Source organism: uncultured Campylobacter sp. (assembly GCF_938030815.1).
In the GTDB taxonomy this organism is placed as follows: Bacteria; Campylobacterota; Campylobacteria; order Campylobacterales; family Campylobacteraceae; genus Campylobacter_B.
Genome location: NZ_CALHII010000149.1, coordinates 1 through 40,486, shown reverse-complemented (window position 1 = coordinate 40,486; position 40,486 = coordinate 1). Strand labels below are relative to the sequence as shown.

Annotated in this window: 36 protein-coding genes; 17 read left to right on the top strand and 19 right to left on the bottom strand. The window is 48.3% G+C overall.

The window, feature by feature from the left end:
* On the top strand, positions 1-1,179 hold a 1,179-nt coding region (locus Q0277_RS06025), incomplete at its 5' end, for a cytochrome ubiquinol oxidase subunit I (protein WP_297996479.1).
* 1 nt (position 1,180) lies between these two features.
* Positions 1,181-2,287, top strand: a complete 1,107-nt coding sequence (cydB, locus tag Q0277_RS06020) for a cytochrome d ubiquinol oxidase subunit II (RefSeq protein WP_297996477.1) — start codon at positions 1,181-1,183, stop codon at positions 2,285-2,287.
* Between the two features lie 344 nt (positions 2,288-2,631).
* Here the strand turns inward: cydB and Q0277_RS06015 are convergent, their stop codons facing one another.
* Positions 2,632-3,600: a putative transporter gene (locus tag Q0277_RS06015; RefSeq protein WP_297996475.1), complete on the bottom strand. Its 969-nt coding sequence runs from the start codon at positions 3,598-3,600 to the stop codon at positions 2,632-2,634.
* Complete coding sequence (locus tag Q0277_RS06010) at positions 3,600-6,341, bottom strand: M16 family metallopeptidase (RefSeq protein WP_297996473.1); 2,742 nt, start codon at positions 6,339-6,341, stop codon at positions 3,600-3,602. Before Q0277_RS06010 ends, Q0277_RS06015 begins: the two co-directional genes overlap by 1 nt.
* A gap of 72 nt (positions 6,342-6,413) precedes the next feature.
* Between Q0277_RS06010 and Q0277_RS06005 the strand changes: the two genes are divergently transcribed.
* On the top strand, positions 6,414-6,722 hold the full coding sequence (locus Q0277_RS06005) for a hypothetical protein (protein ID WP_297996472.1): 309 nt from the start codon (positions 6,414-6,416) through the stop codon (positions 6,720-6,722).
* On the opposite strand, the gene Q0277_RS06000 is transcribed toward Q0277_RS06005, so the two are convergent.
* The gene (locus tag Q0277_RS06000) at positions 6,676-7,272 is read right to left on the bottom strand and encodes a peroxiredoxin (protein WP_297996471.1); all 597 of its coding nucleotides are present in this window, start codon (positions 7,270-7,272) and stop codon (positions 6,676-6,678) included. The two genes, Q0277_RS06005 and Q0277_RS06000, sit on opposite strands and share 47 nt — an antisense overlap.
* A 180-nt stretch (positions 7,273-7,452) precedes the next feature.
* Between Q0277_RS06000 and Q0277_RS05995 the strand changes: the two genes are divergently transcribed.
* The 6 genes from Q0277_RS05995 to Q0277_RS05970 all read left to right on the top strand — a co-directional run bounded on the left by Q0277_RS05995 (position 7,453) and on the right by Q0277_RS05970 (position 10,790).
* Entirely contained in the window at positions 7,453-7,737 is a 285-nt protein-coding gene (locus Q0277_RS05995) for a 4Fe-4S dicluster domain-containing protein (RefSeq protein WP_005871245.1), read from the top strand.
* Between the two features lie 107 nt (positions 7,738-7,844).
* A complete protein-coding gene (ndk, locus tag Q0277_RS05990; RefSeq protein ID WP_177388469.1) occupies positions 7,845-8,258 on the top strand; it encodes a nucleoside-diphosphate kinase in 414 nt (137 codons plus the stop codon).
* A gap of 9 nt (positions 8,259-8,267) precedes the next feature.
* Positions 8,268-8,621: a hypothetical protein gene (locus tag Q0277_RS05985; RefSeq protein WP_297996469.1), complete on the top strand. Its 354-nt coding sequence runs from the start codon at positions 8,268-8,270 to the stop codon at positions 8,619-8,621.
* An 18-nt stretch (positions 8,622-8,639) separates the two neighbouring features.
* A complete protein-coding gene (rpmF, locus tag Q0277_RS05980) occupies positions 8,640-8,786 on the top strand; it encodes a 50S ribosomal protein L32 (RefSeq protein ID WP_005871250.1) in 147 nt (48 codons plus the stop codon).
* A 4-nt stretch (positions 8,787-8,790) separates the two neighbouring features.
* Positions 8,791-9,783 (top strand): phosphate acyltransferase PlsX, encoded by a 993-nt coding sequence (gene plsX, locus Q0277_RS05975; RefSeq protein ID WP_291939962.1) that lies wholly within the window; start codon positions 8,791-8,793, stop codon positions 9,781-9,783.
* Between the two features lie 8 nt (positions 9,784-9,791).
* Positions 9,792-10,790 carry a beta-ketoacyl-ACP synthase III gene (locus Q0277_RS05970; RefSeq protein WP_297996467.1) on the top strand — a complete coding sequence of 333 codons (999 nt, stop codon included), beginning with the start codon at positions 9,792-9,794 and terminating at the stop codon, positions 10,788-10,790.
* 972 nt (positions 10,791-11,762) lie between these two features.
* On the opposite strand, the gene Q0277_RS05965 is transcribed toward Q0277_RS05970, so the two are convergent.
* The gene (locus Q0277_RS05965) at positions 11,763-12,686 is read right to left on the bottom strand and encodes a methylenetetrahydrofolate reductase (RefSeq protein WP_297996466.1); all 924 of its coding nucleotides are present in this window, start codon (positions 12,684-12,686) and stop codon (positions 11,763-11,765) included.
* Between the two features lie 94 nt (positions 12,687-12,780).
* On the opposite strand from Q0277_RS05965, the gene Q0277_RS05960 reads away from it, so the two are divergent.
* From Q0277_RS05960 to Q0277_RS05930, 7 genes are all read left to right on the top strand, one after another.
* Positions 12,781-15,072, top strand: coding sequence for a DUF87 domain-containing protein (locus Q0277_RS05960; protein ID WP_297996464.1), 2,292 nt, complete (start codon positions 12,781-12,783; stop codon positions 15,070-15,072).
* Between the two features lie 9 nt (positions 15,073-15,081).
* A complete protein-coding gene (plsY, locus tag Q0277_RS05955) occupies positions 15,082-15,738 on the top strand; it encodes a glycerol-3-phosphate 1-O-acyltransferase PlsY (RefSeq protein WP_297996463.1) in 657 nt (218 codons plus the stop codon).
* Positions 15,735-16,052 (top strand): dihydroneopterin aldolase, encoded by a 318-nt coding sequence (locus tag Q0277_RS05950; RefSeq protein WP_297996461.1) that lies wholly within the window; start codon positions 15,735-15,737, stop codon positions 16,050-16,052. Before plsY ends, Q0277_RS05950 begins: the two co-directional genes overlap by 4 nt.
* A 76-nt stretch (positions 16,053-16,128) precedes the next feature.
* A complete protein-coding gene (hsrA, locus tag Q0277_RS05945; protein ID WP_005871260.1) occupies positions 16,129-16,800 on the top strand; it encodes a homeostatic response regulator transcription factor HsrA in 672 nt (223 codons plus the stop codon).
* Between the two features lie 38 nt (positions 16,801-16,838).
* Positions 16,839-18,086 carry a HAMP domain-containing sensor histidine kinase gene (locus Q0277_RS05940; protein ID WP_297996460.1) on the top strand — a complete coding sequence of 416 codons (1,248 nt, stop codon included), beginning with the start codon at positions 16,839-16,841 and terminating at the stop codon, positions 18,084-18,086.
* A 49-nt stretch (positions 18,087-18,135) separates the two neighbouring features.
* The gene (locus Q0277_RS05935; RefSeq protein ID WP_005871264.1) at positions 18,136-18,381 is read left to right on the top strand and encodes a YfhL family 4Fe-4S dicluster ferredoxin; all 246 of its coding nucleotides are present in this window, start codon (positions 18,136-18,138) and stop codon (positions 18,379-18,381) included.
* The gene (locus Q0277_RS05930) at positions 18,382-19,824 is read left to right on the top strand and encodes a Ppx/GppA phosphatase family protein (RefSeq protein WP_297996458.1); all 1,443 of its coding nucleotides are present in this window, start codon (positions 18,382-18,384) and stop codon (positions 19,822-19,824) included.
* Positions 19,825-20,508: 684 nt separating this feature from the next.
* Here Q0277_RS05930 and Q0277_RS05925 read toward each other — a convergent pair.
* Genes Q0277_RS05925 through Q0277_RS05915 form a run of 3 tightly spaced genes read right to left on the bottom strand, consistent with a single transcriptional unit; the run spans position 20,509 to position 22,348 of the window.
* Positions 20,509-20,814, bottom strand: a complete 306-nt coding sequence (locus Q0277_RS05925; RefSeq protein ID WP_297996456.1) for a metal-sulfur cluster assembly factor — start codon at positions 20,812-20,814, stop codon at positions 20,509-20,511.
* Complete coding sequence (locus tag Q0277_RS05920; RefSeq protein ID WP_297996455.1) at positions 20,811-21,986, bottom strand: peptidase M50; 1,176 nt, start codon at positions 21,984-21,986, stop codon at positions 20,811-20,813. The genes Q0277_RS05925 and Q0277_RS05920 overlap by 4 nt, the downstream gene beginning before the upstream one ends.
* Positions 21,987-22,003: 17 nt before the next feature.
* The gene (locus tag Q0277_RS05915) at positions 22,004-22,348 is read right to left on the bottom strand and encodes a hypothetical protein (RefSeq protein WP_297996453.1); all 345 of its coding nucleotides are present in this window, start codon (positions 22,346-22,348) and stop codon (positions 22,004-22,006) included.
* Positions 22,349-22,492: 144 nt separating this feature from the next.
* On the opposite strand from Q0277_RS05915, the gene polA reads away from it, so the two are divergent.
* Entirely contained in the window at positions 22,493-25,309 is a 2,817-nt protein-coding gene (gene polA / locus Q0277_RS05910) for a DNA polymerase I (RefSeq protein WP_297996452.1), read from the top strand.
* Positions 25,310-25,943: 634 nt separating this feature from the next.
* Here polA and Q0277_RS05905 read toward each other — a convergent pair.
* The 12 genes from Q0277_RS05905 to Q0277_RS05850 form a co-directional block, all read right to left on the bottom strand.
* The gene (locus Q0277_RS05905) at positions 25,944-27,080 is read right to left on the bottom strand and encodes a PLP-dependent aspartate aminotransferase family protein (protein ID WP_297996450.1); all 1,137 of its coding nucleotides are present in this window, start codon (positions 27,078-27,080) and stop codon (positions 25,944-25,946) included.
* 25 nt (positions 27,081-27,105) lie between these two features.
* Positions 27,106-27,840, bottom strand: a complete 735-nt coding sequence (locus tag Q0277_RS05900) for an amino acid ABC transporter ATP-binding protein (protein WP_297996448.1) — start codon at positions 27,838-27,840, stop codon at positions 27,106-27,108.
* Complete coding sequence (locus Q0277_RS05895) at positions 27,840-28,508, bottom strand: amino acid ABC transporter permease (protein ID WP_297996447.1); 669 nt, start codon at positions 28,506-28,508, stop codon at positions 27,840-27,842. Before Q0277_RS05895 ends, Q0277_RS05900 begins: the two co-directional genes overlap by 1 nt.
* Positions 28,505-29,254 (bottom strand): amino acid ABC transporter substrate-binding protein, encoded by a 750-nt coding sequence (locus tag Q0277_RS05890; RefSeq protein ID WP_297996445.1) that lies wholly within the window; start codon positions 29,252-29,254, stop codon positions 28,505-28,507. The genes Q0277_RS05895 and Q0277_RS05890 overlap by 4 nt, the downstream gene beginning before the upstream one ends.
* Before the next feature lie 93 nt (positions 29,255-29,347).
* The gene (locus Q0277_RS05885; RefSeq protein ID WP_297996443.1) at positions 29,348-30,091 is read right to left on the bottom strand and encodes an amino acid ABC transporter substrate-binding protein; all 744 of its coding nucleotides are present in this window, start codon (positions 30,089-30,091) and stop codon (positions 29,348-29,350) included.
* 386 nt (positions 30,092-30,477) lie between these two features.
* Entirely contained in the window at positions 30,478-31,737 is a 1,260-nt protein-coding gene (locus Q0277_RS05880; protein ID WP_297996442.1) for a glutamate-5-semialdehyde dehydrogenase, read from the bottom strand.
* A gap of 409 nt (positions 31,738-32,146) precedes the next feature.
* Positions 32,147-33,268: a glutamate 5-kinase gene (proB, locus tag Q0277_RS05875; protein WP_297996440.1), complete on the bottom strand. Its 1,122-nt coding sequence runs from the start codon at positions 33,266-33,268 to the stop codon at positions 32,147-32,149.
* Between the two features lie 392 nt (positions 33,269-33,660).
* Positions 33,661-35,211, bottom strand: coding sequence for a flavocytochrome c (locus Q0277_RS05870; RefSeq protein WP_297996438.1), 1,551 nt, complete (start codon positions 35,209-35,211; stop codon positions 33,661-33,663).
* An 836-nt stretch (positions 35,212-36,047) separates the two neighbouring features.
* Positions 36,048-36,782, bottom strand: coding sequence for an amino acid ABC transporter ATP-binding protein (locus Q0277_RS05865; RefSeq protein ID WP_297996436.1), 735 nt, complete (start codon positions 36,780-36,782; stop codon positions 36,048-36,050).
* The gene (locus tag Q0277_RS05860) at positions 36,782-37,399 is read right to left on the bottom strand and encodes an amino acid ABC transporter permease (protein WP_366517328.1); all 618 of its coding nucleotides are present in this window, start codon (positions 37,397-37,399) and stop codon (positions 36,782-36,784) included. The genes Q0277_RS05865 and Q0277_RS05860 overlap by 1 nt, the downstream gene beginning before the upstream one ends.
* Positions 37,400-37,729: 330 nt before the next feature.
* The gene (locus Q0277_RS05855) at positions 37,730-38,497 is read right to left on the bottom strand and encodes a transporter substrate-binding domain-containing protein (RefSeq protein ID WP_297996435.1); all 768 of its coding nucleotides are present in this window, start codon (positions 38,495-38,497) and stop codon (positions 37,730-37,732) included.
* A gap of 17 nt (positions 38,498-38,514) precedes the next feature.
* On the bottom strand, positions 38,515-40,486 hold a 1,972-nt coding region (locus Q0277_RS05850; protein ID WP_297996433.1), incomplete at its 5' end, for a KR domain-containing protein.

Here is a 40,486-nt window from a genome sequence, read left to right as displayed (position 1 = left end):
ATGTTCTTCGGCTGGGATCGCGTAAGCAAAAAATTTCATCTTCTTTCGACCTGGCTCGTGGCGATCGGATCAAATTTAAGCGCGTATTGGATTCTAATCGCGAATGCTTGGATGCAAAACCCTGTTGGTACGAGCTTTAATCCAGATACGATGCGTAACGAGATGAGCAATTTTTTAGATATCGCGCTATCTCACTTCGGAGTGGCTAAATTTTTGCATACCGTCGGCGGCGGCTACATTACCGCGGCGCTTTTCGTGCTTGGAATTTCGGCATTTTATATGCTAAAAAACAAAGACTTCGCGCTTGCTAAAAAAAGCTTCATCGTAGCGGCAAGCTTCGGTATGCTAAGCTCGCTTTTCGTGCTATTTAGCGGCGACGAGAGCGCCTATCAGGTCGCGCAAAAGCAGCCGATGAAACTTGCGGCGATGGAGGGTCTGTATAAGGGCGAAGTAAATGCAGGCATCGTCGCGGCGGGAGTTTTAAATCCGAGCAAACTTCCCGGAGACGATAAGGAGCCGTTTTTATTTGAGATCAAGGCGCCTTATGCGCTAGGGCTGATGGCTACGAGAGGGCTTGATAATTTCACTCCCGGTATCGATGATTTGGTATTTGGAAACGAAAAATTCGGCATCGAAGGCGCGGATAAAAAGATCGAAAAAGGCAAAATCGCCCTGCAAGCGCTGAAGGATTATAGGGTCGCCAAGGACGCGAATGACACCGCGGCGATGCAGCAGGCGCGCGAAATTTTATTCGGCAACCAAAATATGCAAAATCTAGGCTACGGCTACCTTGACGATGCGAAGCAGATCGTCCCTCCAGTGGCGCTTACCTTTTACAGCTTCCACGTGATGGTGGCTTTGGGAAGCTATTTTATCTTGCTATTTTTCGTAACGCTATTTTTGGCGATGCGAAAGAATCTCGCCGAATACAAGAAAATTCTATGGCTTTGCGTCTTTAGCATTCCTCTGGGATACGTCGCGTGCGAGGCGGGCTGGATCGTGGCCGAAGTAGGGCGCCAGCCGTGGGCGATACAAGATCTCATGCCGGTGGGCGTCGCGGCTACGAGCCTGGCGGGAACGAACATAATGATCTCGTTTGCGCTCTTTGCGGTTTTATTTACGGTTTTATTCATAGCCGAGATAAAGATCATGCTAAAACAGATAAAGATAGGATTTTAAGATGCACGAAATTTTTCAAATTTATTGGTGGTGCGTGGTTTCGCTTCTGGGCGGAATTTTAGTTTTTATGCTCTTCGTGCAGGGCGGTCAGACGCTGCTTTTTACGCTGGCGAAAAATGAGACCGAGAAGGATTTTATAATAAATTCCATCGGCAAGAAATGGGAGCTTACATTTACTACGCTCGTTATGTTCGGCGGAGCGTGCTTTGCGGCGTTTCCGCTATTTTATGCGACCAGCTTCGGCGGGGCGTATTGGGCGTGGATGGCTCTGCTTTTTTGCTTCATAATCCAAGCCGTCGCTTACGAATACAGAAAAAAGCCCGATAATTTCTTGGGCGCTAAAACTTATGAAGCCTTTCTTTTCATAAACGGCTCGCTGGGCACGATCCTGCTTGGCATCATCGTCTCGACGCTTTTTAGCGGCAGTGAATTCGCGCTAGAGCAGAATAATTTCGTACAGTGGAAAAACCCCGCTCGCGGACTTGAGGCGCTAGCAAATCCGTTTAATTACATCTTGGGAGTTGCGCTATTTTTCTGCGCTAGGACGGGAGCGAGCTTATATTTGATGAACAATATCGCCGAGCCCGAAATGATCGCTAAGCTCAAAGCTTCGCTTAAATTTAACGCTAGCGCTTTTTTGATATTTTTCATCGCGTTTTTGGCGTGGGTTTTGCTAAAACAGGGCTATGCAGTCGGCGCGGGCGGCGTCGTAAGCCTTGAGAGCTTTAAGTATCTGCATAACTACCTAAGCCTGCCTGTTGCGCTAATCTTGCTGCTACTGGGCGTAGTGCTGGTGCTGGTGGGGATATTCAAAGGCGCATTTACAAGCAGCGTACGCGGAGTATTTTTCTACGGCGTGGGCGTCATATGCGCGGTAACGAGCGTATTTTTGATCCTGGGTCTAAACAACACGGCGTTTTATCCGTCAAATTTCGACCTGCAAAGCTCGCTTTCGATAAGCAACGCAAGCTCGAGCCTCTATACGCTTAAGACGATGTTTTACGTGTCGTTTCTAGTTCCTTTCGTGCTGGGTTATATCAGCTACGTTTGGCGCGCGATGGATGCTAAAAAGCTCGATAAAGAGGGGCTTTCAAACGAGCATTATTAGGCGCGTCAGCTCCAGCATGGTTTCCGCGCGCCGTGTGGCGGCGAGGCTGTGCTTTTGTGCACGGCACTGCGCGCTTTTGCGCTTAGTTAAATTTCATACCGGCGGCGCTTTTTGCGCACCGCATTATAAAAATTTTAAGGATTAAAAATGATCAAATCTTTAGTTTTCATCGCGATTTGGATGATCTTGCTCGTAGGAAGCTATAAATTTATAAAGCTAAACATTACTCATCACGAAAAAAGCGAGCAGTAAAAGGGTAGAAATTTTAAAAGCTTGCGGTCCGGGATTTCGCTTTAAATTTAGAAAGCGAAATCTAGAGCCGCAAGGTGCGGGCGAAATTTTATCTAGCCCTTGTAATCGATATTTTTTTCGAATTCTTTAAGTCGCATATGGATTGAGCGAAGCTCCGTGATCGTCGTCCAGTTATCGATAAAAACGCTAAAGCTGCCACGTACTTGGCTAAAAGCATTGCCTACTTGAATCATCACTCCAAGCGTAATTGCCTTGGTAAAAAGTCCTGGTCCCATTATGAGATAGGGCACGATGACTAGGATTTGCGAGAAAGAATTTAGCCATAAATCAAAGTAGCAGTAGTGCAAAAATAGCCTGTAATAGTTGTGCTTTAGTTTGCCAAATAGCGTCTTTGTAGTCTCTTCGCTCGCATATTCCGCCTTATTCTCCTCGGCATAAACCAGCTCTTTGCGAAATGCAGCTTCCGCCTTTTGATTGTTGTATTCAAGCCTAGGCAGAAACCAACCTACTAGCCAAGAAATTATCAGTCCGCCGATGCTTACTGCAAGTGCGATCCATACGAGAGAGCCGGGAATTTTTTTGAGCGCCTCAAAAGGTACTTTCTCGCTAAGGCTCCACAAAACGGGAATAAATGCAAAAAGAGTCATCGCCGCCGAAAGTACGCGCGTGCCGATATCTTCGATGATTTTTGAGAAGCGGTAGATGTCTTCTTGGATACGCTGCGAGCTTCCTTCGATATCTTTACTTACCTTTTTCCAGTATGAAAAATAGGAAAAGGTCATCGCCTCTCGCCATTTAAATGCCCAAATTCGCGCCACGTATCGCTCCGAAATCGCCGCCGCTACGGCAGGCATCGCTATCCATAAAAAGACCCTCATCTGCGTATAAAAATCGTTTAACGTATGACGATCTACGTTTTGACATAAATCATAAAATACGCGATACCATTCGTTGAAACGCACGCTCAGCGTAGTTTGATACCAATTAATCGCGATCAAAAATACTAGTCCTGTATATGCTAAAAGCGCCCATTTTTTGCTTTTAAAAAATGAAACGAACATTAGCGTTTCTCGGAGCTTTTTGGATTCAAAATCGCTGTAAATAGCCTATCGCTTAGCATTTGCGCCGCTTCCTGCACATCCGCGCTTTTTACCGCATTTATGCTTGCTGCGTAGCTTTTTTCGTCATAGAGCGGATGGCCGTAAAGCTCGTGCGCAGTGATATTAGCAAGCCAAAAATCATTCGTCTGTGCAGCTCTTTTGGTCGATAGAATTTGAGCTTTTTTAAAATTTGCCAGCTCGCTATCTTTTGCGCCGGAGCTTTCGATCTGTTTTAAAATTTCACTCACGCTTGCTGCAACGGCACGGGCATCTTTCGGCTCGGTAGAAAACGATACGTTCAAGCTCGCTGCGATTTGTGGCTCACGCACATAGGCGCTATGCACCATCGCTGAGTAAATTTGTCCGCGCGCCTCGCGGATCTGCTCGACGATACGATTGCTTAGCACGCTTTTTAACGCTTGAAATTTATAAGTGTCTGCAAAGTCGAAATTTTGCAGCTCATAGTTTGAAAAAATCATCCGAACTTCGCTTTTATCACTATCGCCGTAATCTTGCACAATCTCTCCGCTAGAAGTATTTAGCATCAGAGTTTTAGGTGTAGCGCTGCTTGTGCCGGACTTTAGATTGCCGATATATTTGGCTAGAATTTGTTTCGCGCGCGCAGGCTCGAAATCGCCGCTAAGTACAAAGATAAAATTTCCAGCACCTGAAAAAATTTCATCCGCATCGCGCTGTAAATCGGCAAGATTTGCGCTCTTTACGTCATCTACGCTAAGCGGCTGTTTGCGAGCCGTATCTCCCGAATATAGCGATTTTAAAATTTGCTCGCCGAATTTAAATTCCGCCGTCTCGTCGCGCAGCGTAATCGCCGAAAGCGCGTCGGTTTTGTATTTTGTAAGCGAGCTTGCATGAATTAGCGGCTCGCTAAATCTTGCGTAAAGCTCGTGTGTCATCGCCTCCAGATCCGCTCCTGCGCCTCTAAAACCGCAGTCTGCGTCATCCATCCTAAATCTTAGCTTATAATCAAATTTTGAGGTCAAGCGTCCCGCCTCGTATTCGTTTAGCTCGCCTATGGTGCCCGAGTTTAGCAGCGCGGTTAGAATTTCACCACGAGCCTTGCCAAAATGTGCGTAGCCGCCTTTTTTAACGGCTGCGAGGGCGATTTTATTTTTCTCGCTTTTAAGAGGCTTTAAAATTACCTTCGCGCCGTTTTTAAATTCCAAAATTTCAGTGCCGCTAGCGCCTTTTTGTGCTTTAAATTCCGTCTCTTTTAAATCTGCTCCCGCAAGCTGCTTGGAAGCAAGCTTCGAAGCAGCGAAATTAAACGGCACTGCTTTTTCGTAGAGCAACTCCGCATCTTTTTGGCTAATGCCCAAATCCTTTGCTGAGATAATCTCCGTAAATCTCGCTCCATCCGTTATCTGAGAGAAAAATTTATTAACATCCGCTAGCGTTATTTCTTCTAACGCCTTGAGGCTTAGATCGTGCTCGTCTTGCTTACTAAGCTTTACATTGCCGTTTTGTACGAAATCAAGTAGTGCCTCTATTTGCGCACTTTGCGTATCGTTTTTAAGCAGATCGGCTTGCACTTGATGTTTAAATTCCGTCTTAACGCTATCAAAATCGTCATTGTTAAATCCGTGTTCGCGTACCCCTTTGATCGCGCTAAAAAGACTACTTAGCGTGGCGTTGGCGTCGAAATTAAAAATATTTGCGCTTATGCTGTATAGTCTGCGGTTTTTAAACAGATCGTCCGAGCCGAAATAGGCTTTAAGCGGAATTTTGGCATTCACATTCATCGCGTCGTATCCAAGCTCCATCAGCCTCGATACGTAGGCTTGCAGCCACTCATTTTTAAGCGCACCGTAGCTTCTTAACGGCTCATATTTGCCTGCGTAAAGCACGCTAGCGACATTAGCGCCGAGCTCGGGCTCTACGGTGCTTGCTAGCCCGCCTTCAAATGGGCGTAGGCTAAGATCGCGCGGGATTTTTTCGCCGTGCTCAGAAAGAGAGCTAAAATTTTGCTTGATTAGGTTTTTAATCTGCTCAATGTTTACGTCGCCTACGACTATGATGCTAATGGCGCTAGGAAGGTAGTTACGCGCATAGAATTTTTTTAGTTGCTCGCCAGTGGCGCCTTTGATGATTTCATTTTGTCCGATCGGAAAGCGTCTTGAAAATATGGAATTAGGGTATAAATATGTAGCGCGCTTTTCGTAAAAGCGCCTCTCAAAGCCTTTTTTTGCTTCTTCTAATATGACGCCCTTTTCCTTTTGCGTTTCGTTCTCGTCAAATTTTACGCCGCCTGCATAATCGCGCAGTACCAAAAATACGTCCTTTAGCGTCTCGTCGCTCACTTGGGCTTGGATGTTGTATGTGGTGTTTTCAAAGCCAGTCTGTGCATTGAGATCGGCGCCGAATTTCACCCCTAGGCGCTGCAAAGTGTGGACTAGTTCATTTTTATCAAAATGTTCGCTGCCATTGAACGCCATGTGTTCAACGAAGTGCGCTAAGCCCTGCTCGTCGTCATTTTCATCAACACTACCTGCGGCTACGTTGAGGTAAAAAAGCGCGCTATTTTTTGGCACGTCGTTTTTGAGGATATAAAATTTCACGCCATTTGCCAGCTTGCCGTGCACTACACTAGGATCGAGCTTAAGTGGCGCGTCCGGGTTGGTATCTGCGGAGTAAAGGCTCAAAGAGCAAAGCAGGGCGGAGATAAAAAATATAAGCTTTTTCATAATTGTCCTTGGATTTAAAAACTTGCGATTGTAACAAAAGCTAGTTTAAAGTATGATTTTGCGAGCTTTGTTATGGGTGAAATTTTACCAAGGATTTGGGATTTTACTTGCGGTTTTGAAATTTTACTTGCAGATTTTCAAGAAACGGAATTTTTGGAATTTTTGGAATTTTTGGAATTTTTGGAATTTTTGGAATTTTTGGAATTCCGCCGCCGCGACTTAAAATTTTGGCAGCGGAATTTAGAAAGCTTTGCGAGCTTTAATAGCCCGCGCAAGGCTAAATTTAAACCTTACGCGGTTAGAATTCGTACGCCCGCGCGAAGAATTTTACAACTTATAGTTTGCTTGCGTTTTTGTCTAGATACTCTGCGACGCCCTTAGGATCTGCTTTCATCCCTGCGTCGCCTTTGTGCCAGCCTGCAGGGCAAACCTCGCCGTGCTCGTTTGTAAATAGCATCGTATCGACCATTCTTAGCATCTCGTCGATATTGCGACCAAGCGGTAGGTCGTTGATGACGGCGTGGCGGACGGTGCCGTCTTTGTCAAGCAGGAAGCTGCCGCGAAGCGCTACGGCGTTGCCGAACAGCACGTCGAAGCTGCGTGCGATATCTTTTGTGATATCCGAAACTAGCGGGAACTGCACTTTGCCGATGCCGCCTGCGTTTACCGGAGTATTTTTCCACGCAAGATGGGTGAACTCGCTATCGCAGCTAACGCCGATAACTTCGATACCCTTGGATTTGAAATCTTGATATCTGTGATCGAATGCGATGATCTCGCTCGGGCAGACGAAGGTAAAATCTTTTGGATAAAAGAATACGACCGCGCCTTTTTCGCCGATATTTTTATAGAGGTTGAAATCCTCAACTATCTCGTTGCTGCCTAAAACAGCGCTTGCCGTAAAATCTACAGCTTTATTGGTTACTACCATGTTATTTCTCCTTGTTAATAAAATTTATGATGGCGATTATACATTTTAAAACTTTAGATTTGCTGAAATTTGATGAAAATTTTTATATAATAAATTTTATTTATCCAATAATATTACTTTTATCATTTTTTAAATTTAGTATGTTATCATCGCGCTTCATTTTTTGATAAAGGAGAAAAAATGGCTGTAAAAATTACCGATATTTGCATTAGCTGCGGCTCATGCATCGACGAGTGTCCGGTAAATGCGATCGTGGACGATAGCGATAACCCAAGCGGTGAGGATAGCTACTACGTATATGCCGATAAATGCGTCGAGTGCGTGGGCTACAACGACGAGCCGGCTTGCGCTAGCGCCTGTCCGACCGACGGCTGTATCGTCTGGAGCGACATCGTAGCGGGTCAACCTAGCAGGGATAGTATAGGTGCGGATCTGCGCAGCGGAGATACCCCGGTATTTGCTTAGCAGATAAAATTCCGCGATCAAATGCGCGGAATTTTAATTCATTCAATCCTTAAATAAATTTTAACCTATTTTTCGATACAATCCGCCTTTCACTTTAAGGAGATTATATGCAGCAAACGCTTTCTATTATTAAGCCTGATGCCGTTAAAAAGGGCGTTATCGGTAAAATTATCGATCGTTTCGAAAGCCACGGACTAAGAATCGCAGCGGCTAAAAAATTATGTCTAAGCGCCGAAGATGCGGGTAAATTTTATGAAATTCACAAGGATCGCCCTTTTTATAAGGATCTGATTGAGTTTATGACTAGCGGCCCGGTGGTCGTAATGGTGCTAGAAGGCGATGATGCCGTAGCTAAAAATCGCGCGCTAATGGGCGCTACCGATCCGAAAAAAGCCGATAAAGGCACGATCAGAGCAGACTTTGCGGACAGCATCGATGCTAATGCCGTTCACGGCAGCGACAGCCTAGAAAACGCAAAAACCGAGATCGCATTTTTCTTTGCAAAAAGAGAAATTTGCTAAGAGTGCCACGTGAAGATCGCTTTTGCTAAAATTTCCGCCGCGCCCGTGCCGTTTGAAATTTCGCAAGACAGGCTTAAGCTCAGCGGAAATTTAAAACGAAAAGACTCTAAGTTTATCGAGTGCAAGGGCGAAATTAAGGGTAAAATTCCATACATTTGCGATCGCTGCGGTAAAGAATTTGATCTTGACGTGAGCGAGAGCGTAAATTTGCTTTTAAGCGAGGGTGTTTTTAACGACGAAAAGCACGAGAGCTTGGATGTGATGGAGTTTTTCGGCGCCGAAGTTGATGTGGATGAAATTTTAAGAAGCGAAATGGAAGCTTTTAAAAGCGACTATTTTTATTGCGAAGAATGCAAGAACTAAATTTATAAAGGAGAAAAAATGGCAGTTCCAAAGCGAAGAGTTAGTAAAACTCGTGCGGCAAAAAGACGCACTCACTACAAAGTGACCCTTCCGATCCCCGTCAAAGATAAAGACGGAAGCTGGAAAATTCCGCATAGAATAAACAAAACTACGGGCGAATATTAATCCGATGATTTCCGTTGCTATAGACGCGATGGGCGGTGATTTCGGCTGCGAGCCGATAATAAACGGGGTCGTAGATGCGCTGCGAGAGCGTAAATTTAATGCATTTTTGGTAGGCGACGAAGCGCAAATCAAGCCTTTTATTCCACAAGATCAAGGCTTTGAGAAATATATTACTTACGTAGCTGCAAGCGAAGTTTTCGAGATGAAAGAGGGCGCAACCGACGCTCTCAAACGCAAAGAGAGCAGCATCTTTAAAGCGGTTGATCTGGTAAAAAGTGGCACATGCAAAGCCGTGGTGTCCGCAGGACACAGCGGCGCTACGATGAGTCTTGCGACGCTTCGCATAGGAAGGCTCAAAGGTATCTTACGCCCGGCGATTGCTACGCTGATGCCAAATTCCATAGGTGGACGTACGCTTGTGCTGGATGTAGGCGCTTATGTGGATTGTAAGCCTGAGAATTTATTTCAATTCGCGATTATGGGCGAAGCATACGCCAAGGAGATTATGGGTTTAAACGCACCACGCATCGGCTTATTATCCAACGGCGAGGAGGATAGTAAAGGCAACGAGGTAACAAAAGAAACCTTTCATATGCTTAAGAAGATGCAAAATTTTATTGGTAATGTCGAAGGCAATCAAATTTTTGACGGCTCCGTGGATGTCGTAGTTTGCGACGGATTTATCGGTAACATTATGCTAAAATCCAGCGAAGGCGTCGCGAGCGCTATTGGCAAACTTATCAAAAACGAAACAAAAAAATCTCCGATTGCTATCGCTGGCTCCATTTTGATGAAGCGCGTCTTTAAGATAATCAAAAAAAGCACAGACTATGACGAATACGGCGGCGCGCCGCTTTTGGGCGTCAAAGAGTGCGTCATCATAAGCCATGGCAAAAGCACTCCGAAAGCCGTTAAAAACGCGATCTTTCAAGCGCTTAAATTTGCAGATTCTAAAATCAACTCCGCGATAGAAAGCGAAATTTCTTCAAACGAATAGGAAAACGAATGCAAAAAGCCTCGATGATCTCAATCGCAGCATACGCGCCGAGCGAAATTTTAACCAATTTCGATCTTGAAAAGATGGTTGAAACGAGCGATGAATGGATCGTCAAGCGAACAGGCATTCATGAGCGCCGTATCGCGAAGGGCGAGAGTACTAGTGATCTAGGCGTGAAAGCGGCGTTCAAGGCGATCGAGCGTAGCGGCTTACAAAAAAACGAGATCGATGCGATAATTTGCGCCACGATCTCGCCCGATTATTTCTGCATGCCCTCGACTGCGTGTGTCATCGCAGATAAACTGGGCTTAAATTTCGGCATCACGGCATTTGATATAAATGCCGCCTGTACGGGCTTTATTTATCTTTTGGAGCTCGCAAAATCCCTCATCGAAAGCGGTGCCAAAAAACACGTGCTGATAATCGGCACGGAAAAACTAAGCTCGATAGTCGATTGGAGCGACCGTGCTACGTGCATACTTTTCGGCGACGGCGCGGGCGCTGCGGTTATCGCGGCGCGTGACGATAACGAAATCATCGGCATTCATACCGCTAGCGACGGCAGCAAGGGCGATCTTCTCATTACCCCGGCTCCGGGCAGCGTCAATCCGCTTAGCAGGAAGATCATCGACGAAAAGCTGGGCTTCATGCAGATGGCGGGGCGCGAGGTCTTTAAAATTGCGGTACCGACGCTTAGTAACGACGTCGTAGAGATTTTGGAGAAAAATAAAATTTCGCCCGAGCAGGTTGATCTTTTTATCCCACATCAGGCAAATTTACGCATTATCGAGGCGGTCAAGGCGAGACTGGAATTTAGCGACGAGCAGTGCGTGCTTACGATCGGCAAATACGGCAATACAAGCTCGGCGTCGATCCCGATGGCGATCAACGACGCTTACGAAAGCGGCAGGCTTAAAAACGGCTCGCTTATGCTGCTTGATGCGTTCGGCGGCGGCTTTACCTGGGGCAGTGCGCTTTTGAAATTCGGTGGCAAGAGCATAAACTAGTGCTTTTTAAATTTCATTATCTTTGAATTTCGCCATATTTAAGAGTTAAAATTCCAAGCTTATTTACAAAACTAATTTCAAATTTATATTTATTCCGAGTTAGGTTTCGAAATTTTAAAATGAAGCGTTTGCGATTGAAAGCATATTATAATCTTGCGCAGTTTACATATCGGCTTCTGCGTGAGATAGTAAAACGACGTTAGTCTTAGGTCTGCTGCTTTTTGGTGGCGGGCTTTTAGAATATAAAAGAAATCAAATATGCGATAGCTTAAATGGGTGTTAATTTCAGCTGATTCTATACATTAACGGCTTGTAATTAGCTGCAAAGCTCGGCAAGTATTTTTACGGCGACGTATGGTGGATCTTTTTAGCGACTTACATATAGGCTGTAGAATAAAATTCAAATACCAAAACGCTTACAACAGCAAGCAACAAATTGCCTTAGATTTGAAATTTAGCATAAATGCCGGTAAATTTAAATCAAATACTACGAATGGAACAATAAAGGACGCTATGTTATGAGTGCAGGAGCATCGTATCTATATTGGGTTCGTTAAAACCTCCAGTTATCCCATCTCTCCGCTATACAATATGCTCTAAAAAAGGATAGGATATTAAAATTATCCCTGTGTAGATAGCGGCAAGCCGGAAGGTGCGGTCGCGTCGGCTGCAGACTAAAGGCGGTTAATGCACTTAGTTTTAGTGTGAAAACTACAGCGATTTATAGGTTTGATGATATGCCTAGCTCAATGCCATTGTAAGCATTGGGAAATTTTGCACGAAATATCATCTTGCAGTTATGGATGACAGTTATTAAAGCATATTATTGGGGCAATTTTTTATAAATTTTAAGTTCAAATTCCATTCGGATAAAATTTCGATTTATTTTTCAGAAAGCGATCTAAAATTATTTAAAATTCCTCCGCTAGCTTGGACTATCTAGCGTTTTGTTCGTATACCCGATTTAAAATTTTAAATAACGTAAAATTCCAAATTCTCGTGCTTAAGGATAATTTTTCTGATCTCTTTTAGTAAGCTGAGCGAGGCTTCGATTTCGACGCGGCGGGTGCTGACACTCTCGACGTTTGCGCCCACGCTCACCCCTTTTGTGAGGGCGTATTTATAGATGAAATCAAACATCTCTGCGCACAGTGCTGTTGAACTTTGCAAGATATCGACGCTGCTTTGCAGTCGCTGCTGCAGAAAATCCGGCACCGAGATGCCAAGCCACTTCATAAACTCAAGCGTCTTTAGGCTGCCGCACGGCGTGAAAGTAAAGATTATCGGCACCTTTTTGCATTCCAAAGCGGCGTAATCGTCGATGAAATCTTTGGCATTTTGCACATTATAAACCGCCTGAGTGATGAAAAATTCGCACCCGTCCGCAGTCTTCTCCGCGATTTTTAGGTGCTCGTCGTGGCTCTTTTCATGGCGCTCAGGAATGCAGATGCCGCCTAGGCAAAGATGCTGCGCTACAAGTCGCTTGATCTCATAGGCGCGGCTTAGATGCAGTTTGCATTCTTCGTTTTTAGAGCTTGCCCCCACGAAAACGCCCAGCCCGCTTGCGGCATGCCTTAGAATTTCGCAAAATTCCGCCTCGTCGTATTTGCCTACCGCGCGGTAGATGATCGCTTCTTTATCGGTATACAGATACTGCGTGTAGTAGCGTGCGGGATCAATAGTGTGCACAAAAGGAAAGGTCCGCTCATCTTTCGTGCGCGCGCTTTCATCTTGTAGATCGTAGATGACGATGCCGTCGCATTCGCATTCGCCTAGGCGCTGCGACCACGCCGTACCTAGGCGCTCGAGCTCGTCTTGAGAGGACGTGATTTTAGGCGGGACGATGCCATAGAGTAGAATTCCGCTTTTTCCGTTTCTAATTTTTTCTTTTAACACTTGTCATTCCTTGATTTTTCGCGTATTTTAGCAAATTTAAATTTAAAAATTTAAATGATATAATGCCAAGCAAATTGCAAATTTAAGGAACGCAATGAAAACGCTTCAAGAAAATTTAAAGCTTTTTTATCTGGGGCTTGAAAACGGCGAGCCGTTTTTGTATAAAAACAAGGATCTGACGACGCACGCGCTCATCATAGGAATGACCGGCAGCGGTAAAACGGGACTTGGCATCACGCTGCTAGAGGAAGCCGCGATCGATAATATCCCATCCATCATCATCGATCCAAAGGGCGATCTAACGAATTTAGCTCTTACTTTTCCGCAGATGAGGGCTGAGGATTTTGAGCCCTATATCGACGAGGCCGAGGCGCAAAACAAAGGTCTTAGCGTGCGCGAGTACGCAGAACAGACCGCAAATACCTGGCGCGAAGGTATCGAGGGCTCATATCAAGACCTGGCGCGAGTACAGCTTCTGAAAAACAGCGCTGATTTTAGAATTTATACGCCCAAATCAAGCGCAGGCCTTGGAATTAGCCTGCTAAGCGACTTTGAAGCGCCGAAGGGCTTAAACGAAGAGGATCTGAACAACTATGTAGGCGGTATCGCCACTAGCGTGCTAAGCCTCGCAGGGATCGGCAGCGATAATCTCAGCTCGCCGGAATTTTTACTGATCAGCCAAATTCTGTCCTACCATTTTAACAAAGGCGAGGGGGTGAGCGTGGTGGATCTCATCGCGCAGATCGGCAATCCGCCTTTCGATAAAATCGGCGTTTTTGATGTTAATACATTCTTTCCGAGCGATAAGCGAATGGCGCTTGCGATGAAGATTAATACGCTCATCGCAAGCCCGAGTTTTAAACTTTGGTGCGAGGGCGAGCGGCTAAATATCGCCAAGATGCTCTTTGATGAAAACGGCAGGGCGAGAGCGAATATATTTTCTATCGCGCATCTAAACGACGATGAGAGGATGTTTTTCGTCACGCTGCTTTTGGGCGAGATGATCAAATGGATGCGCACCACCAGCGGCACTAGCTCGCTACGCGCAGTACTTTATATGGATGAAATTTACGGCTTTTTCCCTCCAAACGGCAATCCGCCGAGCAAAACCCCGATGCTTACGCTGCTGAAGCAGGCTCGCGCGTTCGGTCTTGGCTGCGTATTATCGACGCAAAACCCGGTCGATCTCGATTATAAGGGGCTTAGCAATATCGGTACGTGGTTTATCGGGCGCTTGCAAACCGCGCAGGATAAGGAGCGCGTCATCAGCGGCCTAAGCGGCATCGGCTCAAATCCGATTGATAAAAGCGTTCTGATGGAGAAAATTTCAAACCTCAAAAAGCGAAATTTTTTGGTAAAAAACATCAACGAGGACGTGCTGCGAGTGATCGAGACGCGCTTTGCGCTAAGCTATTTAAAGGGTCCTTTAAGCAACGAGCAAATTTCAAATTTAATGAAAGACAAAAAGGCTGAAATTTCGTCCGTGTCGGGCGTCGCGCAAGGCGTCAAATCCGCCGGCGCCGCCAAGCCCGTAGTTTCTGCTGAAATTTCGCAGCTTTACAGCTACGGCGCGAGCCTTGAGCTAAGCCCGTATCTGTATGCAAGCGCGAAGATGCGATTTTGCGACAAGGGAGTCGATTTTACGCAGCAGCGCACTTTTTTGCTTTCGCTTTCGGACGCAAGCGAAATAGATTGGAGCGAGGCCAGCACGCGAGAGGTTGCAAATTTAAGCGGGCAGGAGCAGGCGGGCTCGCTCTACGGCGCGCTTCCTAGCTTTATCGCGGGCGCAAAAAATTTAAACGCTCAGCTTAAAAGCTTTAAGGAGTGGATCTACCGCAACGAAAAGTTAGAACTTTTTAGCGCGCTTGATCTGCTCTCAAAACCGGGCGAGAGCAGGGAGGAATTTTTTGTGCGCCTAGGCGATAAGGCAAATGAAGCTCTAGAGGCTAAAACTGATGAGATTACGGCTAAATTTGAAAAGGAAAAGGCGCGCCTTGAGGATAAAATTTTGCGCGCTAGCGAAAAGTATGAAAAGGAAAAGGGCGACGTGCTAAGTCGCGGGGTGGATGCGGCGCTAAACATAGGCGGAGCGATCTTAGGCGCGTTTTTAGGCCGCTCGCGCAGCGCTAGCAATATCTCTAAAGCGATCAGCGGCGCCAAGAGCGCGCATAAAATTTTAAACGAACGAAGCGAAGCTAAAAATGCCGAAAATAGCCTAAGCGCACTACAAGAGGAGTTGGAGGTGCTTACGCAGAAATTTGAGGCTGAAGTGGACGCGCTAAAACAGAGCCTGGATCTGAAAAATATTAAACTCGAAACGAAAGAAATTTCGCCGAAGAAAACCGACATCTACGACGAGAAAATTTCGCTACTTTGGAAGAGCTAAAGGGATTTTATGAAAAAATCGGGAATTTTAGAATTTTTACTTAGCATCGTCGGAGCGCCTAATTTTTGGTGCTACTTTGCTGCGTATCTGATCGCTGCGATCCCCTTTGGGCTTTTGATCGGTAAATACCTCGGCGGCGTGGATATCAAAAGCGAAGGCAGCGGCTCCATAGGCGCCACCAACGTCCTTCGCGTCTTAAAAACTCGCGATCCGCAAAAAGCAAAAAAGCTCGCGATCCTCACCGTCGCCTGCGACGCGCTAAAGGGCGTCCTGCCGATACTGATCGCGCGTGCTTTGGGCTTTGATGAAAATGTGCTATGGAGCATGGCTGTCTTTGCAGTACTTGGGCATTGCTTTAGCCCGTATCTGAAATTTAACGGCGGCAAGGGCATTGCGACGGGAGCCGGCGTGCTTGCTTGCTTCATCCCTATCGAGCTTATCATCGCGCTTGCCGTTTGGTTTGTAGTCGGCAAGACGGTTAAAATTTCATCCGTAGCATCGCTTGCAGCGGCGCTTGCGCTAGTCGTAGCAAGCTACGTGATCCATCCGCAGATGCCAGCGATCAACACTCATGCGCCGATCTTTCTGATAGTTTTCATCGTATTTTATAAACACGCGCCGAATATCGCCAGGCTGCTTAAGGGCGAGGAAAAGCGCGTAGTATGATTAAAATTTTAATCGAAAAGCTGGAATTTGGCGCTATAATCGGAACGCTGGATTTTGAGCGCAAGCGTGAGCAGCGCGTGTGGGTGTGGGCGAAGCTCGGGACGGAGGAATTTATCGATTACGCGCGGGTTTGCGAATATATCAAAGCGGAGTTCCGCGAGAAAAAATTTCGCCTCGTAGAGGACGCGCTAAGATACTTCGCGCAGGAGTTTCACTCAAAATTTCGATCGATGGATTATTTTTATATGAAAATTTTAAAGCCCGAAATTTTACAAGACGCGAGCGTCGGCGCGGAAATAGAGATAAAATTTTAAAATTTCTTTAAAAAATCTTGAAATTTTGCTTAAAATATGTTAAAATCGCCGCAAAATTTTAAGGCAAGGAAATTAAATGAGAATTTTAATAGTCGAGGACGAGGTGACTTTAAACAAGACGATAGCGGAGGGCTTGATGGAGTTCGGCTATCAGACGGATACTTCCGAGAGTTTTAAGGACGCAGAGTATTATATCGGCATTAGAAATTATGATTTGGTGCTAACCGATTGGATGCTAGCTGACGGCAACGGCATCGATCTCATCGCATTGGTTAAGCAAAAATCCGCGCGCACCTCCGTCGTCGTGCTATCTGCAAAAGACGATAAAGAAAGCGAGATCAAAGCGCTTCGCGCTGGCGCGGACGATTTTATCAAAAAACCTTTCGACTTTGATGTTTTAGTAGCGCGCCTTGAGGCTAGACTTCGCTTCGGCGGCTCAAATATCATCAAAATCGACGATCTTATCATCGATCCGGACGAGGAAAAGATCACATATCTAGGTCAAGAGATTGAGCTTAAGGGCAAGCCGTTTGAGGTGCTAACTCACCTGGCGCGCCACAGCGATCAGATCGTCAGTAAAGAGCAGCTGCTAGACGCTATCTGGGAGGAGCCCGAGCTCGTTACGCCAAACGTCATTGAAGTAGCGATAAATCAAATTCGACAGAAAATGGATAAGCCTCTAAATATCTCTACGATCGAGACCGTTCGCAGACGCGGATATAGATTTTGCTTTCCACAAAAAGCCTAAGAGTCCGCTTTGTAATACAATTAGCATCCGCTTCGTTGATGCTAATTGTCATTTTTTCGGTAATGCTCTATAATTATATGAGAATTACCATCTTCGAAACTCCCGTTCAAAATTTAATCCAAAGAGCACAAAAAATCGTAGAAGCCTCCGTGGCGCCTGAGAAAATTTCATCTTTTTTGCAAAACACGCCGGGCGAATACGAGAGCAAAATCATCGAAAACGAAAGTATCAATAAACCTAAATTTATCGAAAGCTCCGAGGATGGCAGGAGCTATTTACAGCTGCACTATCCTTATGGTAAGGATAAAATTTTAAGCATCAAAGCAGACGTGAGCGTCTATGCAAACATCGTAAATCAAATACTCATCGACATCATTTTAGTAAATTTGACTATGATATTTTTGGTGGTGTTTTACGCGATGTTTCTCTCGCGCATGCTGCTGATGCCGATTAAGCTGATCAGCCAAAGGCTCGCTTCGGTGGATGAAAAATTTCTAAAGCCGATCGACGGGGCCGAAATCCCGAGCGAGTTTAATATGCTTTCAAACAGCATCAACCGTCTACTGGAGCGTATCGAGACTTTCATTTTGTATCAAAAAGAGCTTTTTATCGGTATTGCGCACGAGCTTAAGACTCCGCTGGCGGTGATGAAAACTAAGAACGAAGTCACGCTAATTAAGCCGCGCGAGAGCGAGAAATATATCGAGGCGCTTAAAAATAATAACGACTCGATCGATAGTATGAATAAGATGATCAGTTCGATCCTAGAGATCGGGCGACAGGAGGGGGCGCAGTTTGAGGCGCCCGAGCAGACCGATATGATCGCGTATCTACGGGAGCTATGCGTGGGCTTTAAAATTTTAGCGCGTACGGCGGGCAAGGATTTGACGATGGATCTTAAGCCCGAACAGCTTGAAATTTCGGTGCAGAAAAGCCTCTTTATGCATGTGATTCAAAATTTCGTCCAAAACGCTATAAAATTTTCTCCGGACGGCGAAAAGGTACTGATTGAGAGCGAAATTTCGGATGGAAATTTCATCGTGAGGGTCGCAAACAAAGGCGAGCCGCTTAACGAAGAGATCGATTATTTTGCCCCTTTTAAGCGCTATGGCGGCAAGCCGGGAGCCGGGCTCGGGCTATTTTTAGCCAAAAATGCTGCTCAAGCGATGGGCGCGCAAGTAGATCTTAAAAACGACAAAGGGCGCTCGCTAATTGTCGCGATTTTCAAACTTCCACTAAAAAATTTAAGAAATAGCCCGAAATTCCGCTATTTTAAAACAAAATGAAGCTTTTTATGGTATAAACGCCATAAATTTTTTCGTAAGGTAAAATTATATGTCATTGTTGATTACAAAAGAATGCATCAGTTGCGACGCGTGCCGCGAGGAGTGCCCTAATGAAGCTATTTTTGAGGATGAGCCGATATACATCATAGATGCCGATCGATGCTGCGAGTGCGTAGATGATTATTCAGAGCCCGCTTGCATCGTGGTCTGCCCGGTCGAGTGTATCATCACCGATCCCGATAATATCGAGACGGCGGACGAGCTGAAATACAAACACGTCCATATGGAAATTTAAATGCCCAAGCGCGTCGCCGTCATAGATCTGGGCTCAAATTCCGCCAGAGCCGTGATTTTCGAGCGCACGAGCAGGCTCGGATTTTTCATCTTGGCCGAGCACAAGATCAAGATCCGACTAGGCGAAGGCGCCTACGAAAACGGCGGAATTTTAACCAAAGAAGCGATGCAAAAATGCCTGCTGGCGTTTAAAAAATTTAAAACCCTGGTATGCAATTACAAGGCTAAACGCGTGCTTTGCATCGGTACATCGGCGCTTCGCGATGCGCCAAACGGGAGCGAGTTTATAAATCTCGTACGTAAGCAAACCGGCATTACGATCCGCAAGATAGACGGGCAGATGGAGGCGTATTTGGGCGCCTATGCCGCGCAGAATTTGCTTAGCGACTTTTCCGAGGGCGTTACGCTTGACATCGGCGGCGGCTCGACCGAGCTTGCTTACATAAAAAACGGCAAGATAGAAAATAAAATTTCTCTAAATTTAGGCACGGTGCGGCTAAAGGAGCTGTTTTTCGACCGCGGCGACACAAAGGGGCTGGAGAAATACATAAATAGCACGATCTCGCAGCTCGGCGCCGAGTTTCGCACGCAAAATTTAATCGTAATGGGCGGCTCTGCGCGAGCGCTATCGGGCGCCGTGATGAGCCTGCAAAACCATCCGCTAAAGATCGTGCATAATTTCAGTTACGATTACGAAAAATACGCGCCGTTTTTTGCCAAGCTGATGAGCGCAAAGACGCTTGATTTGGCGAAATTCCCGATCAAAAAAGACCGCTACGACACGATAAGAGAGGGCGCCATTATCTTTGATAAGATCGTAAGGCGCCTAGGGGCGAAAAAGATCATCACCAGCGGCGTAGGGGTGCGAGAGGGGGCGTTTTTAAGCTCGATTCTGCGCGGCGCAAACCTGCCTAAAGGCTTTAATCCGAGCCTAAGAAGCCTTAAAGATCGCTTCGCTTCCGAGCCCAGCGAGGCTCCGAAGTTCGCAAAGGCGTTGTTTTGCGCGCTATCGCCTCTACACGGCTTGAGCGAAAAATATATTAAAATTCTTCAGACCGCGGCATCGCTTTGCGAGATCGGGCGGGCGATCGGCTTTTACGCCAAGCATGAAACTAGCGCAGATATGGTGCTCGGCGGGCTGAACTATCGCACGACGCACAAAGAAAAGGCGCTCATAGCCGCGATCATCTCGATGCACGGCAAGCGCGAGCTGGGCGCTACGTTCGCGCCTTTGAGCGCGATTTTGCCCGATGCCGCCAAGCTTGCGTGGCTCAGCTATATTTTGGAGCTTGTACGCCTCCTAAGCGAAAACGCGCTGAAAAATTTAGAATTTAGCTTTGAAAATTCCACTCTTAAAATCTCCGGCGCCGATAATTTGATAATGCTTAAAGGAAGCCTTAAAAAGCTCGCAAAGCCCGCAATTTTCGCCATAAATTTCATCTAAATTTAGCTTTAAATTTAATCGCTTGCCCGCGAGATTTTCTGGCTATGGGCTTATATACAAAGTGATTTAAATTCCATGGTTTTTTAAAATTTAGTTGCGCGGTTTGTAAGATTTCGCGGCTCTTCCGGCTAAATTTAAACTGCGATTCGTGCTGTGCGGAGCGGCGTTTTGCGGTTTGGAAAAAAGGAGAGCAGATGGGCGAGCGGGTTGGCGCGCAAGCGCACAGACGGGAGAACAGGCGAGCTAACTAGATGCAGGCAGGGGCGGGGCACAGGCGGTGCGATTAAATTTAAAATATTGCGCCGCGACGCAGTATTTTACAAACACAAATAGTTTGATGACGCTCGCCAAATTGCGGTTGCGCGGTCAAATTTTAAATCGCTCAAATTTAAAACGGCGGCGAGAATCGCGCCGCAGCAAGAATGCCCAGCTATCTGCGCAGCGCTCCGAAATTTCGTGCAATATCCCTGCGATCCACGCATCACTTCAGAATTTAGTGCAGCACTAAGACATTTCACGCAGCGCTTTGGAATTTCACACAGCGCTCTAATATCTCGCGCAGCGCTTCGGGCAACTCGCAGAAAAGCGCCCCGACAATCCGCGCAGCGTCCGAGGCGATATGTAGAAGCGTCCGACGACGAGTGCGGCGTTCTGGGCAATCTGCAAATATCCTTCGCGCGAGCCCTAAAATCGCCCCAGAGCCTCTTTGACGTGATCCTCCGCCATGTCGATATTCCACATCGGCTCAAAGACGAGATTAATCTCCACCTCACCGACGCCATCCACGCTTTCAGCACCCGCGCGCACCCATTCCACCATCATCTCATGCAGTGGGCACGACTGAGTCGATAGTGTCATCGTGACCTTGGCGTTGTTTGCCTCGTCCACGGCGACATCATAAATGAGCCCCAGCGACACGACGTCAAAGCCCACCTCAGGGTCCACTACGGCGCGAAGCGCGTCGTAAATTTGCTCTTTTGTTACTTTCATTTTTCCTCTCCGAATTTTATGTAGTTAAAGATATTTACGGTGTTGATTAGCACCAAAATTATGCTTGCTGCTTGCAAGATCACCGCGGGCGTTAGCGCTCCGAAGCTCGCGCACGCAAGCGCTAAGACGTTCGGCACGCAGGCTGCGTAGGCGATTTTTTTGATTATCATATCCTCTAGCATAGGGATTTTGCGCTTGCCGACGAAGGGCGAGACGTAGTGGTACCAGATGAGAAAGGGCGCGATTTTATAAAGGTGCGCGACGATGAAGGCGAACAAAAAGCCGTATAGCAGCCAAAACGCCGCCGCATCCGCGCGACCTACGAGCCAAAATGCCGCACTAAATCCCAAAGCCGCCAGCGAGATATAGACGTTTAAATTCCAATAATCGATCGCTTTTCGCACCCGCCTGGCTAGGATATAGATCGCCTGAGCCGCAAAGCTCGCAAGCGCAGCAAGTGCGATGAAAATTCCAAAGTCTTTTAGCAAAAACGGCCCCGCGAGCAGATACAGCGCCAGCGAAGCTTTTGCTAGCGCGAAGCTTAGATCGTGCGCCAGGCTAAACATCGGCAGCAGCACGCACGCAGCGCCTACGATGACGAAAAATACAAAGCCCAACACGAAGTATATGTGATAGGATAAAATTTCTGAAAAATATACTCCGAAAATCTCCACGCCGCTAAGCGCTAACACGAGCGCGAAGCCAAGGCTGATCCCTACCGCCAAAAACGCAGCCGAGATCGCAAGCGCAACGGCAGGGAAGCTCCATTTGGGCGTGCCGATGAAGCTTAGTGCGTAGCAGATCGTAAAATAAAATAGGCTAAGCAGTAAAACGGCGCCGCCTGCGTGCATCAAAGGGATGCTTGAAAGCAGCAATCCCGCGCTTAGCAGAGCCACACCCGCGCCGTAGGCGAGGAGATTTAAAAACGCAAATTTGACGGTGAAAAATTCCTTTTGGATGATGACCGAAGTAAGCTGATAGAGCGCCCCGATGATTATGCTGATTACGAAGCCCAGCAAAAATACGTGAAAAAAGCTCGCCGTCTGCGGCGCCTGGATCGCGCCGAAATCGGCCTTTAAAAAGCTCGCCGCGCTTAGCAGCAAAAAGATAAAGCCGCAGATGAAATAGCCGCCTACGATGCGAAACGGCGGCGAAAAGGTCGTGATATTCATCTAAATTTTAAAGCTCTTTAGCCGTGGCACTTCGCGTCGGTATCAAAGCCCTCATTGACCGCGCCCGGTTTTAGACTGATGGTGAGCTTGACCGCGTCGCCGCCCAGATCTTCGCGTGCTATATCAAATTTAGACTCGATTTTTGGGATCAGCCCCATTGGGAATTTATGATTGACCATGATGACCTTTTTGGTTTCGTCTTTTACGAAATTTAGCGCCACCAGCGCATTTACCATCGGCTCGGGCGGGACGCATTTGCGCGAATCAAAGCCGATGTATTCTACGCCGCCTTGTGATTTTTTATAAAATTTCAACGTAGCGCCCGCCGCATCGAACTCCTGCCAGTCTGTGAAAAAATCCATACTTGATCCTTTTTTAAAATTTCGCGCGATTATATAGCAAATTTTAAAATTTTGAAATGAGGTAGGTCAAGTCCTATTTGGAATTTGTAAATTTAGCCGAATTTTAATACACTACGCGTTAAAATTCTAAATCCGAGGACCATTATGCAGACCATCACGATCATCGATACGTTCGGCTTTTTTTTCAGGCTCTACTACGCTATGAGCGGGCTTAAGACCAAAGACGGCAAACCCAGCGGCATGGTGAGCGGATTTGCGAGCTTCATCGCAAATCTTTCGAAGGAATTTAAGAGCGATTATATAATTTTCGCTCTGGATAGCAAGGGCAAGACCTTCCGCTCGGATATCGATCCGAACTACAAAACCAACCGCCAAGCCCCGCCGCCCGCGCTTTTGCAACAGCTGCCGGTCTGCATCGAGATGATCGAAAAGATGGGGCTTTACTCGCTCGGACGCGAGGGTTACGAGGCGGACGATCTCATCGCAAGCGTCGTTAAAAAGCACGGCGCCACGCATAAAATCAACATCGTTACCTCCGACAAGGACCTGTATCAGCTCATCGGCGAAAACGTTAAAATTTACAGCCACGGCAAAAAGATGCTTTACGGCAGAGAGGAGTGCTTGCAGCGCTACGGCGTCTATCCCGAGCAGATCGTGGATTTTTTGGCGATCTGCGGCGACAGCGCCGATAATATCCCGGGCGTGCGGGGCATCGGCGACAAGGGGGCGAAGAAGCTTTTAGACGAATGGGGCTCGCTTGATGGGATCTATTCAAATTTAGACCGCCTACCGCAAAACAAACAGCGCGAGTATCTGATAGAAGGTAAGCAGAGCGCCTACATAAGCAAGCGCCTGGCTACGCTTTACGACGAGCTGGAAATCCCGCCTTTGGATGATGCGAAATTTCCGCAGCAAAATCCGCTTTTTAAAATCCGCGAAATTTTAAAAGACTACGCTCTAAATAGGCTTCTTTCGGCGCTAAACCTGCAAGAGCAAAACGGACTTGATCTTTGGAGCGAGGGCAAAAGCGTGGGCGCAAAAAGCTCCGTTTTGGGCGCGGGCGGGAGAGGCTTCGGCGCAGAGCCGTCTTGCGGCGGCTCTATCTTGGGCGCTGCCGTAGGGGGGCTAGACGGGCAAAATTCCATCCCAGGCGGCTCCTCTTGCGGCGGACAAAATTCCGAGCGCGCTTTTAAAACGCCATTTGAGCCTATTTGTATCACCGATGCCGCGGAGCTTGCGAGGCTGTGCGAGGGCGTCGGCGCCGAGACCCTGGTGAGCTTCGATACGGAAACCACTAGCGTCGATAGCAAAAGCGCCAAAATAGTGGGCTTTTCGTTTGCGTTTAATGAGGAGCGCGCCTACTACATCCCGCTCGCGCATAGCTATTTGGGCACTCCGGCTCAAATTTCTTCGGACGCGGCAAAGGTCGCGATCGGCTCTCTGTTTCGCGGATATGTCGTGGGGCAAAATTTAAAATACGATTTTGAGATCGTGAAAAATAATTTTAATATCGAACCGCCTGCGCGCTTTGCCGATACGATGGTGCTAGCGTGGCTACTCGATCCCGCAAACGCCGTGGGGATGGACTCTATCTCGCCGCGGTATCTTGGGTACGAGACTGTGCATTTCGGCGACGTCGTCAAAAAGGGCGAGACCTTCGCCTCCGTGGAGCTGGACGCCGCTACGATCTATGCAAGCGAGGATGCGTGGGTGACGCTGAGGCTGTATTTTAAGCTAAAGGAGCTGCTCGAACCCGCGCTTTTTAAGCTCGCACAGGAGCTTGAGTTCCCATTCGTGCGGGTGCTTTGGCAGATGCAAAGATGCGGCATCAAGATAGACGTAGAGATGATAAAGGGCCTAATCGGGCGCAACGAAAAGTCCCTGCGAGCGCTCACGGATGAAATTTATGAGCTTTGCGGCGAGCAGTTTAACATCAACTCTCCCGCTCAGCTCGGCGCCGTGCTTTTCGAGCGGCTAGGGCTTCCTGCGGCGAAGCGCACCAAGACGGGCTATAGCACCGACGAAAGCGTGCTGAAGGATCTTACGGCGCTGCATCCAGCGGTGGGTAAAATTTTAGACTACCGCGAGCTGTTTAAGCTGCAAAGCACCTACTGCGAGCCGCTGCTGCAGCTTGCCCTTGCAGATCCGCAAAATCGCGTCAGATCGAATTTCTTGCAGACCGGCACGGCTACCGGGCGGCTAGCGAGCAAAAATCCGAACCTGCAAAATATCCCTGCGCGCGGCACGTTTGCGAAGGACGTACGGGACTGCTTCCTAGCAGAGGGGGGCTACTCGCTGATCTCGCTTGATTACTCGCAGATTGAGCTGCGCCTGCTCGCGCACTTTTCGCGCGATCCTGCGCTTTTGGCGGCGTTTAGAGCGGATGAGGACATTCACGCGCGCACAGCGATCAGCATTTTCGGCGACGCGCAGCCCGCGCATCGCACGATCGCAAAGAGTATAAATTTCGGCCTCATCTACGGCATGGGCGCGGGCAAGCTAAGCGACAGCCTGGGCATCGCGCGCGCAGAGGCGAAGGGCTATATCGAGCGCTATTTTGCGGCGTTTTCTACGATCAAGGAATTTTTGCAGAGCATAAAATCGGACGCGAAAGCAGACGGCTATGTAAGCACGCTTTTTGGGCGCAGGCGCTACTTCGACTTCGCAAACGCGCGCAACAACATGGTCTATGCGAGCTACGAGCGCGAGGCGGTGAATACGAAATTTCAAGGCTCCGCCGCCGACATCATCAAAAAGGCGATGGTTGAGATTTCGCCGCTGCTAAACGATGAGGCGCGGCTGATATTGCAGATCCACGACGAGCTGATTTTCGAGGTGCGGGACGATTTGGCGCAGAGCTTCGGCGAGCGCGCGCAAGAGATTATGCAAAGTGCGGCGAGCCTGAACGTGCCCTTAAAGACGAGCCTAAACATCGCCAAGCGCTGGGGCGAGCTGAAGTAATTCCGCTAAATTTAAAGCGCGGCTAAAATTTTAAGCGAAATTTAAACGGCGCGTAGAATTTTAAATTTTGAGCAGGGCAGAGCTTAAATTTGCCCGTTTGATAAATTTAATTGCGCTAAATTTAAACCGAGCGACTAGCGTAGTGCGGCACAGATCGTCGTTATCTTTAAAATTTTGATTAAATTTAAGCTCTCCGCTTAGCAATATCAAACGGCGGTTAGATAGATTTATCCGAATTAAATTTAAACTATGTGTTTTAGCAAGAGATCTGGATAAATTTTGCCGTGCGTATAAATTAAAATTTCATTTAAGCGGCGTAGTGGCGGAATTTTTAAATTTAAATTTTACGCAAAGCCGCGCGCCTCGTAAAATTTAACGAGTGAAAATTCATGCAAAATTTAGCTCGCGAGAAAATGGGTATAGGTTTTGCGAAAAAAGATTTTTGTAAGATGAAATAATCGGCGGCGGGTCTTTTTAAACCGCCCTGCGCGCCGGTCCGTAAAAACCGGCGCCCTTATAGCCTCACGAGCGAAGCTATAAGGATTTCGAACTAAATTTTGGCATGAATTCTGCGCGCGTAAATTTTACAAGCCTGTATAAAATTCTACAAGCTTACGTAAATTCTCCGCGCCGCCTATTTTTTAGATTTTTCTAGCGCGGCGGCAAGGTCTGCTATGAGATCGTCCGCGTTTTCGATACCTATGGCTAGGCGCAGCAAATTTTGACTGATGCCGATGCGCTCTTGCAGCTCGCGTGGATAGCTCTCGTGCGTCATCGACGCGGGGTGGCAGATCAGGCTCTCTACGCCGCCCAGGCTCACGGCTAGATCAAATAGCTCAAGGCTACGCGCAAAGGTTTTATAGTCGTATTGCGACTTAAGCACCAGTGAGATGACCGCTCCAATGCCGCTAGCTTGGCGATTTTGTATCTTTTTTTCGCTCGCAGAATGCGAGCCTGCGAAATTTACCGCCTCTACCGCAGGATTGCCGCGTAAAAATTCTATTATCTTTAGCGTATTTTTGCTCTGGCGGTCGAAGCGCACGCTTAGCGTTTTAAGCCCACGTATTAGCGAATACGCATCGGTAGGCGATAGCGTCGCGCCCAGAGTGTTTTTCATAAACTGAATTCTTGCGGCAAGCTCGTCGTCGTTCGTCGTAACGATGCCGGCGATCAGATCGGCATGCCCGCCTATGTATTTGGTCGCGCTATAAACCACGACGTCTGCGCCGTGCTCTAGCGGGCGCTGATAATATGGGGTCAAAAAAGTATTATCCATAACCACAAGCGCGCCGTTTTTATGCGCGAGCTCGCTGATGCGCTCAATATCTGTTACGCGCAAAAGCGGATTTGATGGCGTCTCGATGAAGACCATTTTGACGTCGCTTGGAATTTCGGCGATCAAATTTAGATCATCCACCAAGTCGTAATTGATCCCTTGATTTTTAAAAATCCCGCTTACGTAGCGATAGGTACCGCCGTAGACGTTGTTATTTAGCAGCACGCGATCGCCGCTTTTAAGCAGCGCAAATGCAGCGCTCGTAGCCGCCATACCCGAGGCTAGCGCGAAGGCGTATTTGCTGCCTTCGAATTTTGCAAAAAGCTCTTCAAAGGCGTTGCGCGTAGGATTTGCGCCGCGCGAATAGGCGTATTTGCCGAAATCATCCAGGCTTTCTTGCACGAAGGTGCTGGCTAGATATATCGGCGGAATCACCGCGTTGTGGGGGTTGGACTTAGCCTCTATGCCCTTTACGATTAGGGTGTCTATTTTCATCTTTTCTCCTTGAAATTTAATGGATTTAAAAGCTCATCGCTCCGATAAATTTAGCTATGCGCTCGTCGTTGCTGCCGAAGAATTCCTCTGCGTCGCCGTCGAATGCGATAACTCCGCCGTCTAAGAATAAAATTCTATCTGCGATCTTGCGTGCAAAGCCCATATTGTGCGTGACGATGATGAGCGAGCGATCCTCTGCGGCAAGCTCGGCGATAGTCTTTAGCACCTGCGCCTCAAGCTCGGGATCAAGCGCGCTCGTAGGCTCGTCCAGCAGCAAAAACTCAGGCTGCATCGCAAGCGCCCGCGCGATCGCCACGCGCTGGCTCTGACCGCCGGAGAGGCGAGCCGGATACGCGCCAGCTTTATCCGCCATGCCGACCTTTTTTAGCAGCGCCATTGCATTTGCCTCGGCAAGCTCGCGTGGCTGCTTTAGCACGTGTACGGGTGCTTCGATGACGTTTTGCAAGACGTTGAGGTGCGGAAAGAGATTGAAGCTTTGAAAAACCATGCCCGTATGCGCGCGGAATGGATGATATTCGCTTGTTTTATGCTGAGCGTCGAAATTTATCTTAAACTCGCCTAGCTGTAGCTCGCCGCCGCTTGGAATTTCGAGCAGATTTATGCAGCGCAGCATCGTGGATTTGCCGGAGCCGGAGCTTCCTAAAATCACTGTCGTTTGCCCGTCGCGAAAATCTAAGCTTAGCCCATTTAGCACGACGTGATCGCCAAAGCGCTTAGTTAAGTTCGTAAATTTTATCATCATACGAACCTTGAAAATCGTCGCTCTAGCTTGGATTGTAAGAACGTAAGAAGGGTGCAGACTGCTAGATAAAATAGCGCCGCCAGTACGTATAACGTGAGCGGATCGAATGCCCGTGCGGCGATACGTTGAGCGACCATAAACATATCGACCATCGTAATCGAGGCTACGAGCGAAGTGTCTTTAAGCGTAGAGATAAATATATTTGATAGCGGCGGCAGCGATATGCGCGCTGCTTGCGGAGCGATAATGCGGCGCAGGATTTGAGCGTAGCTCATGCCTAGCGAAGTAGCCGCCTCCCATTGCCCCTTTGGCACCGATAGGATCGCAGCTCGCACCGCCTCTGAAGCGTAAGCGCCGATATTTAGGCTAAAGGTAATGATCGCAGCAGCCCAAACATCAAGCGTGATCCCGATGATTGGAAGCCCGAAATAGACGATAAAAAGCTGCACTAAAAGCGGAGTGCCGCGAAAAATCCAAATATAAATTTTGCTTAGCTGTTTTAAAATTTTAAAATTTGCGATGCGTGCGACCGCTGTCAGCACTGCAAGTGCGAGCCCGAGTAGAAATGAGATTATCGTAAGCGGGATCGTAACTTGCAGCAGAGCTAGCGCCATCGGCTCTAGCGAGCTGCTAACAAGCTCTAGAATTCTGCTTGTTTCGTTCATTCACTCACATCTCTGCCGAAATATTTAAGCGAAATTTCTTTTAGCTTGCCCTCGGCTTTGAGTTCGTTTAGGGCTTTGTTGATTTGATCTGCGAGCTCTTTATTGCCCTTCTGCACGATTGCAGCGCTATAATCGACGTCTTTTAGCTTTGCAGCGATCTTAATCGGAGCATCCGGGCGCTGCTTTAAAAAGTCGTAAAATACGGTATTGTCGCGCACGACGGTATCTACGCGGCGAGCGATCAGCAGCTCCATACTTTTAGCGAAACTATCGACGGTTACGTTTTGCGCGCCGTATTTTTTAGCGACTTGCGCCCAGTTGCTGGTAGCGGAGTCTGCATTTTTCTTGCCTTTTAAATCCTCGAAGCTTTTAATGTCGTTGTTATCTTTATGCACGATGATAGCTCCGTAAACGACGGTGTAGGGCACAGAATACTCATATTTTTTCTTGCGCTCATCAGTGATGCTTACTTGATTAAATACAGCGTCTGCCTTACCTGCATCAAATGCTGCAAGCATCGCATCCCAAGGCGCAGTTAGAAATTCTATTTTTAGACCAAGTTTTTCGGCGACTGCGCGTGCGACATCTACGTCGTATCCTACGAGCTCATTTTTGTCGTTATAATACGAAAATGGCGAAAAGGTGCCTTCGGTAGCTACTTTAAGCGTGCCTTCGCGTAGTGTTTTAGCGTTTGCGCCGCATATTAAAAGCGCGCACGCAAGCAAAGTTTTTATTAAATTTTTCATAATTCCTCCAAAATTTTATGAGCGAAATTTAAAATGCGAAATCCCGCCCAACCAAGTTTAAAATTCCACGCTTCAACTAAGTGGTTGTAAAATTTACTTCGTAATGTCTTTGCCAAAATATTTAAGTGAAATTTCTTTCAGCACGCCTTTTTGCTTTAGCGATTTTAGCGCGGAATTTATCTGTGCCGTCAGCTCATCATCCTTTTTAAGCAGCACAGCGGAATAGATCGGCTCATTGCCTTGAGCTGCGATCTTTAGCGGGGCGTTCGGGCGCTGCTTCATATAGTCAAAAAATGTGATGTTGTCGTTGATCGTAGCGTCTGCGCGACGAGCTATGATAAGCTCCACGCCCTTGCTAAATCCGTCTGCCGTAACGACCTCGGCGCCGTAGCTGCGCGCCATGTCAGCCCAGTTGCTGGTAGCGGAGTGGACGCTTTTTTTGCCTTTAAGATCCGCAAAACTCTTAATCTCCTCGTTATCAGCTCGCACTACTAGCGCAGCATAAGCCACGGTATAAGGCTCGCTGAAATTATATTTTTTCTTGCGCTCCTGCGTGATGCTTACTTGATTCATCGCTATGTCCGCTTTGCCTGCGTCAAATGCCGCAAGCATCGCATCCCACGGCGCGGTTAAAAATTCCGCCTTTAGCCCTAGCTCTTTTGCTAGTGCGCGAGCGATATCGACATCAAAGCCGGTAAGATTATTTTTCTCATCATAGAAAGAATACGGCGAGTAAGTCCCCTCTGTGGCTATTACGAGCGTGCCCTCTTTGAGCGTCTTAGCGCTTAGGGTGGCGGCGATCAGCGCTGTTGCGAGCAGGGCTTTAAATATTTTCATTACATCTCCTTGAAATTTAGCTATCGCTCGCGCTGCGAGCAGATGCGCGATTATATCGTGCGGAATATATAATTTTTATTAAAAATTCTAAATTTTAGTAAGACGTGATACAAAATTTCGCCTGTATGGCAAAGCTTTAGCGTCATATATTTTTAAAATTTTGACAGAGGTGATTTATAAAATTTCAAGTTTATTAGGTAAAAGTATCACAGAAGGAATTCAGCCTGCGATATAAAATAAAATTTGCAAGTATTTCGAGGCGATTTTTTGAGTTAGAAGCTAAAATTTTGCGCAAGCTAGACTTCTGCTTGCAGTTGCGAGCGCAAGAGAAGCAAAATTTCTCTCAAAAGCGCTCTCAAGATGATCCTTTTGAAAAAGACGAGCCGCTAGCGAATTTGCCCGCCTCCGCGGACGACGTATTTGTAGGTCGTGAGCTCTCTCACCCCCATCGGCCCTCTGGCGTGCAGCTTTTGCGTGCTGATGCCGATCTCGCCGCCGAATCCAAACTCGCTGCCGTCGCTAAAGCGCGTCGAGGCATTGGCGTAGACGATCGCGCTGCCGACTTCGTTTAAAAACCGCTCGATGTTTGCGTAATCGGCGCTTAAAATCGCGTCCGAATGCCCGCTGGAATGCGCATTTATAAAGCTAATCGCCTCCTGCGTATCCCGCACGGCGCGCACAGCTAGCACGAGATCCAAAAACTCGGTGCCAAAGTCGCTCTCGCCTGCAAGTTTGACGTTTTTAGCGCCTCGCAGCTCCGACCTGCACGCGCCCAGTAGCTGCTCGCTCACGCGAAACTCGACCTCTGTCATTTCGCGCACCAGCTTAGGTAAAATTTCGCCCGCAATGCGCTCGTGTAAAAGCACGCACTCTACGGCGTTACAAACGCTTGGGCGCTGGGTTTTGGCGTTTTTGATTATCCTTGCCGCCTGCTTGAAATTTGCGCTCTCGTCAACGAAGATGTGGCACACCCCCACGCCCGTCATTATGATCGGCACGGTCGCGTTTTGCGCGATAAAATCTTTTAAGCTCTTGCCGCCGCGCGGTATCAAAACGTCGATGTACTCGCTCATTTTTGCCATTTGCGCCACGACTTCGCGTTCAGCGCTTTCTACGAGTTGCACGGCGCCCGTTGGTAAGCCGAATTTCGCCCCCGCTTCGTTAAATAAATTTACTAAAAAAATGTTTGAATTTAGCGCGCTAGCACTTCCTCGCAGGATCGCTGCGTTGCCGCTTTTTAGCGCCAGAGCCGCCGCGTCGATGCTGACGTTTGGGCGACTCTCGTAGATGATACCCAGCACCCCCAGCGGCACGCGAACGCGGCTGATTTGCATGCCGTTTGGATGGCTCCAGCCGCCTAAATTTTCGCCCACGACCTCGGCGAAGCCCGCTACCTCGCGCACGCCCTGCGCCATAGCCTCGATACGGGCGTCGGTTAGTCGCAGACGATCGAGCAGTGCCGCACTAAGGCCCGATCTCTCGCCGTTTGCAAGGTCTTTGGCGTTTGCCGCTTTTATCGCGTCTTTTTGCGCGAGCAGCTCGTTCGCCACGGCGTTTAAAATTTCAAATTTAGCCTTGCTATCGAGTCTCAAAAGCTCGCTGCAAGCGGCCTTTGCGCGCTTACAGATATTTAAAATTTCATTCATTTTCGCTCCTTAATCTATAAATCAAATCACACGCTTTGTATCAAAATGCTGCGAACAGCACCTATATCGCACCTAAAATTCTACGCGTTATTATCTGATCCGTACGCGGCGGATTAAATTTAGCGCGCTTTGGGCCATTTTATTTCGGATTTTCTTGCGTCAAAATTTCGCTTACTCGCCAGGCATTACGCCCAACCTTCTCATTTCAATTCGCGCATAGCGCTTTTACGTAATCCGCCGGCTCATATCCGCGCAGTTCAAAAACGTCTAGCTCACCGTTTTTATCGGCGTCCGGTTCGTCAAATTTTGCCGTCCACGCCGCGCCCGCCAAGAGTAGTGCAAAAAAATATAATCTTTTTCATCTACGCCTTCCGTTTGAAATTTTAAACGCGCGAACACGGCTAAAATTTCATTGCAGCGCGATATTATCCGCGTGGATCGCGTCATCGTCGCTTTTGTAGCCTAAAGCCTGCTCTATCTCATCGCTTTTTGCGCCCGCTATGCGCGCAAGCTCGCAGCTTGAATAGTTGCTAATGCCGTGCGCTAGCAGCCTGCCGTCAGTCGCGTAGACGTTTACGATCTCGCCACGCTCAAACTCGCCGCGCACCTCGGTAATCCCGACCGCAAGCAGGCTTTTGCCCGATTTTATCGCCTCTGCCGCACCCGCGTCGATAATCACCGCGCCTTTGCTAATCGCGCCGTATGCGAGCCAGTATTTACGCGAGCTAAGCCGCGCTGCGCCCGCGCTAAAGAGGGTGCCGACCTCGTCGCCCGCCGCTATTTTAAGCAAAATTCCGTCCGTACGCCCGTTTGCGATGATCAGGCTAGTGCCGATCTGATTTGCCATTTGCGCCGCCGCGATCTTGGTCGCCATGCCGCCCGTGCCGAATTTACTGCCCTCGCCGCCTGCCATTTTGACGACGTGCTCGTCGATTTTTTCGATAAAGCTTAAAAGTTTTGCGTCCGCGTGCTCGCTCGGATTTTTGTCGTACAGCCCGTCGATATCGCTTAAAATCACGAGCAGATCAGCATCGATTAGCCCCGCTACTAGCGCACTTAGCGTGTCGTTGTCGCCCACTTTCAGTTCATCTGCTACGACGGGATCGTTTTCGTTTATGATCGGCACGATGCCGCGCGAGAGTAGCTCCGCGCAGACGTTTCGCACGCTAAGATAGCGCGCCCTGTCGCTAAAATCGCCGCGGCTTAACAGCAGCTGCGCGATAATGCGGTCATGCGCCCAAAACAGCCGCTCGTAAAGATGCATCAGCGCGACCTGTCCGACCGCAGCTAGAGCCTGCTTGCGGCTTAAAATTTTAGGTCTTTGCGCGATACCTAGCAGCCCCATGCCCGCGCCCACGGCGCCCGAGCTTACCAAAGCCACGCAAAAGCCCGCATCTTTTAGCTTGCAAATTTGCGCGACTAGACTTTTGATAAGCCGCTCATTTAGAGAACCGTCCGCGTTCGTAAGCGTCGAAGTACCGATTTTTACGACGATACGTTTTGCGCCGCCCAGAAGCTCTTTTCTACCCATTTTCCGCTCCGAAATTTTTGAAAATTATATCGAAAACGGCTTATTTTAAATTTTATGTTTTGAGCTATGCGCGGCGCACTTTTGGCTAAAATTTCTAAAACAGTTCTCTTTTTTCTAAGCATTATATTTGTGGCACCTGCGCGCAGGTTTAAATTTAATTTGGCGTTGTCGCGCTGCGAGTTTAAATTTTAGCGGAGTAAATTTTATAGATTTGACTTTAAATTTAAAAGTATCGCAAACCAAATTTGACCCGCGATACGAAATAAGATTTGCAAGTATTTCGAGGCGATTTTTGGGGTTGCGCGGCTAAAATTTTGCGCAGGCTAGACAAAATAGTCTGCCAAGCAAAATTTTAGCAAGCTCCGCAAAAAGCGTCCGAAAGACGCCGCAAATTAGCCTATATTCTCTCCCGCTATCATACCAAACGTTAAGCAGTCTGCAATCGCTACGCTACCTAAGCGGCTAGCTCCGTGTACGCCGCCTGTGATCTCGCCTGCGGCAAATAGTCTAGGAATAGGCATCTCGGTTTGTAAAGAGATGACCTGGGCTTTGGTATTGATGTCGATACCGCCCATAGTGTGGTGAAGTTTTGGCGTACCGCGCATAGCGTAGAAAGGTGCTTTAGAGATATCTACGCCATTTGTAGTGGTTTTATCCATAGGCTTGCCAAAGTCTTCGTCTTTACCGTTTTTAACGAAGCTGTTATATCTCTCGACTGTCTTTTTTAGCTCGTCAGCAGGGATTTTATAAAATGCCGCTAGTTCGTCTAGGGTTTCAAATTTCTTTAGTACGCCTGATTCTAGCGGTTTAGTGTAGTGTTCAGGTATGACCATATTTTTTACGCCCTCAGAGTCGCAGAAGTTGATCGGATAGATATCCGCTTTTGCGTCGATTACTTTAAACATAGCTTGAGAGCGAGTGCGGCGGTCTGCTAGCTCGTTCATATAGCGTTTGCCGGTTCTTGGATCGACTGAAATTCCGTAGCGGAAGCTTCCGTTTACGTTAAACATAGAGCCAACGCCAAAGCCTTTTTCATCAGGGCACGCCCATGGACCGAATTGTATCCAGCTTAGCTGCACTGGAGTTGCGCCGATTCTAAACGCCTCTTTCATAGCGCCTGCGGTTGCGCCTGGGTGGTTTGTGCTATCTGTGGTAGGTAGGATAGATGGATCTTGGACTTGTCTAAAGAATACGTCGCGGCAAAATCCGCCTGCAGCTAGCACTATGCCTTTTTTAGCTTTTATAGTCTTTTTAGTTCCGGTAGTATTTTCGGCGTCGTCTTTTTGGCTCTTTGGATCAAATTTATAATCCTCTCTGATGATCACGCCGTCTACGCCGCCGTCTTCGCCAAGGACGAATTCGTCAAATTTAGCTCTTTGTCTTAGCTCGCAGCCTTGTAGGTTTTTAAAGTATTCTACCATCGGCTGAACGATACCTGAGCCCGAGCCGTTAGCGGTTTGGAGTGATCTAGGTACGCTGTGTCCGCCTGCGTGAGTAACTTTATCTATGTATTTAGCGCCGCATTTTAGAGTTAGTTTATATGCATCCTGCGCGCGAGTAGCGATGGTGTCGATGAGATCTACGTGGTTTAGTCCGCGGCCGGCTTTTAGGCAGTCTTTGATAAATAGCTCGTTGCTATCTTTAATGCCTTCTGCTTTTTGTTTGTCGCTGTTTGGAACGGCAAATATTCCGCCGTTAATTACGGAGTTGCCGCCGACGCGTCCCATCTTTTCTAGGATTAGGACCTTATTGCCCTTTTCGGCTGCGGTGATACCGGCTGCTAGTCCTGCAAAGCCGGAACCAACGATGACTACATCCCACTCCTCGTCAAATTTGACGTCTTTAGCGTTAACCGCAGCATTTGCGTTTACGGAGCCGAGCGCTAAAGCACCCGCGCCAACTAGGCTCATTTTGAGCAGATCACGTCTTGAAACATTTTCCATGATATCTCCTTTATTTTACCGTTGTACGGTTTTTTCAGATGCCTAATTTTGGGGGAATTATACCAAAAGTTAAATAAAAGCAAAATAATATTATTTAAAAATTGTTTTTAAATTTTAAAAAACTGCCGCCGCTAAAAAGCCGCTTATCGGCTGCCTACTAGCTCTAAATTTAGACAAATTTTAAATTTAAATCTCTACATAAAATTTTGTGCGCTATGAGAGCGTGTATCCTGCGCCGGATAAAAGACCCGCAAAAGCAGGTCTTTATTTCTCGCAAAGCTTACCGCATGCGTCGGCGCGGCATCTGCTGCAGTGAGTCATTTGATGAATGGAGCCGCCGATTAGCTCGACGAAATGGCAAACGGGACACTGCTTGGGCGACGGCGGGTGCGCTAGAGGTTGTCGTATCCATAACGACTATGCAAGAAGGTCTCATACCGCCTACGATAAACTACTTAAATTTACCCGAGTTTTGCGCAAAATATATTTATGTTTTGCGGGTTGCGTGATAAAAAGTTATGCCGCCAAACAAGCTAAACCCTTGCTTTGCGGCTATGCTAATAGAACTATCAAAATTTGATCTCTTTTTATGGCTTTTGTGATTGTAATAAAGCGTTTCTGCTTCAAAATTTGCCCATATTTTTTGACTTCGTCCTTAGGGTTTTTGGATTTAATTTGCCCGCTTTTTACGAGAAACACGGCTATCTAAAATCTCTACTTTTAAAGCAATAAGCCTCAAAATTCGCTCGCCGGCAAAAACCAGTTTTTCGGTAACACAATCTCAAATTTTAAAATTTAGCCAAAACGACATTCAAAAGCTCGCAAAAACACCCGCCCTAAATATCCATCGCCGAGATAAATTTGACTATGCGCGGCGAGTCGCTACCGAAAAACTCCTCGGCACCGCCGTCAAATGCGATCTTGCCTTCGTCTAAAAACAAAATCCTATCCGCGACTTTACGAGCAAAATTCATATTATGCGTGACGATGACGAGGGATTTTTTCTCTTTGGCTAGCGCTATTACGACTTTAAAAACCTCGGCCTCCAGCTCGGGATCAAGCGCGCTAGTGGGCTCGTCTAGCAGTAAAAACGCAGGATCCATCGCAAGAGCTCGCGCGATCGCCGTTCGTTGGCATTGGCCGCCCGAGAGCCTATTTGGATAGGCATTTTCTTTCTGGCTGAGTCCGACCTTATTTAGCAGTTCGCGAGCCTTATTTATCGCGCTTTGTTTGTCTATGCCAAGCACCTGCGTCGGCCCCTCGATGACGTTTTGTAGCACCGTTAAATGCGGAAAAAGATTAAAGCTTTGAAACACCATGCCCGTATGACGGCGAAAAGATAGCAGCTCTTTTTGCGAGATTTTATTTGCGAAATTTAGCCTCTGTCCGCCTAGCTCCAGCTCGCCTTTTTGTGGGATTTCGAGCAAATTTATGCAGCGCAGCAGGGTTGATTTGCCAGATCCTGATGAGCCCACGATCACGGTCGTTTGACCTTCGTAGATCTGTACGCTTATGTCATTTAGCACCGTATGATCGCCAAATGCCTTGGTTAAATTCGTGAATTTTATCATCACACGTACCTCGAGACGGATTTTTCGAGTTTTGCTTGCAGCCAGGTTAGAGCCGTGCAGACGGCCAGGTAGATGAGGGCGGCTAGGACGTAGAGTAGTAGCGGCTCAAAGGTGCGCGCGGCGATACGCTGAGCGACCATAAACATATCCACCATCGTAATGGACGCGGCGAGCGAGGTGTCTTTGACTAGGCCGATAAATGTGTTTGATAACGGCGGCAGCGATATCCTCACGGCTTGGGGCGCGATGATGCGCCGTAAAATTTGCGCCTGCGTCATGCCTAGCGACATCGCCGCCTCCCACTGTCCTCGCGGCACCGATAGGATCGAGGCTCGCACGGACTCGGACGCGTAGGCGCCGACGTTTAGGCTAAAGGCGATGACGGCCGCGGTCCAGGTCTCAAGTGTAATGCCGACTGCCGGAAGCCCGTAAAACACGATAAAAAGCTGCACCAGTAGCGGCGTTCCGCGAAATATCCAAACGTAAGCGCCAAATATCAAGCGCAAAATTTTCACCCCGCTAAGCCTTGCGATCGCCGTGATGATAGCGATAGCCAGTCCGCAGGCGAAGGATATCAGCGTGAGGGGTATCGTGACCTTTGCGAGCGCGACTAGCATCGGCAGCGTCGAGCTTGAGAGGATTTCTATTATGCGGTTTATGCGATCTATGTCCAAATTTTACCTCCGTTATTTTGCTTCAAATTTGAGCTTAATTTAGCACTCGCGAGCTTTTTGCTCGTCAAATTTGCCGTTAAATTTTAAAACGGCAAGTTATATTTGCGGGCTTAAATTTGTAAATTTAGCCCGACTCTAAATTTGAGTTCAAATTTGACGCGGCGGCTTGTTTGCCGCCAAATTTGCGTATAAATTTTAAGCGGCGATAAGTTTAGGCGTAAATTTTAAATTTGCAAATTTAAAATCCGCCCGTTCCGACCGCCGCTTTTTGGTTTATTCTGAAATATCTTTACCGAAATATTTCAACGAAATCTCTTTTAGCTTGCCCTCGGTCCTAAGCTCCTCTAGCGCCTTATTTACGGCGTTTAGCAGCTCGGCGTTGCCCTTATGCACGATCGCAGCCATGTAGGTGGCGTCGCTATTTATGGCGGCTATTTTGATAGGGGCTTGCGGGTTTTGCTTTGTGTATTCGTAAAACATTAGGTCGCTATCTATGGTGCTGTCGGCTCTTTTTGTGGCTATGAGGTTTATTTGCTCGACTATGCCGGCTGCGGTTATGATGACGGCGCCGTGCTGCTCGGCGATTTTACCTTCGTTGCTAGTTACGGCGTGAGCGCTTCTTTTGCCCTTTAGGTCGGCAAATGATTTTATATCTTCGTTGTCTTTATGGACGATCACGATCGTATGCGTAGCCGTGTAAGGTAAGGTAAAATCGTATTTTTTCTTTCTGTCGTCGTTTATCGTCACTTGGTTAAATACGATATCGGCCTTGCCCGCGTCAAATGCCGCTATCATCGCGTCCCACGAGGCTTCGACGAATTTCGGCTTTAGGGCTAGTTTATTGGCGACAGCTTTTGCGATCTCGACGTCGTAGCCTACTAGATCGCCCGCTTCGTTGTGGTAGGTAAACGGCGCATACGTTCCCATAGTGCCTATCCTTATCACGCCGTCTTTTTTGATCTGTTCGAGCGAATTTGCGCTCGCTAAATTTAAACAAACGGCAATCGCCGCGACAAATTTGACCAAATTTGCGATTTTCATCTTTTATCCTTTTAAATTTATTCTGAAATATCCTTATCAAAATACTTCATCGAGATCTCTTTTAGCTTGCCCTCGGCTCGTAGCTCGTTTAGGGCTTTGTTTATCGCTTCTAGTAGCTCGGTGTTGCCTTTATGTACGATCGCAGCAGTGTACATCGGATCCTCGCCTGCTTCTATCAGCTTTATAGGCGCTTTTGGGTGTTGCTTTTTGTAGTCGTAGAACATCACGGCGTCGTCTATCGTATCGTCGGCGCGCTTGGTGATCACTGCGGCTGCATTCCGGATGGTGGGAACGTCAAAGAACGTCCTCAAGTCCATCTCCACCCCGTAGGCGTCCTTCAGTCTCCCGTTGACGTGGACGGCTGCCAAGGAGTGCCCGCCGAGCTCGAAGAAGTCGTCGTCCACGCCAATACCATCAATCCCGAGGACGGCGCCCCAAGCCTCGACTAGTGCCCGCTCCATGTCCGTCTCTGGCGCCGCATAGACGGTCGCTAGGTCTGGGCGAGGGTGCAGCGCACTCGTCGGTGGCTGCTGCGCCGCCAGATCCGCAGGTGTAAGCGCAACAGCCTGACGACGCACGCGCTCGACGTCCTTGGGGCTGATCACGACGTGGGCCGGCAGCTCCGGTAGGGAAAGGAGCTGGCGCAACCCATCCAAGGCCTGGGTCGGCGTCATGGTCTGCATGAGTTCCTCAACGATCCCGCGGCTGGCCTCGGGCGTAGTCTCAGATTCGCTCACCGCTAGCGACACCATGGCATGTAGCCCCCCAAGATCTTGCACCTTCTTGATAGTGAAACGATGCGCGTGGACGAGCAACTCACCTCCTGGGCTCAGCAAGCGGATGCTGCACGAGAGAGCTTGTTGGTCCTGCTGGACTTCCTCGATCTCGATCGCGCAGAACAGGTGCGGCGTGAGTGGCCCGTAAACTGTGACCTCTTCGTAGCCGAAAGGCAGGTAGTACTCGGCGGGGGTGTGCATCCGGAAGATCCCGCCCGCCATGTCGAACATCGCAGGATGAAGTGGATAGATGTCCAGATCATGCTCGAACGCGGGATCCAGGCGCATCTCGGCCAACATATGCTGACCGTCAGTCGTGACCTTCTCCAGCAGATTCCAGCGCGGTCCGAACCAGAACTCGACGGGCCCGGCACCCGCCCGGTAGCGGTCGGCACCTAAACGGCGACCAATTTCGGCCTGATCGGTGAGCACCTCGACGCCCGCCCCCTGCGGGAGAACCTCATTGAGGTCGACGCGCTCCTGCCGGGCATCGGGAACGAGCGAGACCAGGCCCACCGCGTGATCGCGTCGCACACCACGGGGATCGCGGCTACTCACGCTGAACCGCCACGGCGCAACGGATTGGTCGATCTGAATCGAGATCGTCTTCTCGTGCCCGGCCGGGACGATCACGGGCGCCATAAAGATCACGTCGCGGAAGCCGACCGTTGCCTCCCCCGCGGGCGCGACCACTGATCGCACCATCTCGAGGAAGGCGGTGCCCGGCACAAGACCGTGCCCCATGAGGCGGTGGTCCCGCACGATCCAAGTGTCCTCGGAGTTGAAGCTCGCAGTGGCGGTATAGACCACCCCGTCAGTCTCGACACCCTTGACCACGGACTGGTCCCCGCCGGTGGCGCCCCGATCAGCCATTCCGATGCCCTGCCAAGTGTCCCAGCCGACCGAAACGACGGGACGACCTGCTGCCTGCTGCTCGAGCGCGTAAGCATCAAGCAGCGCGTTGGCGGCGGCGTAATCTGCTTGGCCTGGGCCACCGAACTCCGCCGTCACCGACGAGCACAGGAGAAAGAAGTCAAGCGGGTCCTGCTCCACGAACCTACCGACCAGACGAGTACCAGTCACTTTCGCGTCGCAACGGTCCAGTCCCACACCGGGATCGGCCCGTGAGATCATCGCGGTAGAGCCCACACCCGCAGCGTGTATGACCCCCCGGACGGGGCCGCAAGCCTCTCGGACCGTGTCGAGGGCCGCG

What these genes read in the sequence shown, in the direction of transcription:
- cydB (WP_297996477.1), top strand. Translation starts at nt 1,181, where the DNA reads ATGCACGAAATTTTTCAAATTTATTGGTGGTGCGTGGTTTCGCTTCTG.
- Q0277_RS06015 (WP_297996475.1), bottom strand. Translation starts at nt 3,600, where the DNA reads ATGTTCGTTTCATTTTTTAAAAGCAAAAAATGGGCGCTTTTAGCATAT.
- Q0277_RS06010 (WP_297996473.1), bottom strand. Translation starts at nt 6,341, where the DNA reads ATGAAAAAGCTTATATTTTTTATCTCCGCCCTGCTTTGCTCTTTGAGC.
- Q0277_RS06005 (WP_297996472.1), top strand. Translation starts at nt 6,414, where the DNA reads ATGGGTGAAATTTTACCAAGGATTTGGGATTTTACTTGCGGTTTTGAA.
- Q0277_RS06000 (WP_297996471.1), bottom strand. Translation starts at nt 7,272, where the DNA reads ATGGTAGTAACCAATAAAGCTGTAGATTTTACGGCAAGCGCTGTTTTA.
- Q0277_RS05995 (WP_005871245.1), top strand. Translation starts at nt 7,453, where the DNA reads ATGGCTGTAAAAATTACCGATATTTGCATTAGCTGCGGCTCATGCATC.
- ndk (WP_177388469.1), top strand. Translation starts at nt 7,845, where the DNA reads ATGCAGCAAACGCTTTCTATTATTAAGCCTGATGCCGTTAAAAAGGGC.
- rpmF (WP_005871250.1), top strand. Translation starts at nt 8,640, where the DNA reads ATGGCAGTTCCAAAGCGAAGAGTTAGTAAAACTCGTGCGGCAAAAAGA.
- plsX (WP_291939962.1), top strand. Translation starts at nt 8,791, where the DNA reads ATGATTTCCGTTGCTATAGACGCGATGGGCGGTGATTTCGGCTGCGAG.
- Q0277_RS05970 (WP_297996467.1), top strand. Translation starts at nt 9,792, where the DNA reads ATGCAAAAAGCCTCGATGATCTCAATCGCAGCATACGCGCCGAGCGAA.
- Q0277_RS05960 (WP_297996464.1), top strand. Translation starts at nt 12,781, where the DNA reads ATGAAAACGCTTCAAGAAAATTTAAAGCTTTTTTATCTGGGGCTTGAA.
- plsY (WP_297996463.1), top strand. Translation starts at nt 15,082, where the DNA reads ATGAAAAAATCGGGAATTTTAGAATTTTTACTTAGCATCGTCGGAGCG.
- Q0277_RS05950 (WP_297996461.1), top strand. Translation starts at nt 15,735, where the DNA reads ATGATTAAAATTTTAATCGAAAAGCTGGAATTTGGCGCTATAATCGGA.
- hsrA (WP_005871260.1), top strand. Translation starts at nt 16,129, where the DNA reads ATGAGAATTTTAATAGTCGAGGACGAGGTGACTTTAAACAAGACGATA.
- Q0277_RS05940 (WP_297996460.1), top strand. Translation starts at nt 16,839, where the DNA reads ATGCTAATTGTCATTTTTTCGGTAATGCTCTATAATTATATGAGAATT.
- Q0277_RS05935 (WP_005871264.1), top strand. Translation starts at nt 18,136, where the DNA reads ATGTCATTGTTGATTACAAAAGAATGCATCAGTTGCGACGCGTGCCGC.
- Q0277_RS05930 (WP_297996458.1), top strand. Translation starts at nt 18,382, where the DNA reads ATGCCCAAGCGCGTCGCCGTCATAGATCTGGGCTCAAATTCCGCCAGA.
- Q0277_RS05925 (WP_297996456.1), bottom strand. Translation starts at nt 20,814, where the DNA reads ATGAAAGTAACAAAAGAGCAAATTTACGACGCGCTTCGCGCCGTAGTG.
- Q0277_RS05920 (WP_297996455.1), bottom strand. Translation starts at nt 21,986, where the DNA reads ATGAATATCACGACCTTTTCGCCGCCGTTTCGCATCGTAGGCGGCTAT.
- Q0277_RS05915 (WP_297996453.1), bottom strand. Translation starts at nt 22,348, where the DNA reads ATGGATTTTTTCACAGACTGGCAGGAGTTCGATGCGGCGGGCGCTACG.
- polA (WP_297996452.1), top strand. Translation starts at nt 22,493, where the DNA reads ATGCAGACCATCACGATCATCGATACGTTCGGCTTTTTTTTCAGGCTC.
- Q0277_RS05905 (WP_297996450.1), bottom strand. Translation starts at nt 27,080, where the DNA reads ATGAAAATAGACACCCTAATCGTAAAGGGCATAGAGGCTAAGTCCAAC.
- Q0277_RS05900 (WP_297996448.1), bottom strand. Translation starts at nt 27,840, where the DNA reads ATGATAAAATTTACGAACTTAACTAAGCGCTTTGGCGATCACGTCGTG.
- Q0277_RS05895 (WP_297996447.1), bottom strand. Translation starts at nt 28,508, where the DNA reads ATGAACGAAACAAGCAGAATTCTAGAGCTTGTTAGCAGCTCGCTAGAG.
- Q0277_RS05890 (WP_297996445.1), bottom strand. Translation starts at nt 29,254, where the DNA reads ATGAAAAATTTAATAAAAACTTTGCTTGCGTGCGCGCTTTTAATATGC.
- Q0277_RS05885 (WP_297996443.1), bottom strand. Translation starts at nt 30,091, where the DNA reads ATGAAAATATTTAAAGCCCTGCTCGCAACAGCGCTGATCGCCGCCACC.
- Q0277_RS05880 (WP_297996442.1), bottom strand. Translation starts at nt 31,737, where the DNA reads ATGAATGAAATTTTAAATATCTGTAAGCGCGCAAAGGCCGCTTGCAGC.
- proB (WP_297996440.1), bottom strand. Translation starts at nt 33,268, where the DNA reads ATGGGTAGAAAAGAGCTTCTGGGCGGCGCAAAACGTATCGTCGTAAAA.
- Q0277_RS05870 (WP_297996438.1), bottom strand. Translation starts at nt 35,211, where the DNA reads ATGGAAAATGTTTCAAGACGTGATCTGCTCAAAATGAGCCTAGTTGGC.
- Q0277_RS05865 (WP_297996436.1), bottom strand. Translation starts at nt 36,782, where the DNA reads ATGATAAAATTCACGAATTTAACCAAGGCATTTGGCGATCATACGGTG.
- Q0277_RS05860 (WP_366517328.1), bottom strand. Translation starts at nt 37,399, where the DNA reads ATGCTAGTCGCGCTCGCAAAGGTCACGATACCCCTCACGCTGATATCC.
- Q0277_RS05855 (WP_297996435.1), bottom strand. Translation starts at nt 38,497, where the DNA reads ATGAAAATCGCAAATTTGGTCAAATTTGTCGCGGCGATTGCCGTTTGT.